At 41.5% G+C, this 57,671-nt stretch carries 52 protein-coding genes and 15 pseudogenes (1 of these 67 running past the window's edge); 23 read left to right on the plus strand and 44 right to left on the minus strand.

Annotation, left to right across the window (positions count from 1 at the left end; translation table 11 throughout):
* Positions 1-119: 119 nt before the first annotated feature.
* The 6 genes and pseudogenes from PKHYL_RS15655 to PKHYL_RS15685 form a co-directional block, all read right to left on the minus strand.
* Positions 120-479: a hypothetical protein gene (locus PKHYL_RS15655; protein ID WP_240365567.1), complete on the minus strand. Its 360-nt coding sequence runs from the start codon at positions 477-479 to the stop codon at positions 120-122.
* Positions 461-1,351: an MFS transporter gene (locus tag PKHYL_RS15660; RefSeq protein ID WP_240365568.1), complete on the minus strand. Its 891-nt coding sequence runs from the start codon at positions 1,349-1,351 to the stop codon at positions 461-463. Before PKHYL_RS15660 ends, PKHYL_RS15655 begins: the two co-directional genes overlap by 19 nt.
* A gap of 2 nt (positions 1,352-1,353) precedes the next feature.
* A pseudogene (locus PKHYL_RS19090) lies at positions 1,354-1,840 on the minus strand (hypothetical protein).
* Positions 1,837-2,361 (minus strand): glyceraldehyde 3-phosphate dehydrogenase NAD-binding domain-containing protein, encoded by a 525-nt coding sequence (locus PKHYL_RS15675; protein WP_240365571.1) that lies wholly within the window; start codon positions 2,359-2,361, stop codon positions 1,837-1,839. Before PKHYL_RS15675 ends, PKHYL_RS19090 begins: the two are co-directional and overlap by 4 nt.
* A gap of 147 nt (positions 2,362-2,508) precedes the next feature.
* Positions 2,509-2,886: a metalloregulator ArsR/SmtB family transcription factor gene (locus tag PKHYL_RS15680; protein WP_240365572.1), complete on the minus strand. Its 378-nt coding sequence runs from the start codon at positions 2,884-2,886 to the stop codon at positions 2,509-2,511.
* Positions 2,883-3,248 (minus strand): arsenate reductase/protein-tyrosine-phosphatase family protein, encoded by a 366-nt coding sequence (locus PKHYL_RS15685; protein WP_240365573.1) that lies wholly within the window; start codon positions 3,246-3,248, stop codon positions 2,883-2,885. The genes PKHYL_RS15680 and PKHYL_RS15685 overlap by 4 nt, the downstream gene beginning before the upstream one ends.
* A 257-nt stretch (positions 3,249-3,505) precedes the next feature.
* Here PKHYL_RS15685 and PKHYL_RS15690 point away from each other — a divergent pair.
* Positions 3,506-4,567 (plus strand): annotated as a pseudogene (locus PKHYL_RS15690) (ArsO family NAD(P)H-dependent flavin-containing monooxygenase).
* 12 nt (positions 4,568-4,579) lie between these two features.
* Here the strand turns inward: PKHYL_RS15690 and PKHYL_RS15695 are convergent.
* From PKHYL_RS15695 to PKHYL_RS15740, 14 genes and pseudogenes are all read right to left on the minus strand, one after another.
* On the minus strand, positions 4,580-4,912 hold the full coding sequence (locus PKHYL_RS15695) for a YnfA family protein (protein ID WP_201564455.1): 333 nt from the start codon (positions 4,910-4,912) through the stop codon (positions 4,580-4,582).
* Positions 4,913-5,002: 90 nt separating this feature from the next.
* Positions 5,003-5,731: an amidohydrolase family protein gene (locus PKHYL_RS17830; RefSeq protein WP_332835976.1), complete on the minus strand. Its 729-nt coding sequence runs from the start codon at positions 5,729-5,731 to the stop codon at positions 5,003-5,005.
* The gene (locus PKHYL_RS17835) at positions 5,638-6,252 is read right to left on the minus strand and encodes an amidohydrolase family protein (protein WP_269778191.1); all 615 of its coding nucleotides are present in this window, start codon (positions 6,250-6,252) and stop codon (positions 5,638-5,640) included. The genes PKHYL_RS17830 and PKHYL_RS17835 overlap by 94 nt, the downstream gene beginning before the upstream one ends.
* Positions 6,253-6,287: 35 nt before the next feature.
* Complete coding sequence (locus PKHYL_RS19095) at positions 6,288-6,440, minus strand: helix-turn-helix domain-containing protein (RefSeq protein ID WP_442966165.1); 153 nt, start codon at positions 6,438-6,440, stop codon at positions 6,288-6,290.
* A gap of 80 nt (positions 6,441-6,520) precedes the next feature.
* The gene (locus PKHYL_RS15705) at positions 6,521-7,054 is read right to left on the minus strand and encodes a hypothetical protein (protein ID WP_240365574.1); all 534 of its coding nucleotides are present in this window, start codon (positions 7,052-7,054) and stop codon (positions 6,521-6,523) included.
* A gap of 144 nt (positions 7,055-7,198) precedes the next feature.
* Complete coding sequence (locus PKHYL_RS19100; protein ID WP_442966085.1) at positions 7,199-7,435, minus strand: PucR family transcriptional regulator ligand-binding domain-containing protein; 237 nt, start codon at positions 7,433-7,435, stop codon at positions 7,199-7,201.
* Positions 7,380-8,423 (minus strand): cytosine permease, encoded by a 1,044-nt coding sequence (gene codB / locus PKHYL_RS15710; protein ID WP_269778192.1) that lies wholly within the window; start codon positions 8,421-8,423, stop codon positions 7,380-7,382. The genes PKHYL_RS19100 and codB overlap by 56 nt, the downstream gene beginning before the upstream one ends.
* Positions 8,424-8,466: 43 nt before the next feature.
* Positions 8,467-8,697 (minus strand): annotated as a pseudogene (locus PKHYL_RS17840) (cytosine permease); the annotation flags it as partial.
* 1,267 nt (positions 8,698-9,964) lie between these two features.
* A pseudogene (gene merA / locus PKHYL_RS15715) lies at positions 9,965-11,353 on the minus strand (mercury(II) reductase); the annotation flags it as partial.
* A 67-nt stretch (positions 11,354-11,420) separates the two neighbouring features.
* On the minus strand, positions 11,421-11,768 hold the full coding sequence (merC, locus tag PKHYL_RS15720; protein ID WP_237182785.1) for an organomercurial transporter MerC: 348 nt from the start codon (positions 11,766-11,768) through the stop codon (positions 11,421-11,423).
* A gap of 71 nt (positions 11,769-11,839) precedes the next feature.
* The gene (gene merP, locus PKHYL_RS15725) at positions 11,840-12,154 is read right to left on the minus strand and encodes a mercury resistance system periplasmic binding protein MerP (protein WP_442966166.1); all 315 of its coding nucleotides are present in this window, start codon (positions 12,152-12,154) and stop codon (positions 11,840-11,842) included.
* Positions 12,155-12,228: 74 nt separating this feature from the next.
* On the minus strand, positions 12,229-12,450 hold the full coding sequence (locus PKHYL_RS19105) for a mercuric transporter MerT family protein (protein WP_442966086.1): 222 nt from the start codon (positions 12,448-12,450) through the stop codon (positions 12,229-12,231).
* Positions 12,451-12,803: 353 nt separating this feature from the next.
* Complete coding sequence (locus PKHYL_RS15735; protein WP_240365575.1) at positions 12,804-13,073, minus strand: MerR family transcriptional regulator; 270 nt, start codon at positions 13,071-13,073, stop codon at positions 12,804-12,806.
* Between the two features lie 391 nt (positions 13,074-13,464).
* Positions 13,465-14,028, minus strand: a complete 564-nt coding sequence (locus PKHYL_RS15740) for a recombinase family protein (RefSeq protein ID WP_240365576.1) — start codon at positions 14,026-14,028, stop codon at positions 13,465-13,467.
* Between the two features lie 353 nt (positions 14,029-14,381).
* Here PKHYL_RS15740 and PKHYL_RS15745 point away from each other — a divergent pair, with 353 nt between their 5' ends.
* On the plus strand, positions 14,382-14,678 hold the full coding sequence (locus PKHYL_RS15745; protein ID WP_240365577.1) for a DUF6122 family protein: 297 nt from the start codon (positions 14,382-14,384) through the stop codon (positions 14,676-14,678).
* Between the two features lie 118 nt (positions 14,679-14,796).
* Here the strand turns inward: PKHYL_RS15745 and PKHYL_RS15750 are convergent, their stop codons facing one another.
* From PKHYL_RS15750 to PKHYL_RS15760, 3 genes are read right to left on the minus strand one after another with little or no spacing between them, the layout of a single operon-like run.
* Positions 14,797-15,051 carry a hypothetical protein gene (locus tag PKHYL_RS15750; RefSeq protein ID WP_240365578.1) on the minus strand — a complete coding sequence of 85 codons (255 nt, stop codon included), beginning with the start codon at positions 15,049-15,051 and terminating at the stop codon, positions 14,797-14,799.
* Between the two features lie 26 nt (positions 15,052-15,077).
* Complete coding sequence (locus PKHYL_RS19110; protein ID WP_240365579.1) at positions 15,078-15,410, minus strand: hypothetical protein; 333 nt, start codon at positions 15,408-15,410, stop codon at positions 15,078-15,080.
* Positions 15,411-15,426: 16 nt separating this feature from the next.
* Entirely contained in the window at positions 15,427-16,167 is a 741-nt protein-coding gene (locus PKHYL_RS15760; protein ID WP_101204369.1) for a HupE/UreJ family protein, read from the minus strand.
* A 348-nt stretch (positions 16,168-16,515) separates the two neighbouring features.
* Between PKHYL_RS15760 and PKHYL_RS15765 the strand changes: the two genes are divergently transcribed.
* Both PKHYL_RS15765 and PKHYL_RS15770 read left to right on the plus strand, forming a co-directional pair.
* Positions 16,516-16,707: a metal-sensing transcriptional repressor gene (locus PKHYL_RS15765; protein WP_442966087.1), complete on the plus strand. Its 192-nt coding sequence runs from the start codon at positions 16,516-16,518 to the stop codon at positions 16,705-16,707.
* A 29-nt stretch (positions 16,708-16,736) separates the two neighbouring features.
* Positions 16,737-18,059 (plus strand): MFS transporter, encoded by a 1,323-nt coding sequence (locus PKHYL_RS15770; protein ID WP_101204371.1) that lies wholly within the window; start codon positions 16,737-16,739, stop codon positions 18,057-18,059.
* A gap of 218 nt (positions 18,060-18,277) precedes the next feature.
* On the opposite strand, the gene dmeF is transcribed toward PKHYL_RS15770, so the two are convergent.
* On the minus strand, positions 18,278-19,120 hold the full coding sequence (gene dmeF, locus PKHYL_RS15775) for a CDF family Co(II)/Ni(II) efflux transporter DmeF (RefSeq protein ID WP_240365580.1): 843 nt from the start codon (positions 19,118-19,120) through the stop codon (positions 18,278-18,280).
* Between the two features lie 101 nt (positions 19,121-19,221).
* Here dmeF and PKHYL_RS15780 point away from each other — a divergent pair, with 101 nt between their 5' ends.
* The 15 genes and pseudogenes from PKHYL_RS15780 to PKHYL_RS15840 all read left to right on the plus strand — a co-directional run bounded on the left by PKHYL_RS15780 (position 19,222) and on the right by PKHYL_RS15840 (position 33,883).
* Positions 19,222-19,497: a metal/formaldehyde-sensitive transcriptional repressor gene (locus tag PKHYL_RS15780; protein ID WP_101204373.1), complete on the plus strand. Its 276-nt coding sequence runs from the start codon at positions 19,222-19,224 to the stop codon at positions 19,495-19,497.
* Between the two features lie 296 nt (positions 19,498-19,793).
* A complete protein-coding gene (locus PKHYL_RS15785; protein WP_025646108.1) occupies positions 19,794-20,384 on the plus strand; it encodes a recombinase family protein in 591 nt (196 codons plus the stop codon).
* 176 nt (positions 20,385-20,560) lie between these two features.
* The gene (locus tag PKHYL_RS15790) at positions 20,561-21,271 is read left to right on the plus strand and encodes a hypothetical protein (protein ID WP_240365581.1); all 711 of its coding nucleotides are present in this window, start codon (positions 20,561-20,563) and stop codon (positions 21,269-21,271) included.
* A 103-nt stretch (positions 21,272-21,374) separates the two neighbouring features.
* On the plus strand, positions 21,375-22,316 hold the full coding sequence (locus tag PKHYL_RS15795; protein ID WP_240365582.1) for a hypothetical protein: 942 nt from the start codon (positions 21,375-21,377) through the stop codon (positions 22,314-22,316).
* Between the two features lie 16 nt (positions 22,317-22,332).
* Complete coding sequence (locus PKHYL_RS15800; protein ID WP_240365583.1) at positions 22,333-22,941, plus strand: hypothetical protein; 609 nt, start codon at positions 22,333-22,335, stop codon at positions 22,939-22,941.
* Positions 22,922-23,257, plus strand: coding sequence for an AAA family ATPase (locus PKHYL_RS19115; RefSeq protein ID WP_442966088.1), 336 nt, complete (start codon positions 22,922-22,924; stop codon positions 23,255-23,257). Before PKHYL_RS15800 ends, PKHYL_RS19115 begins: the two co-directional genes overlap by 20 nt.
* Positions 23,157-25,262, plus strand: a complete 2,106-nt coding sequence (locus tag PKHYL_RS15805; RefSeq protein WP_240365584.1) for a hypothetical protein — start codon at positions 23,157-23,159, stop codon at positions 25,260-25,262. The genes PKHYL_RS19115 and PKHYL_RS15805 overlap by 101 nt, the downstream gene beginning before the upstream one ends.
* A 271-nt stretch (positions 25,263-25,533) precedes the next feature.
* A complete protein-coding gene (locus PKHYL_RS19120) occupies positions 25,534-25,668 on the plus strand; it encodes a transposase (RefSeq protein ID WP_442966089.1) in 135 nt (44 codons plus the stop codon).
* 54 nt (positions 25,669-25,722) lie between these two features.
* On the plus strand, positions 25,723-26,697 hold the full coding sequence (locus tag PKHYL_RS15810; RefSeq protein ID WP_442966090.1) for an IS3 family transposase: 975 nt from the start codon (positions 25,723-25,725) through the stop codon (positions 26,695-26,697).
* A gap of 182 nt (positions 26,698-26,879) precedes the next feature.
* A pseudogene (gene hsdR, locus PKHYL_RS15815) lies at positions 26,880-29,305 on the plus strand (EcoAI/FtnUII family type I restriction enzme subunit R).
* 107 nt (positions 29,306-29,412) lie between these two features.
* Positions 29,413-30,837, plus strand: coding sequence for a type I restriction-modification system subunit M (locus tag PKHYL_RS15820; protein ID WP_442966091.1), 1,425 nt, complete (start codon positions 29,413-29,415; stop codon positions 30,835-30,837).
* Positions 30,838-30,912: 75 nt separating this feature from the next.
* The gene (locus tag PKHYL_RS15825) at positions 30,913-32,259 is read left to right on the plus strand and encodes a restriction endonuclease subunit S (RefSeq protein WP_240365585.1); all 1,347 of its coding nucleotides are present in this window, start codon (positions 30,913-30,915) and stop codon (positions 32,257-32,259) included.
* 86 nt (positions 32,260-32,345) lie between these two features.
* On the plus strand, positions 32,346-32,624 hold the full coding sequence (locus PKHYL_RS15830) for a hypothetical protein (RefSeq protein WP_240365586.1): 279 nt from the start codon (positions 32,346-32,348) through the stop codon (positions 32,622-32,624).
* Positions 32,625-32,925: 301 nt separating this feature from the next.
* A pseudogene (gene thyA / locus PKHYL_RS15835) lies at positions 32,926-33,213 on the plus strand (thymidylate synthase); the annotation flags it as partial.
* A gap of 80 nt (positions 33,214-33,293) precedes the next feature.
* Positions 33,294-33,883, plus strand: a pseudogene (locus PKHYL_RS15840) (dihydrofolate reductase).
* A gap of 99 nt (positions 33,884-33,982) precedes the next feature.
* Here the strand turns inward: PKHYL_RS15840 and uvrC are convergent.
* Both uvrC and PKHYL_RS15860 read right to left on the minus strand, forming a co-directional pair.
* A pseudogene (gene uvrC, locus PKHYL_RS17845) lies at positions 33,983-35,825 on the minus strand (excinuclease ABC subunit UvrC).
* A 152-nt stretch (positions 35,826-35,977) separates the two neighbouring features.
* Positions 35,978-37,505, minus strand: a pseudogene (locus PKHYL_RS15860) (DUF3360 family protein).
* A gap of 501 nt (positions 37,506-38,006) precedes the next feature.
* On the opposite strand from PKHYL_RS15860, the pseudogene PKHYL_RS15865 reads away from it, so the two are divergent.
* Positions 38,007-38,568, plus strand: a pseudogene (locus PKHYL_RS15865) (DUF4442 domain-containing protein).
* Positions 38,569-38,840: 272 nt separating this feature from the next.
* On the opposite strand, the gene rplS reads toward PKHYL_RS15865, so the two are convergent.
* The 4 genes from rplS to rpsP all read right to left on the minus strand — a co-directional run bounded on the left by rplS (position 38,841) and on the right by rpsP (position 41,304).
* The gene (gene rplS, locus PKHYL_RS15870) at positions 38,841-39,260 is read right to left on the minus strand and encodes a 50S ribosomal protein L19 (protein ID WP_075106449.1); all 420 of its coding nucleotides are present in this window, start codon (positions 39,258-39,260) and stop codon (positions 38,841-38,843) included.
* A gap of 205 nt (positions 39,261-39,465) precedes the next feature.
* Positions 39,466-40,230, minus strand: coding sequence for a tRNA (guanosine(37)-N1)-methyltransferase TrmD (gene trmD, locus PKHYL_RS15875; RefSeq protein ID WP_071002810.1), 765 nt, complete (start codon positions 40,228-40,230; stop codon positions 39,466-39,468).
* A gap of 105 nt (positions 40,231-40,335) precedes the next feature.
* The gene (gene rimM, locus PKHYL_RS15880; protein WP_071002809.1) at positions 40,336-40,869 is read right to left on the minus strand and encodes a ribosome maturation factor RimM; all 534 of its coding nucleotides are present in this window, start codon (positions 40,867-40,869) and stop codon (positions 40,336-40,338) included.
* A gap of 165 nt (positions 40,870-41,034) precedes the next feature.
* Positions 41,035-41,304, minus strand: coding sequence for a 30S ribosomal protein S16 (gene rpsP, locus PKHYL_RS15885; RefSeq protein WP_021812802.1), 270 nt, complete (start codon positions 41,302-41,304; stop codon positions 41,035-41,037).
* Between the two features lie 435 nt (positions 41,305-41,739).
* On the opposite strand from rpsP, the pseudogene PKHYL_RS15890 reads away from it, so the two are divergent.
* Positions 41,740-43,223: pseudogene (locus PKHYL_RS15890) on the plus strand (ATP-binding protein).
* A 33-nt stretch (positions 43,224-43,256) separates the two neighbouring features.
* On the opposite strand, the gene PKHYL_RS15895 reads toward PKHYL_RS15890, so the two are convergent.
* From PKHYL_RS15895 to PKHYL_RS15960, 14 genes and pseudogenes are all read right to left on the minus strand, one after another.
* Positions 43,257-43,436: a hypothetical protein gene (locus PKHYL_RS15895; protein ID WP_058023511.1), complete on the minus strand. Its 180-nt coding sequence runs from the start codon at positions 43,434-43,436 to the stop codon at positions 43,257-43,259.
* A 131-nt stretch (positions 43,437-43,567) separates the two neighbouring features.
* A pseudogene (locus PKHYL_RS15900) lies at positions 43,568-45,254 on the minus strand (ATP-binding protein).
* Between the two features lie 322 nt (positions 45,255-45,576).
* Positions 45,577-46,227 (minus strand): winged helix-turn-helix domain-containing protein, encoded by a 651-nt coding sequence (locus PKHYL_RS15905; protein ID WP_240366555.1) that lies wholly within the window; start codon positions 46,225-46,227, stop codon positions 45,577-45,579.
* A 673-nt stretch (positions 46,228-46,900) separates the two neighbouring features.
* On the minus strand, positions 46,901-47,317 hold the full coding sequence (locus PKHYL_RS15910) for a F0F1 ATP synthase subunit epsilon (protein WP_071002804.1): 417 nt from the start codon (positions 47,315-47,317) through the stop codon (positions 46,901-46,903).
* A 116-nt stretch (positions 47,318-47,433) separates the two neighbouring features.
* On the minus strand, positions 47,434-48,867 hold the full coding sequence (gene atpD, locus PKHYL_RS15915; RefSeq protein WP_058023507.1) for a F0F1 ATP synthase subunit beta: 1,434 nt from the start codon (positions 48,865-48,867) through the stop codon (positions 47,434-47,436).
* 38 nt (positions 48,868-48,905) lie between these two features.
* Positions 48,906-49,787, minus strand: coding sequence for a F0F1 ATP synthase subunit gamma (gene atpG / locus PKHYL_RS15920; RefSeq protein WP_071002802.1), 882 nt, complete (start codon positions 49,785-49,787; stop codon positions 48,906-48,908).
* A gap of 209 nt (positions 49,788-49,996) precedes the next feature.
* On the minus strand, positions 49,997-51,541 hold the full coding sequence (gene atpA / locus PKHYL_RS15925; protein WP_071002801.1) for a F0F1 ATP synthase subunit alpha: 1,545 nt from the start codon (positions 51,539-51,541) through the stop codon (positions 49,997-49,999).
* Positions 51,542-51,634: 93 nt separating this feature from the next.
* A complete protein-coding gene (locus tag PKHYL_RS15930; protein ID WP_071002800.1) occupies positions 51,635-52,258 on the minus strand; it encodes a F0F1 ATP synthase subunit delta in 624 nt (207 codons plus the stop codon).
* Positions 52,259-52,271: 13 nt separating this feature from the next.
* Positions 52,272-52,742 carry a F0F1 ATP synthase subunit B gene (locus PKHYL_RS15935; protein ID WP_071002799.1) on the minus strand — a complete coding sequence of 157 codons (471 nt, stop codon included), beginning with the start codon at positions 52,740-52,742 and terminating at the stop codon, positions 52,272-52,274.
* Positions 52,743-52,859: 117 nt separating this feature from the next.
* Positions 52,860-53,108, minus strand: a complete 249-nt coding sequence (gene atpE, locus PKHYL_RS15940) for a F0F1 ATP synthase subunit C (RefSeq protein ID WP_010197960.1) — start codon at positions 53,106-53,108, stop codon at positions 52,860-52,862.
* A 33-nt stretch (positions 53,109-53,141) separates the two neighbouring features.
* A pseudogene (gene atpB / locus PKHYL_RS15945) lies at positions 53,142-54,007 on the minus strand (F0F1 ATP synthase subunit A).
* 681 nt (positions 54,008-54,688) lie between these two features.
* Entirely contained in the window at positions 54,689-55,087 is a 399-nt protein-coding gene (locus PKHYL_RS15950) for an ATP synthase subunit I (RefSeq protein WP_071002798.1), read from the minus strand.
* 286 nt (positions 55,088-55,373) lie between these two features.
* A complete protein-coding gene (locus PKHYL_RS15955) occupies positions 55,374-55,721 on the minus strand; it encodes a hypothetical protein (RefSeq protein WP_240365589.1) in 348 nt (115 codons plus the stop codon).
* Complete coding sequence (locus PKHYL_RS15960) at positions 55,706-56,254, minus strand: metal ABC transporter solute-binding protein, Zn/Mn family (RefSeq protein ID WP_240365590.1); 549 nt, start codon at positions 56,252-56,254, stop codon at positions 55,706-55,708. Before PKHYL_RS15960 ends, PKHYL_RS15955 begins: the two co-directional genes overlap by 16 nt.
* Positions 56,255-56,454: 200 nt before the next feature.
* Here PKHYL_RS15960 and PKHYL_RS18355 point away from each other — a divergent pair.
* Positions 56,455-57,032 (plus strand): annotated as a pseudogene (locus tag PKHYL_RS18355) (Fur family transcriptional regulator).
* 137 nt (positions 57,033-57,169) lie between these two features.
* Positions 57,170-57,671, plus strand: a pseudogene (locus PKHYL_RS15980) (metal ABC transporter ATP-binding protein); it runs 253 nt beyond the window's last position.

A 57,671-nucleotide genomic window follows, 5' to 3' on the forward strand; every position in this document is an offset into this window, starting at 1 on the left:
TAAGCGTAGCTCATAGCCAACCCATAAAAAACGAAAGTAGTGCAACTGAGATAAACCCTATATCATCATAAGTGTGTTGTGATTTCAAATAAACAGCAGATTCATTGATAAAACCCTCATCAGTATGCCGCCGCTTTATACTGGTTAGGCAATTTTAATGATAATAAAGCCGCGATTGCCACAAACGCACTCGATATCCAAAGACAAGCCTCTAAGCCAAACTCTTGGTAGACCCAACCTGACAGCACCGTGCCAATCAATCTGCCCATCGCGTTTGCCATGTAGTAAAACCCCACATCCAATGACACGCCATCACTATCAGCATAGCTGACGATGAGGTAGCTGTGTAACGAAGAATTGACGGCAAAAACCACACCAAATATCAGTAAGCCAATAATAACCGATGCTTGAATATAAAAATCAAAATATAAAGCCAGCGCGATCGCCGCAGGAATAAACGTCAGATAGCTTGCCCACAAAAGGCTGCACGACCCGTTGGCAACACGCCTTTTTTCTTGCCCGTAAAGTAAGGCGCAACCGACTGGACAATGCCATAACCGATGACCCAGCTTGCCATAAAACTGCCAACCCACCAGTGACTCCAGTCAAAAGTCGCTGCCAAAAAACACAGGGAGGGCCACCACAAACCAAACGTCTCTTGCCCCAAACAAAAACATGCGGGCAGCGGAGAGGATATTGATAGCAGGGCTTTTAGAAAAATGTCTTTAAATTTAGGTTTGTTGGTGGCTTTGCCGATGTCTTCTTTTAAGACTATTAAACTAAACACCCAGACGATGGCCAAAAGTGATGCCATCAGTATCATAGCGCCTTTAAACCCAATCAAGGTCAGTAGCAAACCACCGATAAAAAAACCCACGCCTTTTAGCGCGTTTTTAGATCCTGTGAGTAATGCCACCCATTGATAAAGCTTACTCTCAGCATCTTTTGGCACTAATAATTTGATGGCGCTTTTGGCACTCATTTTATTCAAGTCTTTGGCGATACCTGAGAGCGCTTGGGCGATCATCACATAAACCACAGTCAGCATATCCGCAGGCACAGCAAGCATGGCAAGGGCGACGATCTGTATGGCCAACCCAATATTCATGGTTTTGTTGAGCCCAAGACTGGTGCCAAGCCAACCACCAACCAGATTGGTGATAACCCCAAAGATTTCATAAAACAAAAATAGCATCGCAATGCTTAACGGACTATAGCCTAACTGATAAAAATGCAACACAACGAGCATTCGTAATGCGCCATCCGTTAAGGTAAATGCCCAATAGTTGCCAGTGATGACTAAGTATTGCTTCACTTGCGACGATAAATCCGTAACGGATAGCAGTCCCATGATTAACCCTTATCTGCTAGACCAACCATTTGGACCAATTCAGCCGTTCTATTGGCGTAACCCCACTCATTGTCGTACCAAACGTAGAGTTTTACTTGGGTGTCATTGATGACCATCGTCGATAGCGCATCGACGATACTTGAACGAGGATCGGTTTTGTAATCAATCGATACCAGTGGACGGGTCTCAAAGCCCAATATGTCTCTTAGCTCATTTTCAGATGCTTGTTTGAGTAGTTCATTGACTTCCTCAACCGTGGTGCCACGCGCCACTTCAAACACAGTCGGTCAGCGAGGCGTTGGCTAAAGGCACACGGATGGCATGACCGTTTAGCTTGCCTTTTAGCTCAGGAAAAATATGCGTGATGGCGGTTGCAGAACCCGTTGTAGTCGGGATAAGGCTCATACCGCAAGCACGTGCCCGGCGTAAGTCTTTATGCGGTGCATCTAGTATCGTTTGGGTATTGGTGATGTCATGAATGGTGGTCATCGAGCCATGCTTGATGCCGATTTTTCGTGTATCACTTTAACCACAGGCGCTAGGCAGTTGGTAGTACAAGATGCAGCAGTAACAATAGGATGAGCTTCCTTGTCGTATAAATGCTCGTTTACACCCATAACGATATTTAACACGCCTTCTTCTTTGACGGGGGCTGTGACAACGACGCGTTTGACCCCTTGGTCTAGATACGCTTGTAGTAAAGCCTTGGTTTTTATCTTTCCTGAGGCTTCGATGACCACATCGCATAGTGACCAGTCGGTGTCTTCGGTCGCTTTGTTTTGTGTACAAGGAATGGCTTTGCCATTGATAATCATGGACGTACCTTCGTGAGTGGCGTCGTGATGCCAGCGACCATGCACAGAATCAAACGTCATCAAATGCGCAAGGGTCTTGGCGTCACCCGCCGGATCATTGATGTGGACGATCTCGATGTCGTCCCAATCAAATGCCGCGCGCATGGTCAAACGTCCCATACGTCCAAAACCATTGATACCTACTTTGATTGTCATAAAATTGTCCTTAATGCTGTTTAAAACCATCAGAAAAATGGTGTAAAACGTTCAGTGTTATTTAAGTATGAATAATGGGTTATTTACAAAAACTGGCTCTATCGGGGCGGTTTTGCATCGCATCTAATCGCCCAATCTCATGCTCAATTAAGTGAGTGTTGTTTTCTGTGGTTTTGCAACCACAATCTTTGCCCATACAGGTAACTCAGGATTGATACGATAAAATACCCACTGACCGTGTTTTCGATCAGTGATGACGTTTGCCTTTTTTAACACAGCAAGATTGCGTGAGATTTTGGGCTGACTGTCTTCTTCCAAGGCCTCCATCAATTCGCACACACACAGCTCACCATGATATTCGATCAGCATCAACGCTTTGAGTCGAACGTCATCCGTCAAGCTTTTGTAAAAGGTAATGGGATCAAAGTCAGATGATGCCGTGTCTTCTGTATTGACGGCAGTCTTTGTGAGGTTATGTTTTTCTACAGACAGAAACATCGTTAAGCGACTATTTAATTCACTCAAGGTAGTGGTAAAGGGATGACTGCCAGCACGTGTTTTTGGGTCAGGGATATCCCACGCCAGTTGCTTGGCCGTATTGGGGTAGCTTCGGCATTCGGTACTGGCCTTTTCGCATAAAGTAATGACGTAGTCAAAAACTGGCTTTCAAACTCGTCAACGTGCTTGGATCTTAAGCCACTGGCGTCGAAGTCGAACCTTTCTAAGGCTTGAATGGTTCGTTCATCTACTTCGCCTTTTTCTATACCTGCGCTATAGACATCATAGATATCACCGGCTTTATACTTTAATAATATCTCAGCCATTTGTGATCTGGCTGAATTACTGGTACAGAGAAACAATACCTTTTTCTTATTTGAATGTTCCATAACCTAACCCTATCAAAGACTGTACATATGAAATATTATATATACAATATTTCATATGTACAGTCTTTGATAGTTATTATTGGCTTTAGTTAGTGAAATGATATTTTGGAGCGATGCAAGATTATTTGCATGATAAGCTGAATCAAGATGTCGATAAAAATTTCGTCAAAACATGTCTTCAATTAAGATCTGAAGAGTAAAAAGCAAGCCTCAGTATGAGCAATTGATTTTTCTGGTAGCAGACACTAAGGAGCATTATGTCAATTAAAGTATTCGACACCATCATTATCGGCGGTGGTCAAGCCGGTTTAGCCGTTGGCTACTATCTGAGACGTGCGAAACTTGACTTCATCATTCTTGACAATCAAGACCAAAGTGGCGGCGCGTGGCAGCATACTTGGCCATCGTTACGCCTATTTTCTCCTGCTCTTATGAGCTCCTTGCCAGGTCGCTTGATGCCAAAAGCAAAAGATGGAGAGTATCCCCATAGAGACGAGGTCATCCATTACCTTGCTGACTACGAAGAACATTATAAGTTACCAATCTACCGACCTTATCAAGTCCAAAGCGTACAGCGTGATGATGAAAACAATTGCTTACGGGTGACTGATGGAAGTTTTACATGGTTGGCAAAAACCGTCGTGAGCGCAACGGGAACGTGGAGCAATCCTATAATTCCCTTCTACCAAAGGTCAGCAAGCGTATCTTGGGGAGCAATGCCACTCCGCTCATTATGAAGGCCCAGACGCCTACAGAAATAAGCGCGTATTGGTAGTAGGTGGTGGTAATTCAGGTGCACAAATCTATGCGGAGCTGGCTGAAGTGGCTAACGCCAGCTGGGTAACACGTGAGCCCCATTATTTTTAGCCGATGATGTCGATGGACGTGTCCTGTTTGAAAGAGCGACAGCACGTATTACTGGCAGCAATAATGGTGATCCTGAGGGCGGTATCGGTGATATCGTCATGGTGCCTCCCGTCAAAGCGGCACGTGACAAAGGTATCTTACATTCAGTACCTATGTTCAGCCAATTTACTCAACAAGGCGTCATTTGGGCTGATGGTAGTGAAGAAACGATAGATGCCGTTATTTGGTGTACTGGGTTTGAACCAAATCTTGACCATCTAGCACCTTTAAATGTCCTTGAAGCTGATGGAAAAGTGCAAGTTAAAGATGGGCAAGCGGTCAAGGAGCCTCGGTTATGGTTGTTTGGTTATGGTGACTGGGCAAGCCCAGGTTCTGCCACTCTGATTGGTGCTGGACGCAGTGCTAGAGAGAATGTTCCCACTCTATTGGAGTTTTTAGTACGTGATGGTTAAAACAACCGTATCCTATGTATTGCGCGGTGCAAACATAATAATAGCCATACCTAGAAGTGCCACTGCTGTACCTAATATGTCCCATGTCGTTGGTCGAATACCATCAACAGCCCATAACCATAGAATTGCCATTGTTACATACACTCCACCGTAGGCGGCATAAACTCTGCCAACGGCGGTTGGATGTAAAGTCAGCAACCATACAAAAGCGACCAAACTAAGCGCACTAGGGACAAGTAGCCATATTGACTTACCTTCTCTCAGCCATAAGTATGGCAAATAGCAACCTACAATCTCTGCTAATGCAGTAATGGCAAAAAGCCCAACTGTTTTTAATTCAGACAAAAACTTACCCTCCAGTTACACAGAATCAGGGATGGGCTCCAAGAAAATACTCTTGAACGCATTTTTAGTGGCTCGTAAAAAACCATTCTTTTATTCAATTAACGGTATCGTTTGATTCAGAGTAGCAGGTTGTCTAGATATGAGTATCTCTCCCTCTCTTACAGAGTATAAAACATCACCTTGTTTTTGGATTACTTCGACATCATTGCTACCTTCAAGAATAATAAAGTTTGCAGGTTTACCTACTTCTATACCGTAGTTTTCAGATATATTAAGCGTTTTAGCGCCATTATCTGTAATTAAGTCTAATGCAGTTTCTAGATCCTCGTATCCCATCATATGACATGAGTGAATCCCTGAGTCTAGAACACGAAGTAGTTTTCCATTACCTAGTGTATACCATGGATCTTGTATGGAGTCTTGACCGAAACATATATTCATTCCAGCATCTTTTATCTCTTTAACTCGTGTGATACCTCGAATCTTAGGATAACCATCAAATCGTCCTTGTAGATGCATATTTTCAGTAGGAAGAGCAATAAAATTTATTTTAGATTTTTTTAGTAAACGAAACAATTTGGAACAATACGCATTGTTATAAGAGTGCATTGCAGTCGTATGGCTTGCTGTCACTCGTTCTCCAATTCCTTTTTCTAAAGCGGCTGTAGCCAATACCTCCAAAAACCTTGATGCGCCATCGTCGATTTCATCACAATGGACATCAACTAACTTTCCATGCTTTTCTGCAAGGTCGATGATCCATCGCATCGACTCAACCCCATATTCTCTAGTATATTCAAAATGAGGAATACCACCGATGACATCAGCACCTTGTTCAAGTGCTTTTCCATTAGCTGCTTACCGTTGGGAAAGGACAAAATACCTTCTTGGGGGAATGCAACTATTTGTAAATCAATATAAGCACTGAGTTTTTCTTTTAAAGCGACTATTGCTTTTAAGGCAACTAATTCAGGATCGGTAATATCAACATGTGTTCGAATATGTTGAACGCCATTTTCGACCAATAGTTGTACGGCTTTTAATACTCTTCGCTGAACATCTTCGCTAGTTAACATTGGCTTACGTTCAGCCCAACGCTCTATCCCTTCAAACAACGTGCCACTTAAATTCCAGTTTGGCTCGCCTACTGTAAATACAGCATCAAGGTGAATATGAGGCTCAACAAATGGAGCAGACAGTAAATTCATTTTTGCATCAAGACTTGACTCTAATGGAATGACTAAGCCATCTTGCTCGATAATACTTACAAATCTTCCATTTTCGCATTCAATGCTATGTAAGCCCTGTTTACCGCGAAGTTTTGCATTGTTAATAATCATAATATCTCCTAATTGATAATCATATTTTATAAAATTTAACTGATGAAACGAGCTGCAATGAGCGCTATTTGTAAACTTAGTCGCTGCTGAGCATTGCTTAAATTAATACCCGTCAACGTTTCAATCTTTTGTAATCGATTAGATAAAGTGTTTCTATGTATATTCATTGCCAATGCTGTCTGACGCATCGAACATAAATTATCAAAATAGCAAACTAAAGTAGTTTTTAGAACCAAACTCTGAGTATCGTGTTTGTTGAAAATATCACCTAGATACTGACGACAAAAGATTCAATTTCATTGTTATCGACATGAGTAAAAAGCTGAGCAATACCTAACGAGTTGTAATGTATAACTTCGTTTCTATCATTATCTCTATGAAATTTAGCACTTTGCCTTGCCTGTGAAACTGCTTTATAAATGACTTTTAATTCTTTTGCATCGCTAACACCAATAGTGCAGTGAAAGCCATATGCAAGCAGTTTTTGATGCAGTTGATTCCATCGTTTCATACTATCATCACAGTATTCTGCTGATGTCGGCATAATCGCTAGCCAACCTTGATGCAGCTCTGTAATAGGAAGTTGCACACCCTCGTTCAGCATGAACTGACTAATTAAGTAATCTCCTTTAATGACCTCTTCATCAGTAATACGATTGAATTTAATAAAAGCGACAGATAACTGTTGATCGAGATTAAGTCCTATTTCTGTGGCTTTAATCAAATCTATTTCAGACATGCTTGGGTTATCTGCTAAGTTTCGTAGAAACCAACGATTGGATTTATTATTGAGACCATCCATAATGATCGCATTAGATAATATTTCGGTAACATTGACCATTGGCAATGAATAAGGCTGTTCAAAAATAGGAAAGTGTTGTTCATTAGCAAAATCTAAAACTTCAATAGGAATGGTATCTAGATAGGGGTGAGTGGGTTAAAATCACTAACCCACTCGTACATTGCTTTTTGCTTTTTCAATGAGAGTAATAAGTTCTTGAACAGTCCACTTCCAATTTAACCCTGTAACAAAGATCAACTCTCCACCTTTTGTCCAATTTTCAATCTCTGTGTTTTCTGCAATATAGGGCCAGCGTATCGCATTTTTACTGCCCTGCAGACCGGCTCTAAATCGAAGAGCTTCTAGTCCACTTATTTGATTTAACGATCCAATAGATATCATTAATTAAATACTCTGTTCTTGTTGAGTTTTTTACGGTAGAGAGCTTCAATAATATTGTATAAGCAATAGCAGAAGTAATAATGCCAACAAGTGGAGCAATCCAAGGTGAAGCGTAAGCACAACCTGAACCAATCACGTAAGCTGATAATCCAACTATATTGTACTTTGGTAATTCGATACTGCTTAAATCTGGCATATTACCTTTATATTTCACCCAAAAATCTGTCATGATAATCGCACCAATTGGTGGAATGAAGGTCCCTAGAAGTATTAGAAGGGGTATTAGCATGTTATACATGCCCATGACAGCTAATACAGTGCCTAATGCAGCACCGAATAGGGTGACTAAACGCCTTTTATCTGTTCTGAACAAGTTGCATCCTGCAGCTGCAAAATTGTAAATAGTATTATCTTGGGTAGTCCAAATATTAGTGAATAGCATTAGGATAGCGACAAGCATGAAACCTTGAGCAACAAGCACATCAACGATATCCGCTTGTTGATAGATAGCAGTACCAAAAGCACCGACAAATACCATCAAGCCATTGCCAATAAAAAATGCTGCTAAAGTACTTATAACCGCTACTTTTCCTGATTTAGCAAAACGGCTCCAATTTGTCGCTTGCGTGCCTCCACTTACAAAAGTGCCAAATACCAAGGTAATTGCAGCTGCGATTGGCATACTCTCCGTGGGCTCAATAGCTATAAATTCGGAAATACCACCTATATCGAGAATGCCTTTGTAAAAACATAAGCCTATAAAAAATAGCATCGCAGGTACGGAGACTTTTGAAAGAATTTCTAACGCTTTATAGCCTATATAGGCACTGATACAAAACCCAAAACCAAAAAAGATCATCAATGGCGTGAGCCATGTATCTGGTAATTCCAGCAACTTGACAATGATAATGGCAATCGTCGCAGTACCCCATGCATACCAACCGATTTGTGTAAATCCTAATACAAAAGTCAGATAACTTACTTCCATTTAGTCCAAAACAATATCGACCTAACAACACGGTGTTTAAACCAGTTTTACATGCAATGTAACCTAAGCTTGCTGCATAAGATCCAAGCAATAAGTTACCTATGAATATAATAGAAATTAGCTCGTAAAATGAAAATGATTTACCAAGTGTACCGCCTGCCCACATTGTAGAAGTAAAAAATGTAAAGCCCAATAATATTGACATCATGGACCATAAACCTTTTCTCTTGTCAGTTGGTACAGCACTCAAAGGGTAGTCGTCAGATTGATTCATTATTCAATATCTCTAATTTGGAGGTTGTAACTTACAAATAGCAACCTTTATGCCAATATTAAAAAGAAAAAAATAAGTGACAAAACAATCATTAACCCTTTCCGTAAATGTACCATATGAACAGTACCTGTTTTAGTGAGGAATGAGGTTGTTTGAGAGTGCGAACGGATGCACCAAATTAATCTTTGCATGTCCTTAAATGGTGCATGGTGATCTCTCTAATAAGTAAGAGCAGTTCCGAATGAAACAGTTTTAGGACTGTTGTAGGCTTAGTAATTGAAAAGAAGATGAATAACGGAAAGGGTAAAGCATGAGGGTTTTATTTCGAATGCAAGAATCTCTAAGTAATAGCAAGTATATCTCTTGCAAAATTACCAATTCATTAACTTTCGCTGACGGATTTACGAGGGCTAGAAATAGCTTATGTGAGGGGAGTCTAGTGGATTGAAACTATAACTGATGTAAAAATCATTAATGGACGAGAAGGGGTTCATGTGAACTTGAGAAAATATTTGAATCCATGCACTAGATAAATAGCTTAATAAAAAATCTCGGCTTCTTTATGATAAGTTAGAGCTGAAATATATATAGTCAGCTCAAAATAAAATTGTTATGGTTAGGACAGCCCCGAATAATATTTACAATTGAAACAGAGACTTGCGGGGATAATTCTAGTTGTACAGAGTTTGAAAAAGTCCTCAGTCGGTAGGAATTTTACCGCAGCTTGGTAGGAATATGATCACAGCTTGGTAGGAATTTTACCGCGGCTATATTCTGTCCAATGACCTATAAAATCTTGTGAGCTCTCCATGCGTATCCGATATTTAAGTACCGTTTGTACGCTATCACACTAAATGACGCAGGAACGCATGCTGTTCTTAAAGTGTCTATTGCTCCTCTGAATTTTATTGAGTATACCTATGGCGAATCAATCAGGTGCCTTCACTGGTTCGGTCCCCTAGTGAGGACTTGAATCTTGGACTGTATGCTAATGATAGCAATAGTTTGAGTTATTGAAGCAACATCGGTGTACTTCGTTGTGTACATCCAGTGAGTTTTTCGAGAGTGAATTAGCTTATTTTTGATTTCTATAAGTACTGTTATGGAGACCATCCCAGATTCTGTGTAACTGACGTTTAGATTAAATACTTACACAAAATTTAGGAAGGTCTCAGATTTTGAGAAAAAACCGCTAGAAAATTATTTGAAATAACAGCTATTAATGGCACTCCATTAACATTTCTGTAAGTACATTACCGTTAAATGATTACCCTGCGCAGCAAGATAGCTCTTTAACGTCTTTGCTAAAGGTTTGAGCGCATAACTTCAATCCTTCAACCATCGTCAAATACGGAAATAGTTGACCTGCCAATTCTTCGACTGTCATTTTATTATGAATAGCAAGAGCCGCACTTTGAATCAGTTCTCCGCCTTCATGGGCTAAAATTTGTGCGCCTATCAGTTTTCCCGTGGATTCTTCAGCTACCAACTTGATAAAACCATCCGTTTCAAAATTTGCTAAAGCTCTTGGTACGTTTTCCATATCAAGTACACGACTTATCGTATTTATTCCTACCGCTGAAGCTTGTACTTCGGTTAGACCTACCGTAGCAACTTGTGGGTCGGTGAATATAACAGCAGGCATGGTAGATAAGTCGAGTTGCGCATTTCCACCTGTCATATTAATTCCAGCCCTACTTCCGGCAGCAGCAGCAACATAAACAAATTGTGGCATATTGGAGCAATCTCCAGCGGCATAAATGTTAGCTGTTGATGTTTCCATCATACTATTAACAACAATGGCACCACTTTTATCTGTTTCAACACCAACATTTTCTAAACCAAGCTTTCCAGTATTTGCATGGCGACCCGTAGAGATAAGCAATTTTTCAGCGATTAATGTTCCTTCGTTAGTTTCCAATGAAAACCATTGCTATCATAAGAAACATGACTTGCTTGCGTATTATTAAGTACCCTAATACCTTCTTTTTCAAAGCACTCTGCCAGTTTTTCACCTAATAACGGATCTTCAGCATATAAAAGGGTATGTCTGGCTAGAATTGTCACACGGCTACCTAAACGGGCATAAGCTTGCGCAATTTCCAGAGCAACAACGGAGGAGCCGATGACAACTAGACTACTCGGTAACTCTTCTGCAAATAAGGCTTCTGTTGATGTCCAATAAGGTGTATCAACTAAACCCTTAATTGGCGGAATGCTTGGTGTAGAGCCTGTTGCAATTAAAATGCGATCTGCAACCAGCTCTTCTTCACTACCATCAGACTTGTGAACTAGCAAGGTATTTTGATTTTTAAAACGTGCATAACCTTTAAGTAAAGATAGCGCGGGATTACTCTCTAAAATACGTTGATATTTAGCATCGCGTAGTTCTTCGACGCGAGCGTTTTGCTGATGTGCTAATAAGGAGCGGCTAAGTTGTGGCTGAATATTTTCTAAACCATCAAACGGGTTAGTACGTTGCTGATGCGCTAATTGCGCAGCACGGATCAATATTTTGAAGGAACACAGCCGACATTTACACAGCAACCTCCGATTACATCGGCTCCTTCAATGATAGTAACTCTTGCTCCGCCTTCTGCTGCTTTAATCGCACTGGCAAAGGCCCTGAACCACTACCAATAATGGCTACATGTAATTGTTCTGGCTGGATGTCATTTGGCGAGCAACAACTATTCGTTGACATATTTTATTCCTCTTAAAAGTTAAGCGGTACAAGTTTCATCATCACAGCGTTTATTCGCAGGAGAAACCATGTCCCAAATTGATACAGCAACCATTAGTCCTAGCCCCGTATAAGTAACGTATGAACTCCACCCGTACTGGAACCAAGGGTATAAAGAGAGTAAAACCAAAATGGGGCCAATTGAACCGATAAAACTACGGTGCCATTGACGATGGCTAAACCAGCCTAAGATATTCATTGCCAGCGCTAATACTGCAAACAGTGGTAACAACGTATTGATAAATACCCCTTCCCACTGACTAAGAAATCCCATCCCAATTGCCGCACCAAGACTAGCTATCGCGGGAAAACACATGGCGCATCCCATTGCCGAAACAAGTGCACCTATAGAGCCTGCTTTATCTCCGATACGCGTAACTAGTTCTAAGGGGCTAAATATTACTTATTTTCACTTTTTAAATTTGAAGGGTAGCCAGCGTTGGTAGTCGCTGCAATTAATGCATTGATGTTGGTTTTAGTGTCATCAAAAGAAACAACAGCTAGCTTAGGCTTGTAGGTAACTTTCGCATTTTCAACGCCATCAACATTTTCTAATGACTTTTTAACTGTGATTGGACATGTCGCACAGTTCATCGTTGGCACTTCCAGTGTAACTGTTTTTACTTCAGCAAAAGCACCAAAACTAGAAAGTGAAAGCAGTGCGGTTAATAATAATTTTTCATAATTAGCTCCAAATTTTAAAATGTTATAAATTTCTTGATCTGTATATTAAGCAAACAAAAGTATCCAATAATTACTGGTCACTAAAATTGTCGCAACTATAGCGCTCAGCCAGAAAATGACTTTTCGTTGTTGCTGTTTCTTAGAATTGCACAGGCCGTTCCCGGCTCACACTCTTCTACAGGACGGTAAATTTTCCAACCTGAGTAACCAAACAACAACACTACAAATGCGATAAATAATGGCCTATAGGGTTCAAATGCAGTTAAATTACCAATCCATGAGCCACTTACCCCAAGTAATAACAGGAGCAAGGACCTACACAGCATACGCCTGCGCCTAATGCTGCTATGATGCCTCCTATCATTGGAAGGTTTGATTCTTTTGATTCATATAGATACCTCATTAGATAATGCAAGTGTATTGCATGTACCTAAGTACGGAGTCAAGGGTGATTTATAAAAATTTATCTTTGATAATCTGCTACGACAGATACGGGGAATAAGCTAACTTGAATTAAGGCGCAGAAGTAAAATTGGATATGCTGTTTTAGTGGGAAATGGTAGTTAAGTGAATCATTTACTTCGGTTGCAACGAATCAATTATTGGGCAGTGGCTATCGTCATCATTATTTTGGCATTGTCCTAAATGTTCTTCCAAAGCGTGTTCTAACAACAACAAGTCAGCCATCTTTTTTTTGTACTGCGATCAGTTTTTTATTAGCTAATTCTTGTACTTTACTACATGGACTATCGTTTAACGCAAGTAACCCTTCAATCTCATTTAGCGTAAAACCTAATTCTTGAGAACGCTTGATAAAATGCATTCTATTTACCGTTTCTTTCGGGTAATGTCTATAGCCCTGCATAGGCTTTGGTGGTTGTTTAATTAAGCCTTTGCGTTCATAAAAGCGAATTGTTTCGACATTTACACTCAGTTCTTTAGCCAACATACTTATGGTTCGTTTAGACACGTTATCAATTACCTTACTGACTTTTTGTTTACTTACTTTATATCTAATTAAAGTGACCATCAATGAATACCAGTTTAAACATCGCTAATTGATTTTGTTTTTTCTTCTATTAAATAAGTAAAGTTACCGTTGTTACAACAATATTAAACCACAACAATGTATGGTTTATCCTTTTCATTATCAAAGTCCAAATTAGTGTTATTACATGCAGTTCTACATGAGTATATCCCAGCGGAACCAACTAAAAAGGCTTATTAATCAATTAACAGACTACTTATAGTAGACTGCCGTAGTGGAACCACTTAATGAGTACTGAGCATCTTCGGTCTTTCCTTGGCCACATCAGCGATCAGATGCCGTGAGCACTTGGTCATTTTTGAATATCAGAATAGCTATGACCTGATTTGAGCAGACTAGCGATGATCTTGCGCTTTTCCGTATCTTTCCTACGTCCTGAATACTTACCTTCTGCCTTAGCACGAGCAATACCTTGCATCTGACGGTTACGGCGATCTTCATAGTCTTTTCGAGCAATGGCTGCGAGCATATCCAGCATCATCGAGTTAATGGCCTGCAATACACTGCTCATAAATTCTGTACTGCTTTCAGATTGAAGCGCCATATATGAGGTCGGCAGCTCTTTTGATACGATAGAGAGCTTTTTCTCTGATAGCATTCTTTTTAGCGTATCCCAATCAGCTTGGTTCAAACGCGCCAAGCGATCAATCTGCTCAACTAAGATCACATCGCCCTTATGAGCGTCTTCAATCAGCTGCATCAGCTTTGGTCGCGCCAAGATAGCGCCTGATTCGTTTTCGACATAGAAGGCAGCAATTTTGTGGCCATGATCGTTGGCAAATGCTATGAGCTCGCTTTTGGCACGCTTAGCATCTTGTTCTTTGGTAGACGCTCGTAGATACGCTCTAATAAACATAAACACCTAAAATAGTCTGTTATAAGTGGTTCCATTATACCAGTCTGTTTTAAGTGGTCTGTTAATAGGTTTGAAGGGGTGAAATAGGTGGTTCCCTTAGGGTATGTCCTATATTAGCTAGTGTTTTTTGGACAGGTACAATAATAAGAGAGTGAGTGTATGTATGATGCATATATTTCACATGCAGTCGAAAGACAAAAATATCTTATGTTTTATCTGAGACTGTTGTGCCACTACAAACTATCTTGAATCGGAAAAACGATGATTCAAACCGTTATCCATTATTTTCTACACTTTGGCATGCCGTTGATGGTTGCCTATATATTTTTCGTGACGACTATAAACGAGTATATTTGATTCTTTTAGCCACTATGCTAGTAGACTTAGATCATTTGCTAGCCACGCCTATTTTTTCGCCCAATCGCTGTAGTATTAACTTTCATCCGCTGCATACTTATTATGCAATGGCAGCATATGCGGCTATGCTATTTCTACCTAAGACCTATAAAATAATTGGTTTGGGGTTATTGTTACATATGCTAACTGATTTGAATGACTGCGTGATGACCTATCTGAATTGTCCGCAGTGCTTGAATAAGGCTTCTGCCCGTGAGTTGGTGAAATGGTTGGTCACAGCCACGAACGCTTGATGTAGCTGTGAGCACATCGTTTAGTATTTTTCCTAACAAGCATTTTTTTAATGCATTTTCAGCGGCTAACCTAATGTGTTTTGCTGCTAGGATTTATTTAGATTATTAGTGCACGTTTTTACATCGTTTTAATAGTGCTGTAATCGCCACGGGTACGTAAAACAACTTGAACATCTGAATCGCCACGATTTCGCCAGAACCAACCGTGATTACCTGTAAATGCGGCCTCTAAAACGCCTTCATCAGAAGCAACCCCGCGACCTTTCTCATAGCTAATGGCTTTACCCAAGGCATCACCGTGAGTATCAAAATTAACCTCACCGCCAGTGACTGCCCAAGAGTAATTTGCTTTATCACCTTCAGACATTTTCATTTTAATTTCTATTCCTTCACCTGGAGTCAGAGTAAAGGGATTTCATCACGCCACTGCCCACTAGTTACAGTAGTATCTGCAATTGTGGCATTCACTGCTTTTTCAGTCACATTATCAATATCAGTTGTTGGTAAACCAGCAGCGTCGGCAGCAGCTTCTTCTGCCAGCTGTTGTTTAACTTGTCCCATCTCTGTTAATCGAAGCAGTTTACCAACCCCAGTTGGATCAATACCGTATTCTGCCGGTAGAACCACTGTAAATAAAAGAACTATTGCTGCGATTATAGCCAGAATAGTAGATTTTATGAGTTGATTTGAAGAGGGCAGCTCAGCTTGTGAAGGGGTGTCACTGTTATACATATTAGAAATCCTTGGGTTATTGAGACATTAAATAGCCAGTAAGCTGCATGCCCACTAAAATAAATCCTGCGCTCATCATGGCAACGTTGGCGGTATAAGCGTTACGGATGAAACTTGACGTGCGTCGCCAGTAGCTCATGCCAATCAATATGATTGCTAGAGCTAATAGTTGCCCAATCTCCACACCCACGTTAAATGCGAGTAAGTTAGGTAGCAGGCCGTCAGGAGACATATCGTATTCTAGAATCTTAGTTGACAACCCAAAGCCATGGAAAAGACCAAATATAAGTACCGCTATTTTTGTATTTGGTTGATATCCGAACCATCGCTGGAAAGCACCAATGTTGTCTAAAGCTTTATAAACAACAGAGAGGCCAATAATTGCATCAATCAGATAACTATTTATACCAATGTTGAAATACACACCTAAAATCATCGTGGTGGAATGACCTAATGCGAATAGGCTCACATAGACACCAATATGTTTCATACGGTAAAGAAAGAAGATGACCCCGAAGAGGAACAGTATATGGTCATATCCCGTTATCATGTGCTTAGCACCCAAGTACATAAAGGGTAAAATATTGACTCCTGAAATTTCCTGAATATAACCTTTATCACCTGCGGTTACAGCGTGAGCAAAAGCTTCGTTACTGCCAAAAATGACACAGGAAAGCAGTACCGAAAGTAACAGCAGACGGGTCTGCCAAGTCGCCCATGACGAGCTTGTTGACCTATTATGAGCATAGCTGTGCATTGAGAATCCTATGGTGTGAAATAATGGATACGCGGCCTAATGTAATACAATAAAAAATTTTGAACTCATTCAATAGAAAGTAATTATGACTGGCACCTCAAAGCACTTTCTTACAGATAGGGCACATAAAATACGAATTTTTTAAATGCAAGCCGAGCAATTAAGGAGTAAGATAATATCCCCTAGGGGGGATTAGGTCAATAAAAAATTAAGTTTTTATCGGGTATAATTGCGCTCTCTAGAGGAAGGACACTGCCATTATGAAAAAACCGCACATACACGAGTCTCATCCAGCTGTTATCACACGCCTTAAAAAAAGCAAATGGTCATCTGAATAGTACGATAGAGATGTTAGTAGATGGACGAACTTGTCTTGATGTAGCGCAGCAGCTGCAAGCTGTAGAAAATGCCATTCATCAAGCTAAGAAAGTTCTAATTCAGGACCACTTGGATCATTGCCTTGAAGATTTACTAGGATCTGTCGACAAAGAACAGAAAGACTCTCTAGATGAGTTTAAGGAAATAACCCGTTATCTATAAGGTCCATCGGCTGAAATAAAGAGGCTCGGATGCTAAGTGTTTTTGTGAATCGAACTTATCGTCACTTGTTTGCTGCCCAAGTCATTGCTTTAATTGGAACTGGCCTCGCTACTGTGGCGCTAGGGTTATTAGCTTTTGATCTGGCAGGTAGTAATGCTGGTGTCGTTATGGGAACCGCATTGGCCATCAAGATGATTGCTTATGTTGGTATCGCCCCAATTGCAGCAGCCTTTGCCGAACGACTGCCCAAACGTACGATGTTGGTAACGCTAGATGTGATACGAGCAGGTGTCGCCCTGCTTTTGCCGTTTGTTTCGCAGATTTGGGAAGTTTACGTGCTGATCTTTGTATTGCAAGCTGCCTCAGCGGCCTTCACGCCGACTTTTCAAGCCACTATTCCTGATGTTCTGCCTGACGAGCAGGATTACACTAAAGCCTTATCACTTTCACGCCTTGCGTACGATATGGAAAGTCTGATAAGTCCCATGTTAGCAGCAGCATTGCTGACAGTAATGAGCTTTCATAATCTGTTTACGGGAACAGTGTTGGGATTTTTAGTCTCTGCCATATTGGTCGTATCGGTGGTACTACCCTCACATGCTATACCAGAGCGTCGTAGCATCTATGATAGAACTACGCGCGGTATTCGGATCTATTTAGCCACACCTCGATTGCGCGGATTGCTTGCAGTCAATGTTGCCGTTTCTGCCGCAGCGTCTATGGTTTTTGTAAATACGGTTGTAATCATTCAGGGTGGCATGGGACTCACTCAGAGTGCAGTGGCATTAGCCTTAGCGAGCTTTGGCGCTGGTTCTATGATTGCTGCATTGGCTTTGCCAAGCCTACTAAGTAAGCTGACAGACCGTAGGGTCATGTTAAGCGGTGTAGGGCTGTTAGTGGTGGGTATGTTCGCTGGTACATTGATGATGGGACAAAACTCACTTATGGCCTTATGGTTCGTGTTAGGTTTGGGTTATTCTGCTGCTCAAACTCCCTCTGGCCGCTTGCTATGGCGATCCTCACATCAAGAAGATCGCCCAGCACTGTTTGCCGCTCAGTTTGCTTTATCTCATGTCAGTTGGTTGGTATTTTACCCCTTGGCAGGTTGGTTAGGTGCTCATTACAGTATGACTGTTGCTTTTGCAGTATTAGGCGGTGCTGCTGCACTAGCGGTATGGGCGGCTTTTAGAGTCTGGCCGTCTATTGATTTAACAGAGATTGAACATGAGCATTTCAATCTACCAGAGGGTCATATCCATGCTACTGGATCTCCTACACCCAACGGGATACGACATACCCATCCTTTCGTAGTCGATGACTATCATCCGCGTTGGCCGAGCTCAGGTCATTGATTTTGAATCTGTATACAAGAAGGGGGTTGCCATTGCGGAAGCATTAGTGTTTGAAAAGGGCACTACCAAGGACTTTTTCTCAAAAAAAATGATATACGGCGCTGATATTCTGAAGCTTACTATGCTACTGATTTATCAAGGCACTTTCCTAGATTCAAATAACCCTATTCAGGTTTTATTAACTTCAACAGACATATGAGACAGTTGAGGTAAGGATTCTAATAATATTTTTTGTATTCTTCCGTACTTAAAGGGGATGGTGAGGACACTGAAAGGATGGCAGCTTGGTGGGTTGACGCAATTTTCCAGACATGAATATCGTTAATAATCGTATTTTTCTTATCGAGAGTCTGCGATATCTTCTCAAAAGTTGAAACATCAACAGATTTATCTAAAAGCACGGTACTCGATTCTTTGATCAATCCATAAGACCAGTGAAGAATCACTATTGCACCGACAATGCCCATGACAGGATCAATCCAGATGATGCCCATATATTTACCGGTTAATAACGCCACGATAGCAAGCACAGAAGTTAGGGCATCCGCTAAAACGTGTAAATAAGCCGCTTTCATATTGTGGTCATGGTCATGGTCATGGTCATGGTGATGGTCATCTTTAAGTATAAATGCCGATACTATGTTTACGATTAGACCAATAACAGCAACGATAATGGCTTCGTTAAAATATATATTATTTGGCTCTATTATTCGTTGGACTGATTCTAAAATCATTAATAATGCGACAATGGCTAATGCAATGGCACTCGCAAAACCACCGAGATAATTTACCTTGCCCGTACCAAAACTAAATAATTTATTATTAGCGTTCTTTTTAGCATACGAATAAGCAAAGATAGCGATAAGAAATGCGGCTGAATGTGTGCCCATGTGCCACCCATCAGCAAGTAATGCCATAGAGCCAGACCATGTACCAGCAGCGATCTCTAAAACCATGATTATCGTCGTCAACCAAAATACAATCTTTACTTTAGATTTGTTTTGGGCACTATCGACACCGAAATTATGAGAGTGTTCCCACTGAATACTTGATTCTTTCACGTTTTAAATCCTTAGCTGTATATAAAAAGATGGCAATCTTATGTATTATAAACATCATTAATAAATATACTACCCCCAGTATAATGTAAGGCAATAAAATAATGTCACACACTCAAAACAGTAAGAGCAAGCTACTAGGACGTATCAGACGTATCAAAGGTCAGTCAGTAGCAATAGAAGCGTCATTAGAAGGTAATCCTGAATGCATGGCTCTTTTGCAGCAAATAGCGGCATTAAAGGGCGCGGTGAATGGCCTTATGAAAGAAGTCTTGGAAGAGCATATAAGAGAACATTTAGGGGCAGAAGACATTACCCAACAACAACGACAACAAGAGATAGAAGATGTGTTATCTATCCTAAAAACTTACCTAAAGTAAAAAGATAAAAGTCTTTCAAAAAGAATGATTTTTTCATGTTGAAAGGTACACTGCTATGTACAATGAGCTGCTGTAAATAATGTAGGCTATTGTTATCATTAGCCTACAGCTGAAGGTTTAAGTCCCTCACTAGGGTACCGAACCAGTGAAAGCGCCTGACAATCTACCATTAGACTATACCTTAACAGTAAAATCATTAAATAATAACTCAACCTATCATTAGTCTTGTTTTACATATTAAACGATAGTATTATTCTTAAACACTAAATTACAAGTCTAAACGATAGGATAATGCTATGACAGTCAGAATTTATGTAAGAGCGAGCACTAAAGACCAAGATGCCAAGAGAGCCTTGTCTGAGTTGATTAGCTTTAGCAAAAGCTATGAAGATGACCATGCTGAGTATGTTGAAAATTACAGTGGTACTAAGTTAGATAGACCAGCGCTTACTAAATTGCTTGTTGATGCTAATCAAGACGATATATTGCTTGTTGAGAGTGTAGATAGATTGAGTAGATTATCCCAGGATGACTTTGCTATTTTAAAGCAAAGAATTAAAGACAAAGGGTTAAGGCTAGTAGTAGCAGACCTACCCACCACTCATACAATTAACGTTGGTATGAGTGGTGAAATTCTAAACGTAGTAAATAACATGCTCATAGACTTATTAGCTACGATGGCTAAATTAGATAATGACAAGCGTAGAGAGCGGATCAAACAGGGTTTAGCTAGAAGTGGTTATAAGCCCTCAGGTAAGAAGCCTAATATAGCAAAGCATAAACGTATCTTAGAATTAGATAGTCAAAACACTATGACAAAAGATGAGATAGCCAAGGCGGTTGGTGTTGGTGTGGCTACTGTCTATCGAGTATTAAAAGAGAGCTAGTGTCTTAGGTATTTTAGATAGATATACATCCTTTTCATTGCTCCTATTCATTAGTTTTAATATATGATACAAGTATTTATTAAGAGCTCCTTTGATAGGAGTTTTATATTTACCTTAACTCATAATACCGTCTATTAATATGACTCTATAATTAAAGCATTTGAAGGTTGAACTCAATGCAACTAAAACCTATCGCTGATGTACTCAATCCACTTAATTTAAATTCGCCCGACTTAGAAATGTTACGTCCAGATGAGAGACGATATACAACACTACTTATGCAACCTGATGGTCCTATATTCGCAAGTAAAGAAAGAATAGGAGCATTCGATCAAACTAAAGCCAAGATTAAAGGTAAAAAATTCTTAGAAACTGCAAATGAACGTGGTGCAACTCTTGCGATTACCCCTGAGTATTTTTTTGCCTTGGGATACCTTATCAGAAGGTATTGCAGGGGGTTAGTACCATCTGATAATGCTTTGTGGGTTCTTGGTACTGAAAGTATCACACAAGAGGGACTTGAAAGTTTCAAACAACAAGTTAGTGATCTGTGCATTATTATTCACGAGCCTTTAGAAGATCTTCCTCGAGATCGTCATCTTCTCGGTACGGTAGCACTTTTATTTCAGACAACACATATTGATGGCACAAAAAAACTCATAATATTAATTCAGTTTAAGACGTATCCATCTCGTGACGATTTGTTTTTTGAGGAATCTGTTTTAAGAAGAGGTTCGGTCGTTTACCAGTTCAAGGGTATTAATGGCCCATTAACTGCTGCCGTTATTATTTGTGCAGATGCTTTTGCTCTTGCTGAACTGGACCCTCAATCATTAAGTGACTTCAGTAATCAATCGACACTTATACATATCCAACTCAATCCCTGATCCTAGAAATTCTGCTTTTAGGAGGTATCGCACAGCTACTTTTGGTACTGATCCTAGGGTAACAAACTGTCATATTGTTTGTCTTAACTGGGCACAATCCATTGTGCAATGTGATGAGCAAGGAAACGGAATCCATGACTGGCAAAATATAGCAGGATCAACTTGGTACTGTCCTGCCGATTCATGTTCATACAAAGACGAAGTTATTTTGCCTAATCATAAACTTGGTTTGTACTATGCTTATATGAAAGAGCGTCGACACGCTTTACTCTTTCATTATGACGAGGCAGTATTTGAAATATTAGTTCCTAAGATTCTTAGTTTCGGAAATGCAGTTGTTGCCAATCGGAATGGTCCTGTTGCGGTAAGTCGATATGAATGGAAAGAAGACATTAATACGTGGAAGAATGATGTTCCTCCTCCCGAAACAGGTTTTGATAATTTGATAGACAAAACTCCTGATACACGATTAGCACTAACTCACGTATTATCAGAAAACAATGCTATGAATATCGAGCGAGTGCTTGCTTTGAGTGCAGGAGCTATACCTGGAGTAGATGACTGGTATATAGCTAAAAATATAGATTCGTGTCAAATAGAGAAAGATGAAATAATTAATAGAGTGACAGTGGCTCAAGACAATAGTGAGCCTGCCACAAATTTTCGAGATATGAGACTCAAACCAGTTACACATATTCATCATGAACTTATAAACTACGAAAAATGGCCTCCACAGGTTTCAGACATTGATAAGGGTTCCACAATAAACTGGTCAAAAAGAAGCCCTAATTTCAATGTATTAACTTCTGATAAAAAACCTACACTTATTGTTTATCTAGGAGATTCTCCGTCAGCTGATGAGCTAAGTAAAAAGGGGGATATGTTTTACCATCTATTGCGCAAAGAAGGCGGTCCTCATCAGAATCGATTTTGCCTTATATATCGAAAATATGGAGAAATAAAATTCGCTTCGATTCCTACAATGACTCGCATCGATAATCCTATAGAAGATCAAACTGACATTACGTCTGTTACTCCATTTTAAAACATGAGAAATAAAAATGAATGATGTAACCACAGTACTTGAAATAATAAAAAAACAATTTTCAAGCATCCAAGATTTAGGTAAGGGTTTATTCCGATGTGAGCGGTCTTATTCAGGAAAAGTTTTCGCCACAGTTTACTTTGATATTTCAGATGATGTAGTAAAACGTGCTAATAATTTGCACGATTTCCAAGAAGGTTTGTTAGGAGCTGACTTCTTCAAAGTAAATGTTGATAGACGTTGGAATAACTATTTGTATTTTTGGGCAGGTCCAAAATCAAAAAAAGATAGTAAATTTTCTGAAGCGAAGTCTTCTATCGAAAAGGATAGACACTTTGCTCGGAAGTTTGTCCTTTCAGCAGATGAACTCTCAGGACATCTTTGTAGTATAAGTAGCCAAACGTCGCAACCGCATATTAGCGAAGATGCTAGTGTTCGATGGGGAGAGTTGTTAACTTCTGCTTCACTTGGCATAATACTGGAGAAGCGTCCACGTACTCGAGTTATTGAACTTATAAGTTCTGGAGAGGCATTCGTTTTAGATAATAGTCCAGTAGATAAATCAGTTTTAAATTTCGACCAAGATCCATTGGGAACAGGGGTTTTTGCATCATTTACAGATTAATGGTTTTAGGCCAGCAATAAATGATAGCAAATTCTCATTTAGCAATGTAAACCTGATATTTGGTCAAAACGGTGCAGGTAAAACCTCTCTACTCGAATCAATAGAGGGTCTTTATTGTGGTCGAATACGGAGAGATTCTGATGCAAATATTAGTGGGATACAGGGTTGTTTAGAAATGCCGAATGGCTCTCTAGTTAATGTTAAGACTACAACTATTGCTTCAGTTATCAAAGAACGTAATCTCAGTTGGTATGGCCGATCTAATCAGCTATCAAGTGCGATTACAAACTCATTTACTAGATTCAACTTCCCTTGATACAGACGCCGCTTTTAGACTCGCAAGTGATAATAATGCTGAGGATATAAAGGAAGATCTTAGCCTTTTATTGGTTGGGCCTGAAGCTTCATCCCTATGGACATATATTAAAAAGATAAACAGCGATATAGCCGATAAATATTCTGAAGCTTGCAAACAAATTCCATTTCTTTTAAAAGAAACGGATTATTTAGGTCGTGAACTAAAGCGTTTAAAAGAGTCACCCTCTGAATCAGCCACTCTAATTAAAACATATCAAGCAGGTTTGCAAGCCATTGGTATCAAATGGGATCTAGTAGAAAAATCAACATCTATTAATTTGTCCGAAAGAACTGACTTAGAGTACTTATTGAGAGGCTTTAGGAGTGCTATTTCGGTTGTCCAATCTACATCAGTTACAAAACGATTGCTGCAAGACCACAAAATATTGGTTATGGAAACTATCAATACTTTAAATGATAGTGTCAAAGAGTTTAATGCTATAAGAAAAAAAACTATAGATACTGAAGCGCTGATGAGTAAATATAAATCTGACCTTCATCTACTCAGAAGCTGGATGACATATTGCGAGAATGGTGCTCCGATAGTTCATGAATCCATAGCTCAAAAAACCAAAGCTCTTTCAGTAGTGCGTAAAACCATCGGTGACATATTTATTGATGATGTATATGAACTGTCTGAAAAGTATGAGTTACATTCTATTAGTGATGCTTTGCAAGCTGCAACTGATAATTTGAAACGTGCAACACAAGAAGAAGCTTCTTTTATCAATAGTCTTGAGCAAATAGAAGGACTAGAGGAATCAGTAGACGCATTACGTAGTGATCTGCGTTCTGCAGTAATCTCCATTATAGATCGTACAGGAGATCCAAATCACTGTCCTGTATGTATGACATTTCATAAAGAAAATGAATTATTACAAAAGATTGAAAAGCTTACTTTAGCAGAGGTGTCATCGACTACCGAAACATTACGCCAATCTGTTAAGTCGGCGAAAATGTATGCACAACAAGAAAGAAATGAAATCAAGTCTTTAGAGGCTTTGAAACGTTTTGCCGATACAAATATGCTCTCTAGCAAGCTTGTTGTAGGTGATATTCAGGAATTACTATTATCAAAATATCATGATATTTCTGTTCTTAATGAAGAATTATCAAGTCTTGAGTCCAAATTTGAATCGCTAAGCTTGCTTGGCATAGACTGGAGTAAATATGATGAGATTCGCCATGCTGCAACTATAGTTTTAGGTAAAAATGGTCACGTCTCTTCTTTGGAAGATGTTAATAAACATATACTTCTATTAAATAAAAATATTGAGATAACGTTCAAAGAACTCTCAAATCTTAGGCTTAATTTGAAAGAAATAACTGAGAAATCTTTGCATGGTTCTGCGCCTATAATTGTTCCAAATGACTTAAGTATTACTCCAATAGGACTGTTATCAAATGTGAAAGAAATAGCCGACAACCTTGAAAGCTCGATTAATTTTTTACAAGCAGCCGAACAGCAGATTGATTTAGATAGTAAAGACTCTTTCGAGGAAATCATACTATCTCTAGAGCAAATTTTAAATGATTTTGACCGCGCTTATTATGCTTTTCAAAATGAAGTAGTAGCGAAAACAGAGTTAGTTAAGAAAATGGAAGAGCTGAGCAAATCTACCGAACAGCTATATAAATATTCTTTAAATCGGGATAATTTAGAGAAGGCAAAAGTTTTACTTGACCATATAATACAAGATTACTCTCTTGAAAAAGCAACACAAAAATCTCTTGAGTCTATTCGTACACATGTGAGTAGTATATTCTCAAGAGTTCATGCCCCAATTGAATATACACTTGGGGACTTTCAGAGTGAAACACTGCTAGTTAGTCGCTCAGGAACAAACCACGGTATAAATCAAGTAAGCACTGGTCAAAGAGCAGCATTTGCACTATCTATTTTTCTTGCTCTTAATCTAAGTGCAGAAAGTGCCCTCCAATCATTCTTATTGATGACCCTATAGCTCATATAGATGATTTAAATGCTCTCTCGTTTATAGATTATTTAAGAGATCTAGCGATTGAAACTAATAAGCAGATTTTTTTTGCTACAGCCGACTCAAAGCTTGCAGCCCTCTTTGAGAAAAAATTTGAGTTCCTAGGTGATCGCTATAAAAAAATTGTTCTAACCAAGTAAGCGACGTCTTCAATGGGTGAGTCATACAGTCTTTGAGCTATGCTGAAGAAACCGTAGAGGTAAACTTGGTAAACTAAGCGTATTAATCGGAGTTTACCATGACCAAGAAAGTAAGAACCTACAGTGACGAATTTAAAGCAGAAGCCGTTAAGAAGATAGCAGACAATAACGGTAATGTTTCAGCCACAGCCAAGCAACTTGGCATAGCGATGCAAACGTTATCGAACTGGTAGAACAAAGCCAATCAAGGCAAGCTTATTGGCACAGAACAATATGATCCTGATCTTATGAGTGCTCTTCAAGAAATAAAGCAGCTCAAGCGGCAGCTTAAAGTAGCCGAAGAGGAGCGCGAAATTCTAAAAAGGCGACGGCGTACTTCGCGAGAAACAGTTAGTCAGGTACGCCTTTATCAAAGACAACCAGTCCTCTTTCGCATCATCACTATGTGCCGTGTGTTAAGGGTTAAGCCATCAAGCTATTACGACTGGCTAAGTCGTGATCTCAGCGACCAACAGATACATCGCAACCAATCTGAATTACTGGTTAAAGCGGCTCACAATGAAACGAAAGAACGTTATGGCGCAGATCGACTGCATGCTCATCTAAGCGAGCAAGGCCATAACATTAGCCTGTATATGATAAGAAGCATCAAAGAGCAACACGGCATTAAATGTCGTAGTCATAAGCGCTTTAAAGTCACCACCGACTCCAATCACAACAAGCTGGTCTATCCAAACGTACTGGATCAGAAGTTTGATGCTAAGCGCCCTAACGAGTCGTGGGTCAGCGACATCACCTATATCTGGACGAATGAGGGTTGGCTGTACTTAGCAGGGGTCAAAGACTTATACACCAAAGAGCTGGTCGGTTACGCTATTAACAAGCGTATGACCGCAGATTTAGTTTGCAAAGCACTAAATATGGCCATCAAGAATAAACGTCCAAACAAAGGGCTAATCGTTCACTCTGACAGAGGCAGCCAGTATTGCAGTCACGCCTACCACAAGACCATTAAGCAGCATCAATTTATAGGCTCAATGAGCGGCAAAGGCAACTGTTTCGATAACGCTCCGATAGAAAGCTTCTGGGGCGTATTAAAGAATGAATTAGTATATCATCAAGACTATAAAACAAGGTTCACAGCCATCAATGATATTATCAGTTATATCGAGCTGTACCACAATCAGACGAGGATTCAAAAGGGTTTGGGCTATCAATCGCCAAGACAGGTGTGGTTTGATTATTATCGTCAGGCTGCGTAATTAAAATCTCCCAAGTTTATGTGTACGGATTTGACGGCAGGGGTCACTTTTACAATTTAATAATTGCATCGATTTCCTGATATGAGCGGTTCAATCCTAATAGGCTATTAATACACAACATATGTTAGAGTATAGGCTATCACTAACGCTAGCTATATAGGAAACGTACTGCCATGGCTGGTATCAACAAATTAGAATTATCCGAAGCGGACATTATCAGTAAGTTCATTCTACCTGCCGTTATCGGTTCAGGCTGGGATGACATGACCCAAATTCGTGAAGAGGTTAAGCTTCGTGATGGTAAGGTTATCGTTCGCGGTCAAATGGCAGTACGTAAAACAGTCAAGTCTGCTGACATTGTTTTATATCACAAGCCTAATCTGCCGCTTGCTGTTATCGAGGCCAAAGCTAATAAACACTCTATTGGTAAAGGTATGCAGCAAGCGCTTGATTATGCTGGGCTGCTCGAAGTACCGTTTGTATTTTCATCTAATGGTGATGGCTTTATTTTTCATGATAAAACCAATAGCACTATCCTCGAAACAGAGATTTCACTATCAGACTTCCCAACACCAGCTGAGCTATGGGATAAGTATTGTCAGTGGAAAGGCTATACGCAAGCTCAGTTGCCTATCATCACTCAAGACTATCATGATGATGGCAGTGGTAAGTCACCACGCTACTATCAGCTACAAGCCATCAATAAGACCATAGAGGCCATTGCTTGCGGACAGAATCGTATCCTGCTCGTGATGGCAACAGGAACGGGCAAAACCTACACTGCCTTTCAAATCATTTGGCGTCTGTGGAAAGCGAGAGAAAAAAAGCGCATTTTGTTTTTAGCTGACCGCAATATTTTAGTCGATCAAACTCGCGTTAATGACTTTCAGCCTTTTGGCACTGCGATGACCAAAATAGAAGGTCGTACGGTTGATCCTGCCTTTGAGATTCATCTTGGCTTATATCAAGCGTTAACAGGCCCAGAAGAGCATCAGAAAGCCTTTAAACAGGTTGCACCAGACTTCTTTGACCTAATTGTCATTGACGAGTGCCACAGAGGCAGCGCTGCTGAAAACAGTGCTTGGCGTGAGATATTGGAATACTTTAATAGCGCTACGCAGGTCGGTTTGACAGCGACCCCTAAAGAGACTGAAGAGGTATCTAATTCTTATTACTTTGGCGACCCTCTTTATACTTATACCTTAAAGCAAGGTATCGAAGATGGATTTTTAGCGCCCTATAAAGTGGTTCGGGTTGATATCGATATTGATATGCAAGGCTGGCGTCCAACGAAAGGACAGACAGATAAGCATGGTCAACTGATTGAGGATCGTATCTATAATCAGAAAGATTTTGATCGTAGTTTGGTGATTGATGAGCGTACTGAGTTGGTGGCACAGACCATCACTAGCTACCTTCAGCGCACTGACCCCATGGCCAAAACCATTGTATTCTGTAATGATATTGATCATGCAGAGCGGATGCGCCGTGCTTTGATTAACTGCAACCCAGAGCAAGTCAAAAAGAACGAAAAGTATGTTATGAAAATCACGGGCGATGATGAGTTAGGCAAAGCGCAGCTTGATAACTTTATCAATCCAAAAAACCTTATCCTGTGATAGCGACGACCTCAGAGCTGATGACAACAGGCGTCGATGCTCAAACCTGTAAGCTCATCGTGTTAGATCAAAACATCAAATCGATGACTAAGTTTAAGCAGATTATCGGCCGTGGCACCCGTATCAATGATAAATACGGCAAGCTATGGTTTACGATTCTCGACTTCAAAAAAGCAACTGAGCTATTCGCAGATGAGCGCTTTGATGGTGTTCCTGAACGTATCATGACTGTGACGCCATCGCAGATTAATGAAGGCAGCGACGAGCTTGACGAAGTGGTAGATGGAGAGTCAGACGCAGAATTAGATATTGTCAATGGCACTGACCCAGCCTATACAAACCAGAGTGATGATAGCGGCTTTGATTTAGGGGCTGGTATGGGTGATGACATAGGTGTCAGTGAACCCGCGAAAAAATACCATGTGAAAGGTGTAGCTGTCCAAGTCATGGCGCAGCGTATCCAGTATTATGATACTGACGGTAAGCTAGTCACCGAGTCATTTCAGGACTATACTCGCAAAACCTTCAGCAAGCAGTTCGCTAGTTTGGATGAGTTTATAAAGCGTTGGAACGAAACTGAGCGTAAACAAACCATCATTGATGAGCTGGCAAATGCTGGTATTATTTGGGAAGTATTGCAGGAAGAGATCGGGTCAGATATGGACCCCTTCGACCTGATTTGTCATGTGGTTTATGACCAACCGCCCTTGACCCGTCGTGAACGTGCGGATGAAGTCAAAAAGCGCAATTACTTTACTAAATACTCAGATACCGCTCAAAAAGTACTGAATGCCTTGCTCGATAAATATGCTGATGCGGGTGTAGAAGAGATCGAAAGCTTGAACGTGCTTAAAGTAAAACCACTTGATCAGCTAGGTAGCCCGATGGAAATTGTCAGAGAAGGCTTTGGTAGCAAAAAAGACTATCAGCAAGCCATCAGTGATCTTGAAAACGAAATCTATTGGGCACCGCCACCCAAACAAGCTTAAGTAACTAGAAAAAATTAGCTACAATCCATATATCTAAGCCTCTTATTGAGGCTTGTTTTATTCATACTGTTTATTAAAACCTATCGTTTATTAAAAAGAGAAACTACATGTCAATCAGTTCGGTTATTAAGTCTATTCAAGATATCATGCGTCAAGATGCTGGTGTCGATGGTGATGCCCAACGTTTAAGCCAATTGTCATGGCTATTGTTTCTCAAAATATTTGATGCACAAGAAGAAGCGCTTGAGTTCGAACAAGAAAACTATAAGACCCCCATCCCTGAGCAATACCTTTGGCGTAATTGGGCGGCTGATCCCGAAGGTATCACTGGTGATGAGTTACTAGAGTTCGTAAACGATGAAATATTCGTTGAGCTAAAAAACCTGACAGCGCCAGTAGATACTAACCCACGTGGCTTTGTGGTGCGTCAAGGTTTGAGCGATGCCTACAACTATATGAAAAACGGCACGCTGCTACGCCAAGTAATTAACAAGCTCAATGAAGTGGACTTCAATCGTTCAGATGAGCGCCATCTGTTTGGTGATATTTATGAGCAACTGCTACGTGATTTACAGAGTGCGGGTAATGCAGGTGAGTTCTATACCCCTCGTGCCGTGACGCGCTTCATCGTTGACCGTGTCGATCCAAAGCTGGGTGAGCGCATTATGGATCCAGCCTGTGGTACAGGTGGATTTTTGGCCTGTTCGTTTGATCATGTCAAAAACAACTATGTTGCAACTGCTGAAGATCACCAAGTACCACAGCAGCAGATTTTAGGGTTTGAAAAGAAACAACTGCCACATTTGCTTTGCACGACCAATATGATGCTGCATGGCATCGAAGTACCCGTACAGATACGTCACGATAACACCCTAAATAAGCCGCTATCGAGCTGGGACAGTGATATTGATGTCATCGTAACCAACCCACCTTTTGGCGGCACTGAAGAGCATGGTATAGAAAAGAACTTCCCTGCTGAGCTCCAAACACGCGAAACGGCAGATTTGTTTTTACAATTAATCATCGAGGTCTTGAAAGATAAAGGTCGTGCTGCTGTTGTGTTGCCTGATGGCACCTTGTTTGGTGAAGGGGTAAAAACTAAGCTAAAGAAAATGCTGACAGAAGAATGTAATCTGCACACCATCGTGCGCCTGCCAAATGGTGTGTTTAACCCCTATACAAGCATTAAAACCAATATTCTCTTCTTTACCAAAGGTCAGCCAACCAAAGATATTTGGTTTTATGAGCATCCTTATCCTGAAGGCGTCAAAAACTATAGCAAAACCAAACCAATGAAGTTCGAAGAGTTTCAAACAGAGATTGATTGGTGGGTGATGAATCTGATGGTTTTACCAGTCGTATCGAAAACAATCAGGCTTGGAAGGTCAGCATTGATGAAGTCATCGAGCGTAACTATAACCTCGATATCTCCAACCCCTACCAAGGTGAAGTCATTGATTATGATCCTAATAAGCTACTGGCTGACTATACTAAACAGCAACAGAGCATCGATACGTTACGCAGCCAATTAAAAGACGTGCTGGCGCTGCGCTGTCTGCTAACACGACAGAGGGCAAGTAGCTATGAATGTAAAGACGAGCTTAGAGATGAGTAAAGACATAAGCAAGCCAGAGCAGCTAATCACTGAACATATCGATATCTGGACCAGCGCTATACTAGCTAAGTCGACTAGTGGACGTGGCAGCAGTAAAAAGTATGAGCTGTATGGTATTACTAAATTACGTGAACTGATCTTGGAGTTAGCTGTATATGGAAAGTTAATTCCACAAGATCCTACGGATGAGCCCGCTGCGGTTTTACTTGAACGTATTGCGGTAGAAAAATCTCAGTTAGTCAAAGATAAAAAGATAAAAAAGCAAAAAGCATTGCCGTCATTGGAAGAAGCTGGAGTTGAGCAGAATACTTTACCACAGGGATGGACGTGGGCATTTATGCCTCAAGTGATAGCCCACGATGACTATGCAATTAAGAGAGGACCTTTTGGGAGTGCTTTAAAAAAAGCATATTTTGTTAATTCTGGCTATAAAGTATATGAGCAGCAGCATGCAATAAACGATGATTTTTCACGTGGAGAATATTATATTGATGAGACAAAGTTTAATGAGCTGAAAGCATTTGAAGTTAAGCCTTATGACTTGATTATTAGTTGCTCTGGTACTGTTGGTAAAGTCGCAATAGCCCCACCAAATATGGAGAGAGGAGTCATTAACCAAGCTTTACTTAAAATAGCTTTGAATAATAATGCACTTATAAATGAATATTTTAAAATCTTATTCCCTGCCTTTTTTATGCGTACAGATACATTGTCTGATCTAAAGGGGACCGCCCAAAAGAATATGGTTTCAGTTGATACATTAAGGAAAGAACCATTTCCATATCCTCCATTAGCAGAACAACGCCGCATCGTCGCTAAAGTCGATGAGCTGATGCTGCTATGTGATCAGCTAGAGCAGCAAACCGAAGCCAGTATCGACGCTCACGCGACGCTTGTAGAAGTATTATTATCCACGTTGACAGATAGTGCGGACGCTGATGAGCTAGCACAAAATTGGGCAAGAATTGCCGAGCATTTCGATAGCCTATTTACGACCGAGCAAAGCATTGACGCTCTAAAGCAAACCGTTTTGCAATTGGCAGTGATGGGTAAGCTAGTTTCACAGAGTTCAGATGACGAACCTGCTTCAGTATTGTTAGAAAAGATTGCGGAAGAGAAAGAGCAGTTGATTCAAGAGAAGAAGATTAAACCACGTAAAGCATTACCACCTATTGAAGATGAAGAAAGATTATTTGATTTGCCCTTAGGTTGGGAATGGTGTCGATTAGATGATATATGCGATGGTATAACTTCTGGATCAACGCCACCTAAGAGTTCATTTATAGATGATACAGGTATCCCATACTTGAAGGTTTATAATATAAGAAACCAAAAATAGATTTTGAATACCAACCACAATTTATTGAGGAAGGTTATCACTCTTCAAGTTTGAAGCGCTCTCAGCTTTGCCCAGGAGATGTGATAATGAATATCGTGGGTCCACCTCTTGGAAAGATAGCTATTATTCCCGATACCTATCCAGAATGGAACTGCAATCAGGCCATTGTGATGTTTAGACCATTCATTTCGAATCTAAATAAATTTATCTATACCTACTTAGTTTCAGGTATGTTTCTTGATAAAATTGCGCTTATAGGAACAGCTGGTCAGGACAATATTTCAGTCACAAAAGTCGTTCAATCTTATTACCAACACCACCTCTTGCAGAACAACATCGCATTGTTGCTAAAGTCGATGAACTAATGGCTATTTGCGATCAGCTAAAAGAGAAGCTAAAGCAGTCCCAAGAGACGCAAGTTCAGCTTACCGATGCGTTGGTTGATCGGGCTTTAGGGTGAGTTTTAGTGTTAGAGCAATCATGTTTTATATGCTTTGGTAAAACTAAAAGAAATAAATAAGACCTTCTATTAACAGCGATATTTTAAAATCAGGTATAATAACCTTGTACGTATAAGTCGTATTGTGCAGAATTAAAAGTGCACAATGCTATTATAGTTGTTAAGGCTATATTATTAGGCGTCTTGTGCATAAATTAGGGGTTATAATTTTCATAGGTGTGCCCTTTAACATTGCCAGTTATGCGTTATTGACACATATGGTCGCGCAAGTGTGTGATCTGGAGGTTAGTGAGTTTGTTTGGACAGGTGGTGATTGCCACATTTACCAAAACCACCGCGAGCAGGCTGAGCTACAACTGACACGTTCGCTATATACACCGCCAACATTGACGCTGAACCCAGAGGTGAAAGATATTTTTGCCTTTGAATACGACGATATTAGCGTCAATAACTATGAGTCTCATCCGACCATCAAAGCCAAAGTCGCCGTTTAAAATACGTCTTGTGCACGACAATAAATAAGACTGTGATTTAAAAATATAGACGTTTAAAAATATAATAGAAAGGACCCATTATGAGCTATGCCCACACTGAAGTTGCCCAAATCGCCGCCATAAGTAGCAATCGCTGTATCGGTAAAAACAACGAGCTACCGTGGCATATCTCACAAGACCTGCAGCACTTCAAAAAATGACCACACGTGACTCGCAAAATACGGCCTCTAGTAGCGATATTCAGGGCATCGTCATTATGGGTCGTAAGACGTTTGAATCCATGGGTAGCAAGCCTTTACCAAAGCGTGTGTGCTTTATCATCTCTACCCAAATGGACTATGCAGAACAGCAAGGACTGGTCGGACATGAATACGCGCATGTGGTGCATAATTTAGATGATGCGCTCACTCATGCCGCAAGTTTGGCACATGGGCTACATCTGGAGACGATCTGGGTGATTGGCGGTGAGCGCGTCTTTAGCGAAGCACTGATGTATACCGACCGCATTGAGCTGACCCACGTAGATACTGATATTACGGATGGCGATGCGTTCTATCCTGAGCTACCAGATCGCTTCAAAGTAGCAGAAGAATCTGAGCAAATGCACGATGAAAAAAGTGATTTGAGCTTTAAATTTGTGACTTATAAGGTAGAGAAGACTGACCAATAGTATTTGATTGACTCAAAAGGGCTGCCGCAGATAAATTAAATTATCTGCGGCAGCCCTTTTTGGACGTTATCAAATCACTGGTAGAAACAATAGATCAAGCTATTCATGTAATACTTTATAAACCGTCTTTGCCAGTACAGGGCCAATTCCCTGCACACCGGCTAGTTCCTGCTGTGACGCGCCAAGCAATTGCTGCATACCGCCAAAGTGATTAAGCAAATCACGACGGCGTTTTTCACCCAGACCTGGAATGACCTCAAGTACCGATGAGGAGCGGCGCTTGTCGCGTTTTTTGCGGTGCGCGGTGATCGCAAAACGATGCGCCTCATCGCGAATATGCATCAGTAAATGCAGCGCCTTGCTGTCCATGGGCAGATCCAGCGGCTCATGATCGATAAAATGTAATACTTCTAAACCCGCCTTGCGCCCTTCTCCCTTTTGCCACACTCACAAGCAACGTGTCATTTAAAATACCCAGCTCGGTCAAGACGTCTTTGGCGATATTAAGCTGACCTTTCCCACCATCAATCAGCAACAAATCAGGCAACGGCTGCTTCTTATATCGCCTTGTCAGCACTTGCTTCATGGCTGCATAGTCATCGCCGCCTTGGATATCATGAATGGCATATTGACGGTAATCACGCCTGCGCGCACCGCCTTGATCAAATACGACGCAGCTACCAATGGTCGCCTCGCCCATGGTATGCGAGATATCAAAACACTCAATGCGATCAATGGTGCGATCAGTCACCTCAGCCAGTACGTCTTTTAGTGCGCCAAAGCGTGCGTGCAGCTCTAAATAATCACCAAGCTTAGTCTTTAGGGCATTACTGGTATTGAGTGTTGCCAAATCCAGCCATTCTGAGCGATGCTCACGCACATTGGTTTTGATGACTACTTTGCTGCCAAAATGCGTTGCCAGTGCTTCGCTTACCGCTACCTGATCAGGAATCTCATGGCTTAATATAATCTCGGCTGGCAGATCGTCCGTCACCTGAAAATAAAACGAGGTAATAAAAGCTGATAGGTTATCTGCTAGCGGCTCGCTACTGTCCACATCAGGGAAATAGTTTTTACCGCCTAACACGCGACCACCGCGCACGGTCAGCACGTTGACGCAAGTCATGCCCGCTTGACTGGCAATGGCAATCACATCTGCCTCACCTTGCACCGTATAGACAGCTTGCCTTGCCTGCACTTCGCGTAGCATCGACAATTGATCACGGTACAATACCGCCTTTTCAAAATCTAACGCTTCGGCAGCGTCTTCCATTTTCTCGATCAGCGTACTATGAATATCACTAGAGTCGCCCTTCAAAAAGCGAATGGTGTTATTCACATCTTCTGCATACTCTTCCGGCGATACCAGTCCAACGCAGGGCGCGCGGCAACGCTTAATCTGATACTCCAGACAAGGGCGCTGGCGCTGCTTAAAAAAGGTGTTGGTACATTGGCGCATTTGAAACATTTTTGCATCAACACCAGCGTTTCTTTTGCTGCATGGGCAGAGGGAAATGGGCCAAAGAAACGACCTTTTGGTGATTGCCTTTGCCGCGTCCATACGCCAAACGTGGATAAGGCTTATCCGCTGAGATAAACACGTATAGATACGACTTATCATCACGTAGCAAGACGTTATAAGGCGGGCGATACTCTTTAATTAAGTTCTGCTCGAGCAACAACGCCTCGGTCTCACTACGCGTGATAATGGTCTCAATATTATGAATCCGTGCCACCAGTGCCCGCGTTTTTGGATGATCGATCGTCTTGGCAAAGTAACTATTCACACGGCTTTTTAGCGACTTGGCTTTACCAACGTATAAAATATCGCCGTTTTTGCCCAGCATCTTATATACCCCTGGCAAATTAGGCAAGTTCTTGATCAGATGCTTAAGACGGGCTTTTTGTCATCGACAGGATTCAATTCTGAGACAGTAACCATAGAATGTATTGCTCTTAAAAATCTTAGTAATACTGCTAGTTATGGGGCAGGAATCGTGGTTTTGCAAGCTGATTATTGCCTCGATAGCACGCACAAAAAAGCCAGCTTTATGCTGACTTCGTTTGTTCGATTATATGCTAATTATCAATGGTCTAATGACGGAAGTTTGCCATTAATGCTGGAATACCTGGCAACATACCGACGATAGCCATCACGCCAGTCAGTACCACGAACATAATACCTGGTATGATCCATCGGCTCATTTTTAGTCAAATTAGCACTGCGCTCTTTTGAGCCAATCAAGCCCAAATTATCAAGCAATAGCGTGAGTGACCAACCAAAGGCTGGGTTCACTAAGGCAGAAGCAAACACCACAATAGCAGCAGACTGCGTGGTTTTACCTTCGCGCGTCATCTCCATGCCAGCCTCTAAGAGTGGGATGAAAACCCCAACGATCAATGCCACGCACATCACGGGTTGCCAGATGGCCAAATCCATTGGATAGCCCCAAACACCTGCGATAATACAGAACAAGGCCGTCAATAGCGCACCAGCAGGAATCGGACGCCTAGCAATCGCTGCAGGGACAATATACGTTCCCCAAGATGACGCAAAGTTGGCACCGCCTAGCACAGAGCCTGCGACCTGACGAAATGAAGCGCTGGTCATCGTGTCATCGATGTCCATGAGCACTTTTTCAGTACGCTTAGGGTAGCTGATTTTTTGGAATACCTGATGACCCAAGAAATCTGGTGACCACATAGCAACTGCCAAGATAGCAAACGGCAATACCACAATGAAGCTTTCAATCGTCGGTAGCCCTAACATCCAACCTGTATTCTCACCCCACCAATACATTGGGTTCATATGCGGTAGACCTGGTGCCGTTTTGAACGCAAAAGGTGCGCCTAGTGTAAAAGCAAGACCGCCACCTAACACGCAACTGAGCGGAACCGCAAGCCAGCGCTTTTGCCAATGCTCAAGCAATGCATATAGCAGGATAGTCGCTAGAATAATAAAGAAAGCAATGTGCGACATACCAATCCCCTTCTGCCCAAGCAAAAGGTTCTTAACCTGTGACGTCGTACCGATAAACCCTAAGTAAATTAAGAGACCACCGCATACACCTTTACTGGTTAAATTGGCCAGTAAGCTTCCTCCTTTACTAATAGCAAGCAGCAGGCCAAAAGCCCCAATGAGTAGGCCAAAAGCCATTGGATGCCCACCTGCAGCAACGACAATGGGAATCAATGGAATAAGTGGCCCATGAGTACCAGCGAGGTTGGCTGTCGGTAGCAGAAATCCAGAAAATAAGATAATAAAGAACGAGACAATCAACAGCTCATAACGAACGTTTTCTAAAACAAACGCATCACCTAAGCCGAGTGGTCCTGCAAAAGTTGCTGCAATAGCGCCCACCATGACCACTTTACCGATGGTCGCTGCCATCGCTGGGATAGTATCTTCATACTCAAAACGATAATCACGAAATGGTAGATTGGGACGCCAGCGTTTTGGCTGCATGATTTGCAATTCGTGGTTAAGATAGGCATCTCGACTGTCGAAGCTTGAGCTTGGCTTATGCAAATCTATATAACTGCCTTGCAATTCGCTGTCTTGATTGGCTGGGTTTGGTCGCGGCGTATTAGACCCTGAAGATGAGGCCTGAATGTTACTCATCACATTTCCTTGTGTCGATTAGGTTTTGATTGAATATTTTTTTGGTTTGGCGTTAGCTAAATGACCAATCAGTCATGATAAGCGGAAAACCATTGTATGTTAAGGCATAAGGAAATGCGAATTTAAGGTGAATTAAAAAGACTACATATATCGTTATAAAAATAAATTAAAGTTTTCATTGAATACAATAACAAACTTAATAGGAAACTATTGGGAATAAACAGCACTAATTTGGACATAAAATTAAATTAAAGGCCAATTTTCTTAAGAATAACTGACATCTGAACATTTTTTATCATATAACTAAATACTAAAGATAGTCATATTAAATATTGCTTTGCGATAACTATAAAGACTATGCTTAGTTACGCTTTGAAACTAGCGAGCGCAGTCATTTTTAACTATGATAAATGTCTTTGTGGTTTATCGTCTAATAGCAAGCACTAAGAAACAGCGCTACCCATATCACTGAAAAATCAATAAAAGCAACAGGATAGATTTATGAGTGTGCTACCCAGCAATTTTGAGACTTTGAAGCGTCGAGCCAAGCAAAGTATCATGCCGCTACTGACCCCGCATCTTTTAAAGCTGCGACTCAATACTTACGCGCCCTATATCGGTTCAGGCATCAAAATCGACCACATCAGCCTTGATCAGGGATTATGCGTGGTCAGCATGGAACTGACCACTCTCAACAAAAAATATCGTCGGTACTCAATTCGGTGGTAGTTTATACTCCATGGTAGATCCCTTCTATATGCTCATGCTGATGCATCAATTAGGTAGCAACTATGTGGTCTGGGACAAAAGCTCACATATTGATTTTATCGCGCCCGGTAACAGTAAAGTCACCGCGCGAATGAAAATACCTAGCGCTGAGGTGATTACCATTCAAGAGTTGGCAAAAGACGGTGAAGCTGTATTTCGTGAATATAAAGTCGATATCGTAGACGACCAGCAAAAGCTCATTGCTACCGTGACCAAAACCTTGTATATCAGACTACGCAAGTACAGTAAATCTAAAGAGCAGGCCAGCCGAATTGAAACACCCCATACTGAATAGTTTTTGGCTACTTTACTGGTAAGGCTTTTTGACTAATGACAAGGCATAGTATCTATCAGCTGTGAATATCCAGTTAACCACTCAGCAAGTTTAAATTGATAAGCGCGCGCATACAAAAACCCCAATCTAGCATTCGCATAGATTGGGGTTTTGTCTTTTGGTATGGCCCGCTTATTTATAAATAAACCTATGAATAAGGGCTTGTATCTACTATTACCTTATTTGAGTCAATCCTAAAATAATACGATCAACTCAAAACGGCAAACTTGTGCTTAAATACCAGGTGCAGTATCAACGGCATCAGGTACACCAGCGTCAGTCTTTTTCTGAGCTGGACGTGGCGCAAGTTTTTCGCGGATACGTGCTGATTTACCAGAACGCTCACGTAAGTAGTACAGTTTCGCACGGCGAACAGCACCGCGGCGTTTCACTTCAATGCTATCGATCAGTGGTGAGTGCAGCTGGAATGCACGCTCAACACCAACGCCGCTTGAGATTTTACGTACGGTAAACGCTGAGTTTAGACCACGGTTACGCTTAGCAATTACAACGCCTTCAAAAGCCTGTAAACGCTCACGCTCACCTTCACGTACTTTTACTTGTACCACAACGGTATCGCCGGGTGCAAAGTTTGGGCGCTCGATCAATTGAGCGTTTTCGATGACCTGAACCAATGGATGCTTGTTGCTCATGAGAGTTATCTCCTCACATTAGATAATAGAGGCTTGACGCATATCACCTGTTTGTAATAATTAATTGTATCTCTTTATAGTGAGATACAACATAAATGGGTTATAACCAACGGCCACTATGCGATGACTCGTTTTATTATTGCTCAAAATTCTGTTTGTTAACTGTTTATCAAGCTTAATGAAGATAAAGTCAGGTATCAACAACCTACTTTTTATCTGCTTTTGCTAGTGCTTTAAGCCACTTCGCTTGCTCTACCGTCGGAGTAAACGCTTGCCACAAATCCGGACGACGCGCTTGCGTACGACTGACTTGCTGAGCAAAACGCCACTTAGCGATATTGGCATGATGACCTGAGAGTAATACCTCAGGGACGCTCATACCTGCAAACTCATGCGGCTTGGTATAATGCGGACAGTCAAGCAAGCCATCGACAAACGAGTCTTGCTCCGCTGACTTGTCATCCCCCATGATATCGGGTAGACGACGTATCACGCTATCCATCAGCACCATTGCTGGTAGCTCACCACCAGTCAACACATAATCGCCCAATGATACTTCCATATCGACATATTGTGACAGTAGGCGCTCGTCGATGCCTTCATAACGACCGCATAATAAAATCATGCCATCATAATCAGTCATACCGACTACGCTACTCTCACTAAGCGTTTGCCCTTGCGGTGACATATAAATCACCGGACAATGCTCACTATCGACACGGCAACCGTATTCCTTGGCACGCAAGCGTGCATCCTCAATGGCTTTTGACAATGGCTCAGCCATCATCACCATCCCAGGACCGCCACCATAAGGGCGCTCATCAATACGGCGATAGTTATCAGTGGTATAATCACGTGGATTAATGCATTCAATCGTAACTTGCTCCTGAGTCACTGCCCGTCCCGTGATTCCAAACTCACGAATCGTGGCAAACATCTCAGGAAAAATACTAATGACGGCAAAATACATCTGATGTCTACTTACATTGAGGCTAAAACAATCGGTGTGACTATTAATAAATTCTGATAATAAATTCTGACTAAAAAGCCAGAAGCGATATTACCAGAGGCAATATTAATAATCACTTGGCCATGCCACAAGTACGGTTTTTTCAGTCGTATCGACTTCTATCACCGTTTGCTTATGCCATGGAATTAGGCGCTCTTCATTATCCAAACTGTCTGAATTGGCTGCCACGCGCATGATGTCGTGGGCACCAGTTTCAAACATTTCAGTGATATTGCCTAAATACTCGTTCTGCTCGTTCATCACGCGCATACCGACCAAATCCGACCAATAATATTCGTCTTCAGCTGTTTCCGGCAAGACATTTTGTTCGACCCAAACGGTCACACCGTTCATGGTCTCAGCAACATTGCGATCAGGAATCTGCTCAAATTGAGCCACAAGTCCTGTGCCGTGCTCACGCCAAGCTTTCACAGTCAAAGGTTTCATGCCAGTAGCAGTTTTCATCCACCACGGCTTCATGTCGAATATTGCTGTACGATCATCCGTATCGCTAAATACCCAAAGCCAACCTTTGATACCATAAGGCTTCTTGAGTTGACCAATTTTCATGAGATCACTAGCATTTGGAGTGGATGACATAGCAGCTAACCTAACAATGATTACAACAGCAATTGCAAAAACAATTGTGTCAAAAGCGATAAACAGTTAATGGCGCACCCTGGTCAGACCAGTTACGCTATGTGTTCTAAAGTCTACTGAATCAGCTTGTAATAAGACTACGAGCGACTCAATAACAACGGAAACTTAAGCAGTTGCTTCAGTTTGTGCTGCAGACTTGTTGTAAGCTTTTGCTAATGAAGCAACGCGATCTGAAGGTTGTGCACCTTTTGCGATCCACGCATTGTACGCTTCCATGTTTAGGCGTACTGCTTCTTCAGACTCTTTAGCGAGTGGGTTAAAAAAGCCGATGTTTTCAATGTAGCGACCGTCACGCGCGCGGCGTTGATCAGCAACAACTACTTGATAAAATGGGCGTTTCTTGGCACCGCCCCGTGCTAAACGAATAACAACCATGTGAATTCTCTCTTTCGCAGGTATACCAAAAGGGCATAATTATATCACAGTCTTGATTTATTGAAAACATAAACTGTGCTTATTTAATTATTTATTAACAATAGCTTAAATACCCGTCTATGTAAAACATAATCGAGCATAACCATACGTTTTATACAATTATTAAGGACTCTCTATTTTAATCAGTTACTAAAATATACCGCGCTTTAGATTTGGTATTATTAAAATATTGAGAGGCACATAACAAACTGCTTAAATGAATAGCGTCACAGTAAGATTCATCGATTATGCTATTCTATGGTGTGTTGAAGTAGACTGGCACACCCTACTCTCAGCCGCCATGTTTAGAAATAACCCGCTCTTTCTCCAAAATACAATTGCGGCTTAACTCAAAACCAAATTTAATCAGACATTTTCTTAATCTGCTGGATTTATATGATTACTCCAAACTCAAAGCCCCGTCGCAAAGGTTGGCTGCCACGTTCTTATTCCAATACTTGGCTGACAACCTTGATGGTCGCTTTTATTGTTCTCATAAGTGTGAGTTTGTCGATTTTATTCTTTTGGCGCAGTCTTTATCTGCCAGAACTCAAAAACCATGCGCGTTATTTGACAAGTGAGCTGCGATTAATCAATAGTGTAAATAAAGACTGGCAATATCGTCCTGATATCCGCCAATGGGTGTATCAACATTCTCATGTCGTGGTGGTGAACAACCCCAGTGACTTTCCAGAGGTGGCTGATAAAGCATTTGTGAGCTTCTTTACTGATGTACTTCAGTATGAGATTGGTGCACAGCTGGGTCGACCTGTCGAAGTTTATTTCAAGTTCAAACCAACACCGCAGCTTTGGGTACAAGACAGCCGCGATGACAGTTTCTGGATTCGTGAGCCAGTGGTTTATTACTCGCAGTACAGCCCAACATTGCTCATATTGTTTTTGATTGGTTTGCCTATCTTATCGCTGCTAACGATTATTTTGTTAGCTAGGCAATTGAACCGCCCTTTACGTTATCTACAACGTGCAGCGACTAACTATATTCGTCTGGGTCATGCGACCACACTGCCAACGCAAAAAGGCCCTACCGAGATACGTCAAGTAAACATGGCATTTAACCGTCTATTTACAACATTAAATCAAGCCCAAAAGAGCGAACCATCATGCTCGCAGGTATCTCACATGACCTGAGGACACCATTAACTCGTATGCGTTTGACTGCTGAGATGCTACCAGATGATTTTTTTCGTGAAGGGCTAATTTACGACATTGAGGATATGGATGCGATTTTGGAGCAGTTCATCTCATTTATGAAAGACGGCTCCGATGAGCCAGTTAGCTTGACCAATTTGGACACGATATTTAATGAGATCATGGTGCAGTTCGCACCCATGAAGTTCGTTTATCAATCAGAGTGTCACAAGGTCATTCCTGTACGCCCCTTATCCATCAAGCGTCTCATCATCAACCTGATCAATAACGCCAATCGTTATGGCAAACCGCCGATTTATCTATCAGCCACGGTGATACCAACATTTATAGAAACGGTTGAAGAAGAAGATAGCGATGTCGTCAGTGAGAACGTTGTCAATAAAGAAGCACAAGAGCAACTGATGATTTGTGTGCGTGACTGCGGTGACGGTGTGGCAGAGGATCAATTGGAGCGTATCATGCAGCCATTTGAGCGTGGGGAGACCGCACGTACTACCCAAGGTAGCGGTCTAGGACTAGCCATTGTAGACCGCATTGCACGATTACATCATGGCACAGTTGAGGCCATCAATCATCCCGATGGTGGGTTGCAAGTATGTGTGCGTATACCTCTACTCTCTAAAGTTGCTGGAGACAATACTTTGGCTGCTGATGCAGTCGATGACACATCTACAGTCGATAGTATTACATCGAATGCAGACAACTCTTAACACTATAGCTCAGACAAACCCTGCGTGGATAAATTAATCTTTGCTACCAATGATAGGCGGAATATATTCAGCACTATTAGTAAATGCTAATGGCTGAGTAATTTCTTCTTTGGCTGTCTTTAGCGTTTGGGTTGTTGATGGCTGCTTTAGAAACAAGTAGTAACCCAGCGTAATCGCATTCAATAGCACCAAGCCACCAAATAAATATGGCATCCTTTGCCTCCTGTATTGTCAAACTATCCTAGAATAAGCTGCTGCAAGCATGACACCTGATTATCAAAATATTGGTAATCAGGTTCGTTTAATGATGACAACTTTTTACTTGTCATCATTGTTCAGCATTGTTATTTAGTATCAAAATCGCGTTCGCTTTTTTCTTGCGTCAATTCATCAGCAGCCAAAACTTGTGTCAATGGTTTGATAGGCCATGTCATTACGAATCTTGCGCCGCCAAGTTCTCGGCTCTCATCTACTTTCATACTACCATTAAACCAAAAGGCAATGCGCGATACAATAGACAGACCTAGGCCGTAGCCGCCTGATGCTCGTGTACGGCTATCATCCAAGCGCGAAAACGGTATAAATACTTTTTCACGATCAGCCTCAGGAATACCATGACCGTCGTCTTCGACGCTAACGAAAGCATTGCCCTTCTTAACACCAGCACTCACGATAATAGTAGTTTCAGCATAACGTAAAGCATTACCTGCAAGATTCTGAATCACACGGTGCAGATAGCGTCGATCAGCAATCGCGGTTACTTTCGCATTTGGCAAGTTGGTCACTATTTTAATCGGCTTACCTAGTGCATTGGTCTCACGCTCAATCTGCTGTAGCAGCTCTCTGAGATTTACTGGTTCTAAATCTAATTTTGGCGAGCCCTCTTCGAGCTTGGCATAAGTCAAAATCTCATCAATCAAGCCATTCAGTGATTCGATATCTTCATCGATATAGTCACGCTGCATAAAGCGTGAATCTTCGTCATCAGTATCAGCCAGCATATCTACCGCAAATCGAATACGAGCAACTGGCGTACGAAGCTCATGTGATACGGCTCGCGTGAGCTCTCGTTGCGACTCAATCAAACGCTTTATATGTGACGTCATTGCGTTAAAGGTGGCTGATAGACGTGCGATCTCATCTTGACCAATGACTTGTACTTGAATATCAAGGTTGCCTTTACTCACCTCATTAACACCAACTTGAATCAGCTGTAGCTTGCGCTCAAGTGGGAAAATGAGCGCATAAACACCCAAACTGATTAAAAACATACTAATCAGGATCATACTAATAATCAAATTAAGTGGAAACCAGTTAAATAAGGGTACAGGGCCTATCAAGACTGCCATATCATTGATTTCAGACGGAACCACTATCTTGATGGCCGAGCTACTGGTACTACTATTAGGGTCTTGTAATGAGATGACCACTTCATCGCGGCGTAGGCGTGACATTTGATCTGAATCTAAATCGAGCGTGTTAACAGGCACAAATGCCAGAGGAAAAGAAAATTTCTCCTCAAGTTCGGCCAAGCGTGCACGTTTATCAGACAAGGTGACTTCATAAGACAAATCGTCCAATAAAAAGACCGCAATTGCTCTGACTTGTTGCTCCGTAACCTCCGATATCCGTGCTGTTAGGACATTCTCATTATCCGGCAAGCGATAATAAACATCTGCATACACAGGCTGTTCGACATAACGCACAACGGTATTGTCATTTTCAAAACGTCTCAGCTCGCTTGCGGTAAAATCTATGTCATCAATAGGTATGATTTTAAAATTTGCCCCGAACAAACTACTTGCATCAGACAACCAGTATTCACGCTCTTCTGCAGTGTTTTGGTGAAATACCTTCGCTCACCAAATGAAAAGCCCCCATTGCCATGTTTTCACGGTAGGACTGTACACGCTCCTTATTGATAGTACCCATCAATAACTGCGCAAACAATGCTACGCACAAACAGACTATGAGTAGTCCAGCATAGATACGAACAAAAATACTGTGTTTTAAAGAAGAGACTAATGACATACGTGCCGTGACCAACTTAATAAATAAAAACTGCTGATATCTTATAGCCTATGAGCACTGCTATATTACTAATATCAAGCTCTGTAGAATAGAATGATTAAACGCCAAATAATATACTCAAGTTCATATACCATTATGTTCCATAAAAAACGTGCAAATAGTTTATGTATTTAATCAGCGTCTATAATAATTGCTTAATTAAACCACATAACACCGCATTTAAGTTTAAAAATTAAAATTTAGCCACAAAAAAACCAGCATAATGGCTGGTTTTTTTGTGAAGTGATTCTCAATATTTCATGACTATATGAATCAGTTCGACCTAGTTACCTTCTTTCACGAACAGGTAGCCTTTACTACGTACTGTTTTGATACGTTTTGGGTTCTCTGGATCATCACCGATTTTTGGACGGATACGCGAGATACGTACGTCAATAGAGCGATCTTGACCATCATATTCAATACCGCGCAGGCGCTCAAAGATATCTTCACGCGATAAAATGCGACCAGCATTCGATGCAAGTAACCATAATAAATCATATTCGGCGCTAGTAAAATCTACCAGCTCATCACTAAGCGTGACTGAACGACCACCGTTATCGATGACCAACTCACCAAACTCTAGACGCTGTGGCACATCTTCTGATGGTGCATTTTCTGAGCGGCGCAATAACGCACGAATACGAGCTAATAGTACGCGCGGCTGGGCGGGTTTGGCAACATAATCATCAGCACCCATCTCAAGGCCGAGTACTTGATCCATGTCTTCAGTACGGGCAGTCAACATCAGAATTGGATTTTGATAATGCGGACGCACTTCACGGCATACGGTCAGACCATCGCTACCAGGAAGCATAACATCAAGTACGACCATGTCTGGTTGCTCATTGACGATACGGCGAATAGCGCGGTTACCATCAGTTTCAATTGCTACTTCTAAACCATTTTTGACCAAGTAATCTTGAGTCAACATGGCCAGACGCTCATCATCTTCAACAATCAAGATTCGGGGGTGTTGTCTTCTTCAGTCGTTGTCATTGTTATATCCTCTAATACATCTAAATTAAAAGCAGTAAAAGTAAGAGCGGTAAAAATTAATAGCACCATAAAGTGGCACAATCGATGTTCGTATAGCTGTTACAAACTTAGCAGCACAGTATACTATTAAACCTATCGCTTGCTATACTATAGCTGATAGTCGTTAACAAAACCTATAAACTATACCGAATAAAACTTTAGTTTACGTCCAAGAATAAAGTGATTTATCCTCTACTGGCTAATCGTTTTATTCTGATTTGCCAATCACTGCCTAAATACATATAAATTGTCAAAATGAGTGATACATTACGCTTACATGCGCTCAATCATCACTCCCTATTTACAATGTTTCATTGTCTAATATAACGACATATTACGATTGTCGCCAGTCACTTTTGGACAAATTCTCATATTATTTTATGTGACAATGGATGAGTGGCTATATTTTAAAGAAGACATGAATGATGGATTCATCTATTTGAATTTAGTGAATTTAGCTTGAAAAAACTGACAATAAAAAACCCATAGGCACAAAAAAACAGTCCATAAAGGACTGTCTTATTGTTGCTTGAGGATCCAAGCTAAAAATATCTAACCAAGACTCTGCTTTACGCGCGGTTTTTGTACTTGCGAATAGTTTGTAATTGTCCAACCGACTCTGCAAGCGACGCTAAAGCTGCATTGGTTTGTAGTGTATCAGACTGATTGACCAGCATTTGCTCTGCTTTTTTGCGTGCTTCAACGATTTTGCTTTCGTCAAGATTGTGCGCACGCATAGCGGTATCAGCCAATACAGTTACCATTTTTGGTTGTACTTCTAGTACACCACCTGAAACATAAATGATTTCTTCTTCGCCGTTTGCTTTTTGCACTCGCATTGCACCCGGTTTTAGCAAAGTAATCAGCGGTGTGTGACCTGGCAATACACCAATCTCGCCTTCGGTACCAGTAGCTATTAACATGCTAATTTCGCCTGAATACAACTCTTCACGAGCACTTACGACGCGACATTGTAACGTTGCCATACTTAACTCCCTTACCATCAAAGCGCAATCAAAAAACAGTAAACACTGCGATGCGTTACTAAAGAGTAGATATAAAATTTATATTATACCTACTCATTAACTCATGCTCATACAACTTACGCTGCAGAAGACTTCATTTTTTCAGCTTTAGCAACAACTTCATCGATGCTACCAGCCATATAGAATGCTTGTTCTGGCAGGTCATCATACTCACCTGCGATGATTGCTTTAAAGCTAGCAATGGTATCGCGTAGTGGTACGTATTTACCAGGTGCACCCGTAAAGACTTCAGCGACGTGGAATGGCTGAGACAAGAAGCGCTGAATCTTACGAGCGCGATAAACAACCAATTTATCTTCTTCTGATAGCTCATCCATACCCAAGATAGCAATGATGTCTTTAAGCTCTTTATAACGCTGCAATACTTCCTGAACACCACGAGCAACGTTGTAATGCTCTTCACCGATAACTTGTGGATCTAGCTGACGCGACGTCGAATCTAGTGGATCAACCGCAGGATAGATACCCTGTGATGCGATATCACGGCTTAGTACGACTGTTGCATCCAAGTGAGCAAACGTTGTAGCAGGTGATGGATCGGTCAAATCATCCGCAGGTACGTATACCGCCTGAACTGAAGTAATCGAACCTGACTGCGTTGACGTAATACGTTCTTGCAGTAAGCCCATCTCTTCAGCGAGTGTTGGCTGATAACCAACCGCTGATGGCATACGGCCAAGTAGTGCCGATACTTCTGTACCCGCTAGTGTATAGCGGTAGATGTTATCAACAAACAACAGTACGTCACGACCTTTGCCAGTAACAGGATCTTTGGTATCACGGAAGTACTCAGCCATGGTCAAACCAGACAGTGCAACGCGTAAACGGTTACCTGGTGGCTCATTCATCTGGCCATATACCATTGCTACTTTAGACTTACTAAAGTCTTCAGTGTTTACAACGCCAGCTTCCTGCATTTCGTGATAGAAATCGTTACCCTCACGAGTACGCTCACCAACACCAGCAAATACTGATAAACCTTCATGTTTTAGAGCGATGTTGTTGATCAGCTCCATCATGTTAACGGTCTTACCAACACCAGCACCACCGAACAGACCAACTTTACCACCTTTAGCAAACGGGCAAAGTAGATCAATAACTTTAATACCCGTCTCTAGTAGCTCAGTGCTGTTTGATTGCTCAGCATAACTTGGTGCTTCACGGTGGATAGACCATTTATCGTCAGCAGTAACAGGACCTTCTTCATCGATAGGACGACCAAGAACATCCATGATGCGACCTAGCGTACCAGTACCTACAGGCACAGAAATCGGTGCACCAGTATTAGTAACAGGTAGGTTACGCTTTAAACCTTCGGTTGAACCCATTGCAATAGTACGTACGATACCATCACCTAGCTGTTGCTGTACTTCTAGGGTGGTTTCGGTACCATCTACTTGCAAGGCATCAAAAATTTGAGGAACTTCATTACGGTTGAACTCAACGTCAAGAACCGCGCCAATAATCTGTACAATACGACCGCTACTCATTGCGTTCTCCTTGAACTTCTATATATAGGTGTAGTCAATTATGAAACAGCAGCAGCACCGCCAACGATTTCCGAGATTTCTCGGGTAATCGCCGCTTGACGCAGCTTGTTATAAACCAACTGTAAATCGTTAATAAGGTCACCAGCATTATCTGTTGCCGCTTTCATCGCGACCATACGTGAAGACTGCTCAGAGGCAATGTTTTCCATTACCGCTTGATAAACAATCGACTCGATATAGCGACCAAGCAATTCATCAATCAACGTCTTGATGTCAGGCTCGTAGATATAATCCCAGCTAAGTTCTGTCTGTAGACCACTGTCTTCATCATCAAATGACTGCTCTGGTAGAGGTACCAACTGATTAACCGTTGGCTTCTGAGTCATCGCATTGACGAATCGGTTGTAGACCACATAGATACGGTCAAGTTTACCGTTACTGTAGTCCTCAAGCATGGCTTGAACCGGTGCATTTAATTGCTCAAACGTTGGTTTGTCACCATAATCGGTCACAGCCGATGTAACATTACCACCAAAGTTTTTGAAGAAGCTGACACCTTTGGCACCGATGACTGCAAACTCAGCTTGTACTGACTGATCTTGATAATCTTGGATACTTTTAGTTAAAGCTTTGAATAAGTTAATATTCAAACCACCCGCTAGGCCACGGTCAGAGGTGATGACAATATAGCCAACCTTATTGACTGGACGCGATACCATATACGGATGTTTGTAGTCTGATGAGGCATGCACCAAATGTGAAATAACCCGGCGCATACTATCAGCATACGGGCGACCCACTTCCATGCGCTCTTGAGCACGGCGCATCTTACTCGCTGCTACCATTTGCATCGCACGAGTGATTTTCTGGGTGCTTTTAATACTGGTGACTTTGGCACGTATCTCTTTTAAGCTTGCCATAATGATTCCAATATAAGAGGGTTAAAAAGCATTGGCGCATGCAACAATCATTTGATATACAACATCACTTTTATAGAATAACATTTTATATCTTGTGGCATTACGCGATCTAATACCGGTCATGGTTAAGACAGTGGCGCCAATATCTAGTCAGACAACGCGCCACTTTTCAAACGACAGTCATAACCACTTCGGCTTAACCCATTAAATTAATAACTGTGATTTTGTTTAAAGGTCTCTAACGCTGACTTTAAACGACCTGCGATATCATCATTGTAGTTCGCAGTGTCATCAATCTCACGCATCAATTCACTTTGTTCATCATGCATATAACGCAAGTAGGCTTCCTCAAAAGAACCAATCTTCTCGACTGGTACGTCAGCTAAAAAGCCTTCGTTTGATGCATAGATAACCGCTGCTTGCTCAGAGATTGACATTGGCTGATACTGCTTTTGCTTCATCAATTCAGTAACACGCTCACCATGATCAAGCTGTTCGCGAGTGGCGTCATCAAGATCTGAGGCAAACTGAGCAAATGCTGCTAGTTCACGATACTGAGCCAGTGCGGTACGAATACCACCAGAGAGCTTTTTGATGATCTTAGTCTGAGCAGAACCACCAACACGCGATACCGAGATACCAGCGTTGACTGCTGGACGGATACCTGAGGCGAATAAGCTAGACTCTAGGAAGATCTGACCATCAGTGATCGAAATGACGTTGGTTGGTACGAATGCAGATACGTCACCAGCTTGTGTTTCGATGATTGGTAGTGCGGTTAAAGAACCAGTTTTACCTTTCACTTCACCGTTAGTGAACTTTTCTACGTAATCCGCGTTTACGCGTGATGCACGCTCAAGTAAACGTGAGTGTAAATAGAATACATCACCAGGATAGGCTTCACGACCTGGCGGACGACGTAGCAATAGTGAAATCTGGCGATAAGCAACGGCTTGCTTTGATAAATCATCAAATACAATCAGTGCATCTTCACCGCGATCACGGAAGTATTCGCCCATCGTACAACCTGAGTAAGGCGCGATATACTGTAGTGCTGCAGGCTCCGACGCTGAAGCTACCACAACAGTGGTGTATTCTAGTGCGCCAGTTTGCTCAAGCTTACGTACCACGTTAGCGATGGTCGAACGTTTCTGACCGATAGCCACGTATATACACTTAATGCCTGAAGCTTTCTGTGCGATGATCGCATCGATAGCCATTGCTGTTTTACCAGTCTGACGGTCACCAATGATAAGCTCACGCTGACCACGACCGATTGGGATCATAGTATCAACGGCTTTATAACCAGTCATCACTGGCTGATCTACTGACTGACGATCGATAACACCAGGGGCGATCTTTTCAACTTTGTCAGTCATCTTGGCATCGATAGGACCTTTGCCATCAATAGGATTACCCAAAGCGTCAACAACACGGCCTAGCAGCTCAGGACCTACGGGTACTTCAAGAATGCGACCAGTACAATAGGCTTTTTGACCTTCTTGTAATTTTAGGAAGTCACCTAGTACTACTGCACCAACAGAATCACGCTCTAAGTTAAGCGCCATTCCGTAGACTTCACCTTCAAACTCAATCATTTCGCCGTACATGGCATCTTCAAGACCATGAATCTGCACGATACCGTCAGATACTTTGACAATCGTGCCTTCATTCTTTGCAGTTGCACCCGCATCAAGGTCTTGAATACGCTGCTTAATCAGGTTACTGATTTCCGCTGGATTCAATTGTTGCATTGCCTTGTTTCCTTTAATTTATGATAACCCGCCCACTGACTCAAATGCTCTTACTGTCACGCAGACATTATATGACTGCGTCGATAAATGGCATTAGGCAGTTAGCTGTGTTTTTAACTGTTGTAACTTGCCGCGCATCGAATCATCAATGACTTTATCACCGACTTTGATTGTAGCGCCTGCCAATAAACTTGGATCCACTGATTCATGAATGACTATGCTTGCATTTAGTGATGTAGCAAGACGCGTTTGTAGCATTTGACGCTGTTCATCAGTCAATGGGTAGGCAGAAGTCACATATGCGTCAAGCTGCTTTAAGCTTATTGCCTTGTGACGGCGATAATGCTCATAAACTTCAGGAAGCAGCGCCAGACGCTCTTGTTGCGCCAACTGCTTAACAAAATTATTGAGCTGGGGTGATACTTTAGGGTAGCTAATACTGTTACCGTAGCGAGAACCTTTGCTCTCGCCTAGTAGCTGTTTAAAAGCAGAGTCGCTATCACCGGCTACTTGTGAGTCATAAAGATCGACCAAAGCAGCTGACTTATGCTCAGCAGAAACAGCTGGATTGTCTAGCCAAGTACTGAACGACTTGTCATTGACAACAGTGCTAGCGACAAGTAAGAAATCTTCCCACTCGTGTACAGCGCCGTTTTCATTGGCATAGTCAAACGCGGCTTTAGCGTACGGTCGTGCTAAGGTTGATAAGTCAGCCATTATATCCTCACAATTACAGCTTCGCCGCCAGTTGGTCTAACATACTGGCATGTTTTTGCACATCGACTTTGTCTTGCAAAATCTTCTCTGCACCAAGTACAGCCAGTTCAGCAACTTGGGCACGTAATGATTCACGCGCTTGATTGATTTCTTGGTCGATAGACGCTTGCGCTTGTTGACGAATGCGCTCGCTTTCCGCTTGGGCTTGCGATTTTGCATCTTCGATGAGCTGATTGGCACTCTTGTTTGCTTGCTCGATTAGAGCGGCAGCCTTGGTCTTTGCAAGATCAAGTTCCTGCTGGACATTTTGCTCCGCGGTTGCCAAATCTGCTTTTGCTTTTTCTGCGGCATTCAAACCTTCAGAGATTTTGCGCTGACGCTCATTGATGGCACCGATAAGTGGTGGCCACACGAATTTCATGCAAAAAACCACAAATATTGCAAAAGCAATGGCTTGACCGACGAGGGTAAAATTGATATTCACGTGATCACCTCTTTGTTAATGAAAAATCAGTTTCATTGATCATGTTTGGTAGTCAAATCTTGACTATATTTAATGGAAAACCCTTGAGCACCAAACATGTACAACTGAGCTTTCGGATTAACCTGCTAGAGGGTTAGCGAACAACAATAGCATAGCAATACCAACACCGATCATCGGAATAGCATCCAAAAGACCTGCTACGATGAACATACGAGTTTGCAACTGTGAGCCAAGCTCTGGTTGACGAGCAACGCCTTCTAAGAATTTACCACCTAGAATAGCAAAACCAATACCTGTGCCAAGTGCGCCAAGACCGATAAGTAGTGCTACTGCGATAACTGTGTAACCACCTAATACTGGATCCATTGATGTATCCTCATTTACCTATTGAATGTCTAATTAATGTTCAGTTGATGATGCAAGCGACATATAAACTATCGTCAGCATCATGAATACGAACGCTTGAAGTGTAATAACTAAGATGTGGAAGATAGCCCACGGTACCGATAACGCCCATTGAATCCAAAACGGCATTAGAGCAATCAGTATGAAAATCAATTCCCCAGCATACATGTTACCAAACAGACGCAAACCGAGTGATACAGGTTTTGCTATTAAGGTAACTGCTTCTAGGATGAAGTTGATCGGGATCAAAATCGCTTGTACGATTGGGTTTTTGGCACTAAATGGATGCAGTGTTAACTCACCGATAAAGCCGCCCAACCCTTTTTCTTTAATGCTATAAAAGATAATCAGTGCAAAGACAGAGAACGACATGCCAAGCGTGATGTTAGGATCAGTCGTTGGAACAATCTTAAAGAAAACATGATGGGGATCATGACCCATAGCAGCGCCAACTTGGCCAGCTAAACCTGGAATAAAATCAACAGGGATCAAATCCATCAAGTTCATCAAGAAGATCCAAACAAAATAGTCAACGCCAATGGCGCGATCAATTTTGATGTACCACTATAAGAATCACGAACGTTGTTATCAACAAACTCAACGATCATCTCAACCGCTGCTTGAGTTTTACTTGGTACGCCTGAAGTAACCTTTTTGGCAACCATCCAAAAGATGGTACAAAATAAAATACCCAGACCCACTGACCAGAGCATAGAATCAAGATGGATAGCGTTAAAGCCCATTTGCGCTGCTTCTTCAGCAGTATGAGCGACTTTCCAACCTTCGCCCGGCAGATAACCGTACGTCCAATTCGTTAAGTGGTGAGAGATATATTCTGATGATGTTTGCTCGGATGCCATAATGTAAGCTTCTTATTAATCAACGATTTAATCAACTACCAAAAATATGGTTGTCATCTGATGGGGTTTGTTATTTCTATTTGCCCTGCAATTAAGCAAACAAATAAATCATACTAAAAGCACCCATGTAACCAACAACATCCAACCCATAGTTCTATTACTAATGCTATATTTGATAACTTGACATAAATTTTAGCTATCAAAAAGGGCTTATGATAACTCAGTAATAGCCCTTGCATGTATACGCAAAATTATTATATATGTGCTTGTCTACTGGCCGTTTTTTACGACCGGCGCTTAGTGCAGCGCTTATAAACAAAATATTTAGCTGTCTATATTAATGCAGCGTAGTATTCGTGTAAAGTCAATTATGATTTTATTATCCAATGTATGAATAAGTTAGCTGACAATAACGGCTACTAATATAGTTAGTCGTCCATAACTAAACTGTAAAAATTTAATCATCAATGATATTAGTAGCTAAATTGACTCTACCCTATCATTGTGTCGTTGCATACTACGCCTCATATAAAGGCTCATACTTCGATTTTTATAATCAATGGTGCTGTCATGGGACAGTTTTGTACTTTGACTTTTTGAACTAGTCATAGAGAAGTTGGACGGCAGGGTGACTTGCCATTACTATGAATAAATTATCTATGTAGTGATCATTTATTAGCGCTAGCGTATATGCCACAACATCCAACTGTGACTAATTTGCATTACCATAAAACCGATAAATAGCGCAGGTGCCGATAGGGGTTGTACGGTAATAAAAATTAGTGCGAAACCAAACACAGTCAATAGCCATTTAGCCATCTGACCTCGATATAGCTGGCTAACGATATGTTGGCGCGCGCGATATCCAGTGTACCAAAAGATAAAAAAAGCAAAAACAACTTGAGTCGTAAAACTGAGCAGCGCACCAATGGCGGCGCTTTTTGCTACAGTAAGCTCACTACGTAACCAAATCGTATCTATAATCCAAGCAATAATGATAAGGATAAACAATATCCATGCTTGCCGTTTGATATAGATGCCTATTTTATCTTTTTGCGTGCGTTTGGCAGGCTTGGTCATCGATATTCCTATAGCCTTTCAGCATTGGGATAATATAGCATACTTACATCACTTTTATCCGTAAATGACTTACTCTACAGGCATTATCTTTAAACCAAAATAAAACGCCACTTATTATAAGGAGACAGCCACTATTAAGCAAGTAAAATATGACTTTTATCAGTCACCTAACGCAACCCACTAGTATTGCTATGTTACGTAGCCGTACCAGATACTTGAAAAACAGCTGTCTCACTCTTTTTAAAACTTTAGCTTATAGAACAACCCTAACGAATAGATTCCTATTCTAGGATATACATTGGTGGATTTGCTGAGCCATTTCTGTCCATCCTTCTACAAAGTCTTCGCTATCGCTCATGTCTTCGATTTGGACAGTGGTATTGATAGGCTGCAATTTGACAAGCAATCCTTTGCTAGCGGTGCTCTGATTGACTAAGCACATTTGTTTGGTTGGACGATTATCATTAAGCCAGCGCAATTGACTTGCTTTTGGAGCAAGGTGATGGTCTGGGCTTAAGCTACCTGCCAGCTTTATTTTTGTGGCATTTTCAATATATTGATAGGCATCGTGATAGGCCCAATAAGGACGCTGTTTTTGTGTGGATTGCTGTATTTTCGCTACAGCATTGTCCATACGCTGTGCAAATTTTTGGCGTTGGCTTGGTAGGTACTTTTATACTCTGGATTGGCATGGCTATGAATAACAGCTAAGGCACGAGTAATGGCCTTTGCATTTTCAGGATCGAGCCAGATATGTGGATCAAACGTGCCCGCAATAGGCTTTCCTTGAATATCACGAAGAGGATGCCGAGTAAAAGCATCAAAAGCAAATAAGTCAATGGCATTAGGTGCCATCTCTAAACTGCCAGTCAGGCTGTTTTCTAATGAGGGACCAAACCAAACCACAAATTTACTGTCTTGAATGGCTTTCTTATCACTTGGACTAATACTGCCATGATGCCCCACATCGCCAGCTTGTAAAATTTGGTTAGCAGAAGGTGTGCCTTCCGTTACGGCTTGACTGAGTAAAAACATGGGATGATTGCTGACACTGACCGTTGCTGCGTGCGCGCTTAATGTAAAAGAGCCTAAGACTACCAATCCTGTAATCAGTAAGCGCTGTAACGTAATGATTGAGCGTCGTAAATAAGTAAAAGCAGAGTTCATGGTAAGCTCTTTAATCAATGAGTAACAAAGTTATGAGTCACAGTGTCGTGCCGCATCATTGGATAAAAAATGATCAATATATATAAGCGATGTGGAGACAACTGATTCGATTTCACGTTTATTATGTTATACTATAACAATAGAAAACGCTATCATAAAAAACGTCATGCGATTACCATGCTATTTTGGGAGCCTGTACTATGTCTACTACCTCATCGAATTGCGAACATTTACATGATGTGCAAGATTTGACTCCGCATGACGTTATTGAACGCTTAGCAGCAGCAAAAGAGCACTGTCGTCTAAGTGGGGCACGTTTTACCCCTTGCGCCAGCAAATATATCAGCTGGTTTTAGAGTCTGATCAACCTGTTGGTGCTTATGACTTAATCACGCAATTGCAGCAAATGCGCCTCTTTGAGATGGATGATAGTGATACGCTAAAAGCATCTGGCTTATCAAAGCAATCTGTAGAAAAACCATCAACCAAAAAGCGAGCGCCAAAAATGTTGCGCCGCCGACGGTTTACCGCAGCTTAGAGTTTTTACTAAGTGAAGGGGTTGATTCATCAATTAACGTCTATCAATGCTTATGTTCCTTGCTGCCATCCCAGAGCACAGCACACAGCTGCCTTTTTAATCTGCGATCAGTGCCAGCGAGTTCAAGAATGTAGCAGCTTACCAGTACAAGAAATGATGAGTTTCGCTGAACAAGATGTCGGTTTTACGGTTGAGCGTAGTGTTATTGAGCTGAGTGGTCGTTGCCAAGTTTGCCAGTAAGATTTATTGAGGCTCTTTGGTTGCCTGAAAAGTACGTCGCTGTCCTTGATTGTTTATTTGTATTATCCATTTACCTATTCGTTGTTATCCTATGAGCCTGTCTACCTCACCCCTCTAACCAGTCGACTACTGCTATTGTGAATAGTAGTACCACGAATGAAGCTGGCAAACTGCTGAGCTTGAACGACGTCAGCTACCATATCGGCCACCAACGTTTGCTCTCACATATTGATATCGATATTGCAATCAATGAGACCGTCAGTATTATCGGACCTAATGGTGCGGGTAAGTCAACGTTGGTCAAGCTTATTTTGGGTCTGATCGAATCCACAAAAGGCAGTATCACAGCTCATCAACAGCTACAGTTTGGCTATGTACCGCAGCGATTCGCTGTGCCACCCATATTGCCGCTGCGCGTCTGCGATTTGTTGGGACAAGCAGATAAGAGACGCCTTACCGCTGAGCAGCGACAGTTTATCTTTGATAATTTATCACTAACGCATTTATTGTCACGACAAATGCTGCAATTATCAGGTGGTGAGACGCAGCGAGTGCTACTGGCAAGGGCGCTATTAGATAAGCCCAATTTACTTATTCTAGATGAACCGATGCAGGGTCTCGATCCTGATACCGAGGTTT

The organism is Psychrobacter sp. KH172YL61, assembly GCF_007182895.1.
GTDB classification, from domain to species: Bacteria; Pseudomonadota; Gammaproteobacteria; order Pseudomonadales; family Moraxellaceae; genus Psychrobacter; species Psychrobacter pacificensis.

What these genes read in the sequence shown, in the direction of transcription:
- PKHYL_RS15660 (WP_240365568.1), bottom strand. Translation starts at nt 1,351, where the DNA reads ATGGGACTGCTATCCGTTACGGATTTATCGTCGCAAGTGAAGCAATAC.
- PKHYL_RS15675 (WP_240365571.1), bottom strand. Translation starts at nt 2,361, where the DNA reads ATGACAATCAAAGTAGGTATCAATGGTTTTGGACGTATGGGACGTTTG.
- PKHYL_RS15685 (WP_240365573.1), bottom strand. Translation starts at nt 3,248, where the DNA reads ATGGAACATTCAAATAAGAAAAAGGTATTGTTTCTCTGTACCAGTAAT.
- PKHYL_RS17835 (WP_269778191.1), bottom strand. Translation starts at nt 6,252, where the DNA reads ATGATTATTAACAATGCAAAACTTCGCGGTAAACAGGGCTTACATAGC.
- PKHYL_RS19095 (WP_442966165.1), bottom strand. Translation starts at nt 6,440, where the DNA reads ATGCGTCAGACAGCATTGGCAATGAATATACATAGAAACACTTTATCT.
- PKHYL_RS15705 (WP_240365574.1), bottom strand. Translation starts at nt 7,054, where the DNA reads ATGGATGGTCTCAATAATAAATCCAATCGTTGGTTTCTACGAAACTTA.
- PKHYL_RS19100 (WP_442966085.1), bottom strand. Translation starts at nt 7,435, where the DNA reads ATGATATCTATTGGATCGTTAAATCAAATAAGTGGACTAGAAGCTCTT.
- codB (WP_269778192.1), bottom strand. Translation starts at nt 8,423, where the DNA reads ATGGAAGTAAGTTATCTGACTTTTGTATTAGGATTTACACAAATCGGT.
- merC (WP_237182785.1), bottom strand. Translation starts at nt 11,768, where the DNA reads ATGGGATGCGCCATGTGTTTTCCCGCGATAGCTAGTCTTGGTGCGGCA.
- PKHYL_RS19105 (WP_442966086.1), bottom strand. Translation starts at nt 12,450, where the DNA reads ATGCTGTGTAGGTCCTTGCTCCTGTTATTACTTGGGGTAAGTGGCTCA.
- PKHYL_RS15735 (WP_240365575.1), bottom strand. Translation starts at nt 13,073, where the DNA reads ATGTTGGCTAAAGAACTGAGTGTAAATGTCGAAACAATTCGCTTTTAT.
- PKHYL_RS15740 (WP_240365576.1), bottom strand. Translation starts at nt 14,028, where the DNA reads ATGTTTATTAGAGCGTATCTACGAGCGTCTACCAAAGAACAAGATGCT.
- PKHYL_RS15750 (WP_240365578.1), bottom strand. Translation starts at nt 15,051, where the DNA reads ATGAAAATGTCTGAAGGTGATAAAGCAAATTACTCTTGGGCAGTCACT.
- PKHYL_RS19110 (WP_240365579.1), bottom strand. Translation starts at nt 15,410, where the DNA reads ATGTATAACAGTGACACCCCTTCACAAGCTGAGCTGCCCTCTTCAAAT.
- PKHYL_RS15760 (WP_101204369.1), bottom strand. Translation starts at nt 16,167, where the DNA reads ATGCACAGCTATGCTCATAATAGGTCAACAAGCTCGTCATGGGCGACT.
- PKHYL_RS15765 (WP_442966087.1), top strand. Translation starts at nt 16,516, where the DNA reads ATGTTAGTAGATGGACGAACTTGTCTTGATGTAGCGCAGCAGCTGCAA.
- PKHYL_RS15770 (WP_101204371.1), top strand. Translation starts at nt 16,737, where the DNA reads ATGCTAAGTGTTTTTGTGAATCGAACTTATCGTCACTTGTTTGCTGCC.
- PKHYL_RS15780 (WP_101204373.1), top strand. Translation starts at nt 19,222, where the DNA reads ATGTCACACACTCAAAACAGTAAGAGCAAGCTACTAGGACGTATCAGA.
- PKHYL_RS15785 (WP_025646108.1), top strand. Translation starts at nt 19,794, where the DNA reads ATGACAGTCAGAATTTATGTAAGAGCGAGCACTAAAGACCAAGATGCC.
- PKHYL_RS15790 (WP_240365581.1), top strand. Translation starts at nt 20,561, where the DNA reads ATGCAACTAAAACCTATCGCTGATGTACTCAATCCACTTAATTTAAAT.
- PKHYL_RS15800 (WP_240365583.1), top strand. Translation starts at nt 22,333, where the DNA reads ATGAATGATGTAACCACAGTACTTGAAATAATAAAAAAACAATTTTCA.
- PKHYL_RS19120 (WP_442966089.1), top strand. Translation starts at nt 25,534, where the DNA reads ATGACCAAGAAAGTAAGAACCTACAGTGACGAATTTAAAGCAGAAGCC.
- PKHYL_RS15810 (WP_442966090.1), top strand. Translation starts at nt 25,723, where the DNA reads ATGAGTGCTCTTCAAGAAATAAAGCAGCTCAAGCGGCAGCTTAAAGTA.
- PKHYL_RS15820 (WP_442966091.1), top strand. Translation starts at nt 29,413, where the DNA reads ATGTCAATCAGTTCGGTTATTAAGTCTATTCAAGATATCATGCGTCAA.
- PKHYL_RS15825 (WP_240365585.1), top strand. Translation starts at nt 30,913, where the DNA reads ATGAGTAAAGACATAAGCAAGCCAGAGCAGCTAATCACTGAACATATC.
- PKHYL_RS15830 (WP_240365586.1), top strand. Translation starts at nt 32,346, where the DNA reads ATGAATATCGTGGGTCCACCTCTTGGAAAGATAGCTATTATTCCCGAT.
- rplS (WP_075106449.1), bottom strand. Translation starts at nt 39,260, where the DNA reads ATGAGCAACAAGCATCCATTGGTTCAGGTCATCGAAAACGCTCAATTG.
- trmD (WP_071002810.1), bottom strand. Translation starts at nt 40,230, where the DNA reads ATGTATTTTGCCGTCATTAGTATTTTTCCTGAGATGTTTGCCACGATT.
- rimM (WP_071002809.1), bottom strand. Translation starts at nt 40,869, where the DNA reads ATGTCATCCACTCCAAATGCTAGTGATCTCATGAAAATTGGTCAACTC.
- rpsP (WP_021812802.1), bottom strand. Translation starts at nt 41,304, where the DNA reads ATGGTTGTTATTCGTTTAGCACGGGGCGGTGCCAAGAAACGCCCATTT.
- PKHYL_RS15895 (WP_058023511.1), bottom strand. Translation starts at nt 43,436, where the DNA reads ATGCCATATTTATTTGGTGGCTTGGTGCTATTGAATGCGATTACGCTG.
- PKHYL_RS15905 (WP_240366555.1), bottom strand. Translation starts at nt 46,227, where the DNA reads ATGTTGACTCAAGATTACTTGGTCAAAAATGGTTTAGAAGTAGCAATT.
- PKHYL_RS15910 (WP_071002804.1), bottom strand. Translation starts at nt 47,317, where the DNA reads ATGGCAACGTTACAATGTCGCGTCGTAAGTGCTCGTGAAGAGTTGTAT.
- atpD (WP_058023507.1), bottom strand. Translation starts at nt 48,867, where the DNA reads ATGAGTAGCGGTCGTATTGTACAGATTATTGGCGCGGTTCTTGACGTT.
- atpG (WP_071002802.1), bottom strand. Translation starts at nt 49,787, where the DNA reads ATGGCAAGCTTAAAAGAGATACGTGCCAAAGTCACCAGTATTAAAAGC.
- atpA (WP_071002801.1), bottom strand. Translation starts at nt 51,541, where the DNA reads ATGCAACAATTGAATCCAGCGGAAATCAGTAACCTGATTAAGCAGCGT.
- PKHYL_RS15930 (WP_071002800.1), bottom strand. Translation starts at nt 52,258, where the DNA reads ATGGCTGACTTATCAACCTTAGCACGACCGTACGCTAAAGCCGCGTTT.
- atpE (WP_010197960.1), bottom strand. Translation starts at nt 53,108, where the DNA reads ATGGATCCAGTATTAGGTGGTTACACAGTTATCGCAGTAGCACTACTT.
- PKHYL_RS15950 (WP_071002798.1), bottom strand. Translation starts at nt 55,087, where the DNA reads ATGACCAAGCCTGCCAAACGCACGCAAAAAGATAAAATAGGCATCTAT.
- PKHYL_RS15955 (WP_240365589.1), bottom strand. Translation starts at nt 55,721, where the DNA reads ATGGACAATGCTGTAGCGAAAATACAGCAATCCACACAAAAACAGCGT.
- PKHYL_RS15960 (WP_240365590.1), bottom strand. Translation starts at nt 56,254, where the DNA reads ATGAACTCTGCTTTTACTTATTTACGACGCTCAATCATTACGTTACAG.